A 41,345-nucleotide genomic window follows, 5' to 3' on the forward strand; every position below is an offset into this window, starting at 1 on the left:
GTCGGCGACGTCGACGACCACTGTGATCGCCTGCCCCCCGGCCGCCTCCACCTCGCGGCGGGCGGCGGCCAGGCCGACCTCGCCCCGGGCCAGCAGTGCCAGGCGGTAGCCGCGCGCGCCGAGCATCCGGGCGGTCGCGCGGCCGATGCCGCCCGACGCCCCGGTGATGACGACCGTGCGTGACGGGTGCGACGTGGGTGTGGTGCTCATCTGTCCTCCTCGATGAAGCCGCGGTCGGCGAGCCCCGCCGCGGCGAGCCGGTGCCCGGTCTCCAGGGCCAGGGCGTGGACGAAGGCCTGCGGCAGGTTGCCGCGCAGCTGCCGCTGCACGACGTCGAACTCCTCGGCGAACAGGCCCGGTGGCCCCAGCGCGCCGCGGTTGCGCTCGTACCAGCGCACCGCTGCCGTGAGGTCGCCCTGCTGCAGCAGGGCCAGTGCGACGTGGAAGCCGCTCAGCACGAACGCGCCCTCCTCCGCGTGGAGCGGCTCGCGGCGGTCCTGCCGGAAGCGGTAGACGTAACCGTCGTCGGCGAGCTCGTCGAGCACGGCGGCGAGCGTGCGCCGCTGCCGCTCGTCACCGGCCGGCACGGCACCCCGCACCCCCGCCAGCACGAGGGCGGCGTCGACGCGCTGGTCGTCGGGGGCGCGCTGCCAGCGGCCGTCGGGGTGGAGGCAGTCCTCGTCCACCGAGCGCACCAGGGTGTCGGCGAGGCGGTCCCACTCCCGCCCTGCCGCTCCCCCGCGGCGGGCGGCCGCCGCGCGCAGGCCGGCGGCGCACATCAGGCGCGAGTGCGCCCACCGACGGTCCTCCAGCTCCCAGATGCCGGCGTCGGGCTCGCGCCACCGTCGCCGCACGGTGCTGACCAGCGACTCGACGGCTCGGGTGCCGTGGGAGTCGAGCCCCAGCCGGGCGTCCGCGGCGCTGAGCAGGAGCAGGCTCTCGCCGACGGCGTCCAGCTGGAACTGGCCGGTGACGTGGTTGCCCGCCCTCACCGGGGCGCCGGGATAGCCGGTTAGCGACACGGGCCGCTCCTCCGGCACCGGCCCTCCGTCGACCGTGTACGCCGGGGCGAGGTGGTCGCCGTCGTCGAGCACGCGGTCGCCGACGAACCCGACGGCACGGGCGAGCAGGTCGTCGGCCCCGACCGCCGCGGCCGCCTGCCCGGCGTAGGCCTGGTCGCGGATCCAGGCGTAGCGGTAGTCGTAGTCGCGGCCGCGGTCGGCGCGCTCGGGCATCGAGGTCGTGGCGGCGGCGACCATCCCGCCGTCAGCGCTGGTGAGCCCGCGCAGCACCACGTAGCTGTGCTGGGACTCCCGGGGCGCCACCGAGGCCCCCAGGTCGGGCTGGCCGTCCGCCCATGCCTCCTCGGTGCGGCGCCACAGGTCTGCCGGGCGCGGCGGACGGGCGGGCAGCGGGCCGCGGGCGATCTCCAGCACCAGGTCGTGGTGCTCCCCCGCGGCGAGGTCGAGGTCGGCCACCACCGGCCCGTCGTACTGCCGGGCGCTCCCGGGTACCCCCGTCCACCGGAACGTCAGGTCGCCCGACGTGCCCTCCCACGTCGTCGGCGCAGTCCGGCGCACCACCATGTCGTGCTGGTCGAACCCGGCCCGGACGTCCAGCGCCGCGCGCACCTGCGCCGAGCCACGGACCGGCTCGACCCGGCGCAGCAGCACGACGCGGTCCCGCTCCCCCGGGTACGCCAGCGCCTCCCGGCACTCGACGACCGCCCCCGTCGTCACCCATCGGCTGCGCCAGACCAGGCTGCCCCGCTCGTAGTGGCCGCCCCACGTGAAACGCTCGTCGCGCGGGGTGACCGTGTACGCGCCACGCCCGCCCAGCAGCCCGCTGAACGCCGCGTCGTCGTGCCAGCGGGGCGCGCACAGGAATCCGATGTCGCCTCGCGGTCCGATGAGCGCGCCGCGTTCACCGTCGGCGAGCAGTGCGTACTGCCTCAAGGTCTGCGGCACGGGCCCACGCCCTCCTCACGGCATCGCCGACGGCACATGTATGCGCTACGGCATGTATATGCGGTCGGGGCGACGCTTTCAAGGCGTCGCCCCCGGCGTGCCGGCCCGGGGGCCTAGAGGTCGACCTCGCCCACGACGCGGGTGACCGCGTCGCCGGAGACCCAGACCCGCTCGCCGACGGCCTCGAGCCGGACCCGGCCCTCCCGGCCGATGACCGAGCCCTGGCGCGCGGTGTACGACGGCGGCAGCGCGCCCACCCCGATCAGCCACTGGGCCAGCCCGGCGTTGGCGCTGCCGGTGACCGGGTCCTCGGTGAAGTCGCGTCCGTCGGCGAAGAACGCGCGCACCTCTACGTCGGCCCCCAGCTCGGAGGCGCGCGCGTCGCCCCAGCGCCCGAGGACGGTGACCTTGAGGTCGGTGAAGGCGGCGATGTCGGGCACGAGGCCGACCACGACGTCGGCCGAGCCGAGGTCGACGCCCACCCAGCCGGGGCCGTTGTCGATCCACGCCATGTCCTGCACCTGTGACGCGTCCACGTCGAGCCCGGCGAGGACCCGCGCCCGCAGGTCGTCGTCCACGGGCCCGGAGCGTCGCAGCGGCGGTGCGGTGAAGCCGAGCCGCGGCGAGCGGCGTACGTCGACGAGGCCGGCGCCGCACTCCTGCACCAGCACGTCCTCGCGCGGCACTCCCCCGGCCTCCAGCCAGGCGTGGGCGCTGCCGATCGTGGGGTGGCCGGCGAAGGGCAGCTCGCCGGCCGGGGTCCAGATGCGCACGCGGTAGTCGGCGCCCGGGTCGGTCGGGGCGCAGAGGAAGGTGGTCTCCGAGAGGTTGGTCCACCGGGCGAAGTCGGCCATCTGGTCGTCGCTGACGCCGTCGGCGTCGTGCACGACGGCGAGCGGGTTGCCGAGCCACGGCTCGGCACTGAACACGTCGACCTGGCGGAAGGACAGCACGCGGTGATCCTGCCACCCCTGCCGGGGAGACCCGTCAGCCGGCGGCGAGGAAGGCGAGCGCCTGGCGGTAGCCGTCGACGCCCTGCCCGGCGATGGTGGTCGCGGCGTGCGGCTCGACGACCGAGGTGTGCCGGAACTCCTCCGCCCGCTGCTTCGGGTCGGAGATGTGCACCTCGACCAGCGGCGCGGTGAGCTGGGCACAGGCGTCCCAGAGCGCCAGCGAGTAGTGGGTCCAGGCGCCGGCGTTGAGGACGACGGACACCCCGTCGTCGGCGGCGGCGTTGAGCCAGTCGAGCAGGTCGCCCTCGTGGTTGGTCTGGCGCACCTCGACCTCGAGGCCCAGCTCGCTCCCCCACGCGACGCACTGGTGCGCGAGCTCGGCGTGGGTGGTGGAGCCGTAGATCTCCGGCTGCCGCCGGCCGAGGCGGCCGAGGTTGGGGCCGTTGAGGACGAGCACGCGCGTCATGACGGCAGCGTACGGCTCCGCGCGGCGCGGACGTCGGCCGTGTCCGGCAGGGCCGGCACCACCCAGTCCGACGGCGGTCGCCAGGTCGTCCACTCCTCGCCGAGCGGCCAGCTGCGGCCCTCGACCAGCTCGGCACGCGCCCACTCCGCGATCGCGCGCACCTCCTCGGCCTGCGCGAGGGCGAGGACACCGCTGTCCACGGCGGCCGCGAGCTCGTCGGCGTCCTTGAGCCACAGGGTGCCGTCCGCCTCCCGCCACAGGTCGAGGACCAGGTCACGCGTGTTGGTCTCGTCGCCGTGCCGACGGTGGGTCAGCTCGAGGTTGACGTAGTGCCCGGCGAGCGCGCCGTCGTCCTCGAGGAACACCCACACCGACCACGGGCGCGCCGTGGGCGCGATGCGCAGGATGCCGCCGCCCTGCCACGTCCCGAGGGTCGGGACGCGCTCGCCCAGGAACCGCTCCGCCAGCGGCCGGTCGCGCAGCGCGAGGCCGTCCTCCGGGGCCGAGGACAGGACCTCCGTGCCGGGTGCCAGCCACGCCACCAGTCCGCGCTCGTCGTCGCGCACGACCCGCATCGGGTCGCACCTCCGCCCGTAGCGCCACTGCACGACGGCACCCTCGGCCAGGAACGGGGCGGTGCCGGCAGGACGCCACGGACCGTCGCCCTCGGACCTGCGCAGCCCCTCGAGCACGGCGAGGTCGACCTCGCGCGGCGAGGCCGGTCCGCTCAGGCGTGCCATGGTGCCGCCGGACGCGCTGACGGCGGTCTCGTCCTCCGGCACCTCGGTCATCCGCGCGGGGAGAGCGACGCGTAGGCCGCGCGCAGGTCGTCCTCGCGGGGGCCCGCGAGGATCCGCGGCGCGGCGAGGTCGTCGATCACGACGAAGCGCAGCTGGGAGCCCCGCGCCTTCTTGTCGACCTTCATCGCCGCGTGGAGCTCCTCGAAGGACGCGGCGTCGTAGGTCGTGGGCAGGCCGACGCGGGACAGCACGGCACGGTGCCGCTCCACCAGCCCGGGCGGGAGCGAGCCGGCGAGGGCGGCCAGCTCGGCGACGTAGACGCAGCCGATGGCCACGGCCTCGCCGTGCCGCACGGTGTAGTCGCTGGTGCGCTCGATGGCGTGGGCCAGGGTGTGGCCGTAGTTGAGCACCTCGCGGCCGGGGTGGCCGCCGGAGCCGCCGGTCTCGCGGAGGTCGTCGACCACGACGTCGACCTTGACCCGCACGGCGCGCTCGACGAGCTCGCGCAGCTCGGCGGAGTCCCACGTGATCGCCGCGGGGTCGGTGCGCTCGACGAGGTCGAGGATCGCCGGGTCTGCGACGAAGCCGCACTTGACGACCTCGCCGAGTCCGGCGACGAGCTCCTCGCGGGGCAGCGACTCCAGCAGCGACAGGTCGCACAGGACACCGGCGGGCTCGTGGAAGGCGCCGACGAGGTTCTTGCCGGCACCGGTGTTGATCCCGGTCTTGCCGCCGACGGCGGCGTCCACCATCGCGAGCAGCGTCGTCGGGACGTGGACGACGCGTACGCCGCGCAGCCAGCTCGCCGCGACGAAGCCGCCCAGGTCGGTCGTCGCCCCGCCGCCGATGGTGACCACGGCGTCGGAGCGGGTGAACCCGGCCTCGCCGAGCGCCTCCCAGCAGTCGGCCGCCACCGGGGCGGTCTTGGCCCGCTCGCCGTCGGGCAGGCCGAGGGCGAGGACGTCGTAGTGCTCGACCAGGGCGTCGACGACCGGGTCGGCGAGGGCGCCCAGGGTGCCGGCGTAGAGCACGGCGACCCGCTCGACGGTGTCGCCGAGGATGCCCGGCAGCCGGCCGGACAGGCCGTGCCCGACCACGACGTCGTAGGGCGAGGCGCCGCCGACGCGGATGACGGTGTCGCTCGTCGGCGCGGTCACGACAGCAGCTCCCGGACCTCGGCGGCGACCTCCTCGGGCGTGCGCCCGTCGGTCTCCACGACGTGGTCGGCGACCGACTCGTAGATCGGGGTGCGCTCGTCGAGGAGGGTCTTGATCCGGGCCCGCACGTTGCCGAGCAGCAGCGGACGGCCCACGCCCAGCCCGACCCGGCGCACCGCGTCGGAGAGACCGACCCGGAGGAACACCACCGTCTGGTCCGCGAGCAGGTCGCAGGTCTCCGGGCGCAGCACCGCGCCGCCCCCGAGCGCCAGCACGCCGTCGTGCTCGGCGAGCGCGGCGACCACGGCGGCCGCCTCGAGGTCGCGGAAGTGCTCCTCACCGGACTCGACGAAGATGTCGGCGATCTCACGACCGCTCGTCTCGACGATGTCGGCGTCGGTGTCGCGCACCGGCACGCCCCAGGCGTCGCCGAGCAGGGTGGCGACCGTCGTCTTCCCCGCACCCATCGGGCCGACCAGCACCACGCGCGGGGCCACGGCGGCGCTCACCGGAACCGGAGCGTGTCGAGGTACGCCGTGGCGTTGCGCCGGGTCTCGGTGACCGAGTCGCCGCCGAACTTCTCCACCACCGCGTCGGCGAGCACCAGCGCCACCATCGCCTCGGCGACGATGCCGGCCGCCGGGACCGCGCAGACGTCGGAGCGCTGGTGGTGGGCCACCGTGGCCTCGCCGGTCGCGACGTCGACGGTGCGCAGCGCGCGCGGCACGGTGGCGATCGGCTTCATCGCCGCCCGCACCCGCAGCACCTCACCGGTCGACATGCCGCCCTCGGTGCCGCCGGAGCGGCCGGAGGTGCGCCGCAGGCCCTCGTCGGTGGGCACGATCTCGTCGTGGGCCAGCGAGCCGGGCGTGTCGGCGAGCTCGAAGCCGTCGCCGACCTCGACGCCCTTGATCGCCTGGATGCCCATCAGCGCCCCGGCCAGCCGGGCGTCGAGCCGGCGGTCCCAGTGGACGTGGGAGCCGAGGCCCGGCGGCAGGCCGTGCACGACGACCTCGACGACGCCGCCGAGGGTGTCGCCGTCCTTGTGCGCCTGGTCGATGCGGGCCACCATCGCGGCGCTCGCGTCGGGATCGAGGCAGCGGACCTCGTCGGCGTCGAGGCGCGCGACGTCGTCGGGCCCGGGGACCGAGCCGGCAGGCGCCCTGACGCCGCCCAGCGAGACGACGTGCGACACGATGCGCGCGCCGACGGCCTGCTCGAGGAAGTTGGAGGCCACCCGACCGAGCGCGACGCGGGCGGCCGTCTCGCGCGCGGAGGCGCGCTCGAGGATCGGGCGGGCCTCGTCGAAGTCGTACTTCTGCATGCCCACGAGGTCGGCGTGGCCGGGCCGCGGACGGGTCAGCGCGGCGTTGCGGGCCAGCGCGTCGAGCTCCACCTGGTCGACCGGGTCGGCCGACATCACCTTCTCCCACTTGGGCCACTCGGTGTTGCCGACCTCGATGGCGACCGGTCCGCCCTGGGTCTCGCCGTGGCGGACGCCTCCGAGGACGCGCACCTGGTCCTGCTCGAACTTCATCCGCGCACCGCGGCCGTGGCCCAGGCGTCGACGCGCCAGGGAGTCGGCGAGGTCGTCGGTGGTGACGCGGACGTGGGCGGGGAGCCCCTCGAGGATCGCCACCAGCGCGGGGCCGTGGGACTCGCCTGCTGTGAGCCATCGGAGCATGGCCCCAGTCTCTCAGCCCCAGATGCGCCCGGCGAGCGCGGTCCCCCAGACGAGACCCACGAGGGCACCGACCAGCATCGCCGGGCCGAAGGGGTACGCCGTGCGCATCAGGCTGCGGTCCCGCCGGACGATCGCGACCACGAGCCCCGGGACGCCGAGGAGGGCCATGCCGAACCAGACGCCCAGCAGCGCCGTGCCGCCGCTCACCCAGCCGAGCACGAGCCCGACGAGCGCGGAGAGCCGGACGTCGCCGTAGCCCATGCCGGCCCCCGGCAGGAACCACCACAGCAGCCAGTAGAAGACGAAGACCACCGCGAGCGCCACGAGCGCACGCACCAGGGAGGCGCGCTCGTCGGTCGCGAGGCCGACCGCCACCACGAGGGCGACCGTGGCCAGGGTGGCCGGCACCACGACGGCCTTCGGCAGCAGGCGGGTGTGCCAGTCGATGAAGGCGAGCGAGACCGCCACCGGTGTCAGCGGGACGAGCCACAGCAGCGACCAGTCCGGCCCGGTGCTCCACCCGAGGAGCCCGGCCGCGAGCGCGGACACGACCGCGCAGCGCGGGCCGAGCCCCGGGCGCGCGGCGAGGTCGGCGTAGGGCACCTTGGGGGGCTCGCCCTCGTGGCGCTCCTCCTCCGGCACCGGCGCGGGCTCGGGGATGCGGGCCACGAGGGCCGGGACGAGCAGTCCGCCGAGCCCGCCGAGGAGCGCGGTGACGAGCGCGGCGACCAGCGTGCTGCTCACGCGCGGCCCCGCTCGGCGAGCGCGCGCCGCCCGGCCTCGCGCATGGCCTCCAGCGGCGCGTCGAGGCCGGTGAAGAGGGTGAGCTGGAGCGCGGCCTGGTGCACCAGGAGGTCGAGGCCGCCGACGAGCACCTGCTCGTCGGTCACCGACGCCGCGAGCGGGGTGGGCCACGGGTCGTAGAGCGCCTCGAAGACGACCGGCACGCCACGGCACGCCTCGACGAGCGCCGGGACCTGCGCGGACGCCGGGATGGTGGAGACGACCACGTCGGCCTCCACCGGGGCGGCGCCGAGCCCGGCCACGCGCACGTCGACGCCCGCCGGGTGGGAGCGCAGCACCGCCACCGTCTCGGCCGCACGGGCCGCCTCGCGCACCCGCACCTCGATCGAGCGCACCCCGAGGTCGGCGAGCGTCAGCCCGACCGAGCCCGCCGTCGCGCCGCCGCCCAGGACCACGGCCGACGTCAGCGGCACCGGCGTGCGCTCCCGGACCGCGGCCGCGGCCCCGGGCAGGTCGGTGTTGTCGCCGAGGCGCTCACCGGAGTCCTCGAGGACGACGGTGTTGACCGCGCCGGCCAGCCGGGCCCGGTCGGTGAGCCGGTCGACGAGCGGCACGACCTCCCGCTTGAGCGGCATGGTCAGCGACAGCCCGCGCCACTGCCCGTCGAGCCCTGCGAGGAACGCCGGCAGCCCGCCCGACGGCACCCGGTGGGCGTCGTAGGACCAGTCGAGCCCGAGCACGTCGTAGGCCGCCCGGTGCAGGGCCGGCGACAGCGAGTGGGCGACCGGGTCGCCCAGCACGCCGCAGCGACGCGCGCTCACGCCCGGCCGTCCTCCGCCGCCCCCTCGCCGGTCAGCACCGGTCGGAGGTCTCGCAGTAGGCCTTGTACTCGTCGCGGCCCTCCAGGAAGCCGTCGTAGTCGTCGTAGAACTTCGTCTCGCCCGTGGAGAGGTCGACGGTGACGTAGTAGTACCAGTTGCCCTCGGCCGGGTTGGCCGCCGCGGCGATGGCGTCGTCGCCCGGCGCCTCGATCGGCGTCGGCGGCAGGCCGGGGTTCAACCGGGTGTTGTAGGGCGTGTCCTCGGCCAGCTGGTCGGGGGTCAGCTCGGTCGAGCCGGGCGACAGGCCGAGCCCGTAGGCGATGGCCGCGTCGATGCCGAGCGTGCCGTTGGTGCCGCCCTTGTCGCCGGGGCCGTCGAGGCGGTTGTAGATCACCCGCGAGATCTTCGGCATGTCGCTGCCGCGTCCCTCGGCCTGGATGAGCGAGGCGATGATCATCAGCTCGCCGGGGGTGTGGTCCAGCGCAGCGGCCCGCTCCTCCAGCCCGGCCTCGTCGGCGGCCTCGCGCCAGCGCGCCACCATCGCCTTGAGGATCGCCACCGGCTTCATGCCGGGCTTGATCTCGTAGGTGGCCGGGAAGAGGTAGCCCTCGGCGTTGCCGCCGGCGTAGTCGGGCAGACCGATCTTCCCCGACTCCAGCGCGCGGTTCCACGCCGCCTCCGGGAACTCGGTCTTCTCCGCCAGCGTGGACACGATCTCGGTGAGTCGCAGCCCCTCGGGGATCGTGACCGTGGGGTAGCCGATGAGGTTGCCGGGGTCGATGAGGACGTCGAGCGCGTCGGCGGCCTTCATCTCCTTCTTGAGCTGGTACGCCCCGACCTGGATGCCGTTGGAGTCGGGCTCCCCGGCAGCAGCGTCGATGAACGCCTGCACCGACTTGGTGACCCCGTCTGCCTTGAGGTTGCGGCCGATCTGGGCGACCGAGTCGCCCTCGTTGACGGTGAACTCGACCTTGCCCGTGCCCGGCCCCGGGTAGTCGTCGGGGCCCTCGAACTGCTCGGCGATGAACGACACGCCCTTGGTGATGCCGAAGTAGAAGCCGCCGACGAGCACGGCGAGCGCGACGAGGACGGCGAGGCAGCCCTTGCCGCCGCGGCTCTTGCGCCGCTTGCCGCCGGGGACGTACTCGTACGGCGCGTCCGAGCCGTCGTCCTCGGGTCCGGCGCCGGGCCGGGCCTCGTGCTCACTCATCGTTCACCTCGACGATCTCTCCGGGTGCCTGTCCGCTCGAGCGCTCCGTGTCGAGTGCAGTCTGCAGGATCAGCACGGCGGCGGCCTGGTCCACCACGGCACGTCGCCTGGCGCCCTTGCGGCCCTGCTCGCGCAGGACCTGCTCGGCCGACACCGTGGTCAGTCGCTCATCACACAGCCTGACGGGGACCGGTGCAACTCGGCGCGCCACCTTGCCCGCGAAGTCGCGGGCCTTGGCGGCCGCCGGTCCCTCGGCGCCGCTGAGCGAGCGCGGCAGGCCGACGACGACCTCCACGGCCCCGAGCTCGGCGACGAGAGCGGCGATCCGGCGTAGGTCTCCCCCGCCGCGGCGCACCGTCTCCACCGGGGTGGCGAGGAAGCCGGTGGGGTCGCTGCTGGCCACCCCGATCCGGGAGTCCCCCGGGTCGAGACCCAGCCGCACGCCTGGCCGCACGCTCAGCCCTGCGCCGTACGGGCGGCGACCTCGCGGGCGACCAGGGCGAGCGCCTCGTCGATCCGCGAGGCGTCGGTGCCGCCGCCCTGTGCGACGTCGTCCTTGCCGCCGCCCTTGCCGCCGAGCAGCGGACCGACGGCGCGGACCAGCTCGCCGGCCGACAGGCCGCGGGCGCGGGCCTCGTCGTTGGTCGCGGCCACGACCGACACCTTGCCGTCGGCCTGCCCGATGACCACCACGACGCCGGGCTCGCCCTGCGGGAGCCGGCCGCGCACGTCCAGGGCGAGGTTGCGCACGTCACCGCCGGCGGCGCCGTCGGCACGGTGGGCGACCAGTCGCACCGGCCCGACCTGCTCCGCCCCGGCCGCGAGCTCGGCGCTGGCGCCCAGCAGCCGGGCCAGGCGCATCTTCTCCAGCTCCTTCTCGGTCGACCGGAGCCGCTCGGTCATCGCCTGGACCCGGTCGACGAGGTCGTCGGGCTGGGCCTTGAGCAGACCGGTCAGCTGGGCGACCACGTCGCGCTCGCGGGCGAGGTAGCCGAAGCCCTCGACGCCGGTGAGCGCCTCGATGCGGCGGTTGCCCGAGCCCACGCTCGTCTCGCCGGTCACCACGACGGTGCCGATCTGCGAGGAGTGGTCGACGTGCGTGCCACCGCAGAGCTCGCGCGACCAGGGTCCGCCGATCTCGACGACGCGCACCTTGGTGTTGTCGTAGGTCTCGCCGAAGAGCGCGATCGCGCCCCACTCCTTGGCCTGGTCGAGGGTCATGTAGTCCCACGACACCGCGAGGTCGGCGCGCAGCGCCTGCTGGGAGACGCGCTCGACCTCGCGCACCTGCTCGGGGCTCAGCGCCTTCGTCCAGCCGAAGTCGAGGCGGAGGTAGCCGGGGCGGTTGTAGGAGCCCGACTGGAGCGCGGTGGGGCCGAGCACCTCGCGCAGGGCGGCGTGCACGACGTGCGTGCCGGAGTGCGCCTGGCGCGCGCCGGTGCGCCACTCGGGGTCGACGCGGGCGTGGACCTCGCGGCCCGGGTCGAGCTCGCCCTCCAGCACGCGCACCTGGTGGACGACCAGGCCCTTGATCGGGCGCTGGACGTCGATCACCTCGAGCCGGCCTCCGTCGAAGACGATCGTGCCCGCGTCGGCGACCTGGCCGCCGGACTCGGCGTAGAAGGGGGTGCGGTCGAGCACCAGCTCGCCGACCTCGCCCTCGCCCAGGCGCTGCACGGGTGCGCCACCGCTGAGCAGCGCCAGCGGGCGCGACTCGGTCTCGAGCGTCTCGTAGGCCAGCCACTCGGTCGGTCCGTGCGCATCGAAGATGCTGCGGTAGGCCGCGGTGTCGCCGTGAGCGCCCTTCTTGGCGCGGGCGTCGGCCTTCGCGCGCTCGCGCTGCTCGGCCATGAGGCCGCGGAAGCCCTGCTCGTCGACGACGAGTCCCTGCTCGGCCGCCATCTCGAGGGTGAGGTCGATCGGGAAGCCGTAGGTGTCGTGCAGGGCGAACGCACGCTCGCCCGACAGGGTCGACCCACCGGTGGCCTTCACCTCCTCGGCGGCCGTGTCGAAGATCTGGGTGCCGGCCTGGAGGGTCTTGCGGAACGCGTCCTCCTCGGCGAACGCGACCTGGGAGATGCGGGCCCAGTCGGTGAGGAGGTTGTCGTAGGTCTGGCCCATCCGGTCGCGCGAGACCGGCATCAGCTCGGGCAGGACCCGGTCCTCGCAACCCAGCAGGCGCATCGAGCGCACCGCGCGGCGCAGCAGCCGCCGCAGCACGTAGCCGCGGCCGTCATTGCCGGGCGTGACGCCGTCGCCGATGAGCATCATCGAGGACCGCACGTGGTCGGCGACCACGCGGAAGCGGACGTCGTCGTCCTTGTCGGCGCCGTACTTCTTGCCGGTGAGCTCCTCGGCCTTCTCGATGACCGGGTACATCACGTCGATCTCGTACATGTTGTTCCGGCCCTGCAGCAGGAAAGCGACGCGATCCAGGCCCATGCCGGTGTCGATGTTCTTCTTCGGCAGCGAGCCGGAGATGTCGAAGTCGGTCTTGGAGCGCACGGCGCTGAGCTCGTCCTGCATGAAGACGAGGTTCCAGATCTCGAGGAGCCGGTCCTCGAGCTCGTAGGGCATGTCGGGGCCCAGCGTGGCGGGGTCGAAGTCCGGTCCCCACTCGGGCCCGCGGTCGTAGAGGATCTCCGAGCAGGGGCCGCCGGGTCCGGGCACGCCCATCGACCAGTAGTTCTCCTTGTTGCCCAGCTGGACGATGCGCTCGCGGGGGAAGCCGGTGGTCTTCGTCCAGAAGCCGATGGCCTCCTCGTCGCCGACCAGGACCGAGGGGTAGAGCCGGTCGGGGTCCAGGCCGTAGCCCCCGTCGTCGACGGGGCCGGTGAGCAGGCTCCAGGCCAGCTCGATGGCCTGCTCCTTGAAGTAGTCGCCGAAGGAGAAGTTGCCGCACATCTCGAAGAACGTGCCGTGGCGGGTGGTCTTGCCGACGTCCTCGATGTCGGGGGTGCGCACGCACTTCTGGATGCTCGTGGCGCGGTCGTAGGGCGGCGTCTCCTGACCGAGGAAGTACGGCTTGAACGGCACCATGCCGGCCGGCACGAACAGCAGGTTCGGGTCGTCGGCGAGCAGGGAGGCCGAGGGCACCACGGCGTGACCGGCGGCCTCGAAGTGCGCGAGGAAGCGGCGGCGGATCTCGGCGGTGTCCATCAGTGCAGGTCCTTGGGGGTATCGGTGGATCCGGTCAGTTCGTGCGGTCCATGAGGCCGGAGCCCGAGCTGCTCGCGCAGCTCCGTCTCGCGCTCGGCCCGGCCCTGCTGGACCTCCTCGGCGAAGACCCGTGCGCCGGCCTGCCAGCCGCGCACGCGGTCGCGCAGGCCGTCGGCGGTCAGGGACTCGGCGACCCGGCGGGCGCGGGCGGCGGCGTAGACCCCGACCCCCGCCCCGGCGACGAACCAGAGTGGGCGTCCCATCAGGCCACGTCCTCCCCGAGCTCGGTGCGCGCCCGGGCACGGAACTCGCGCAGTGCCTGCTTCATCTCGGCCCGGCGCTCCCGGCCGGCCCGGCGGGCCTCCTGCCGGGCCTCGAAGCGGATCCGGTTGCGGCTCTCGGGCGAGAGCGCGCGCCGCAGTCCGTGGGTCCAGGCAGCCGCCTTGACCACGGTCTCCCGGGCGACGATGTCGGCGAACAGCCGCCCGTCGATGTCGCGGGCCACCGGGACCGGGGCCGCGTCGGTGGTCAGACCGGTGATGACGTACGTCGCCGCCTGCTCCTGCGGCACCTCCGCCGCGGCTGCCCCGGGGGTGGACGCGGGGATGGACGCGGGGGTCGACGCGGGGCTCGACGCGGGCTGCGCGGCGATGTGAGCGTCGAGGTCGCTGACGCAACGCTCGGCACGGGCGGCGCGGGCGCCGGCCCGGGCGGCGAGGACCAGCGCGAGGAGCGCGAGCACGCACGCCACCGCGGTGGCCAGCTGCCACGCCTGCTCCGTCGTCACCGGGACAGCCTATAAGCCGCGCCGATCACCGCACGACGTAGAGGTCCTTGTAGTCGGGCGTGCCGGTCGCCGGGTCGCCGTTCGGGTGGCCGACGTCCTGCCCGAAGGCGAAGAGGCGGTTGACGTGGGCGATCGGCACCACCGGGAACCAGCGCTCCGTCACCTCACGGTCGAGCCGGCCCCAGGCCGCCGGCTGCTCCGCGGCGGGCAGGGTGGCGATCCGCTCCATCTCGGCGTCGACCGACGGCTCCGAGAAGTGCGCGGTGTTGTAGATCCCGTCCGTGTGGAGCAGCGGCGGCAGGACCGCGGAACCGCTCGGCCACGTGGGGCAGATGTTGGCGGCGCGCACGTTGAGCCTCTGGTTGAGCGGACTGCCCGGGTCGAGCCAGATGCCGTAGGGCGAGTCCTGGACCGGGATGGCCTTGACCGAGAAGCCCCCGGCCTCGAGGCCCTTGGTGACCTGCTCCTGGGCGTCGCGCGCCCTCGGGTCGAGCTCGGGGAAGATCATCGTCAGCGGGTAGGGCTCGTCGCCGTGCCCTGCCTCGGCGAGCAGCTCGCGGGCACGCCCCGGGTCGTACGCGATCGGCTCGGGGCCGGGCTCCGTGTCCGGCACGCCGGGCATGCCCGGCGCCATCAGGGAGCCGGCGGGCTCGCGCGTCACGCCGGGCACCTCGCCGGCCGCGATCCACGCGTCCTCGTAGGGGAAGGCGTAGGCCAGGGCCCGGCGCACCCGCACGTCGGTGATCTTGGTGTAGTCGGGCGCCAGGGTCGCCACGCAGCTCGTGGACGTCTGCACCAGGCGGTCCCCCAGCACCCGGTCGGCCCGCCGGTAGCTGCCGGCGCCGACCGAGGTGGAGAGCGCCGCGCGGCTGCGCGAGCCGCCCGAGAGCATGATCTCGTCGACCGTGGCCTGGTCCTGGCTGAAGCGGAACACCCACCTCTCGGCGTACTGGTGCCGCGCCGGGTCGGACGCGGCCGACCACTCGTCGTTGCGCACCAGGACCAGCTGCTCGTGGGGGTCCCACGACTCGACCCGGTAGGGGCCGTTGGCGAGGGGGCGGTGGTCGTAGGTCGCGGGGTCGGAGGCCTCGCCCAGGGGCACTGCGCCCATCGCGGTCGACGCGCCCCAGTAGTCCATGTCGGGGAACGGTCGCGACATCCGGATCGTGACGTCCTGGCCGTCGACCGAGATCCCGTCCCAGTCCTCGCAGTCGGGGTCGTCGCCGGTGTAGGGGCCCTCGTAGCCGTCGGCACCCTCGAAGTAGGTGCGGGAGTACTGGGCCCCTGCCCCGTCGGGGAACGCACCGGAGTCGAGCGAGCGGCAGATGCCGAAGGCGACCTCCTCGGGCGTGACCGGGCTGCCGTCCTCCCACGTCGCGTCGTCGCGGATCGTGAACGTCCACTCGGTGAAGTCGTCGTTGTGCCGCCCGAGGTCGGTGGCGAGGTCCGGCACGAGGACGGAGTCACCGTCCTCGTCCTGCCCGTACTGGGTCAGCGAGCGGCTGACCAGCGCCTGCTGGATCGGGTTGCCGACGGCCGACCAGGCCTTGGTGGGGTCGAGCGTGTCGGGACCCAGCGCGCCGGGGAGGTAGACCGTCAGCGTGCCGCCCTCGACCGCGCCGGCGACGGGAGCCGCCGGTCCGGTCGCGCCGGCGTCCTTGGTGCCGGGAGCGGACGCCACGAAGTGGTGTCCCGCACCCGGCCGGTGGGCCTGCTCGTCCGCCCCGCCCCCGCAGGCAGCGGCCAACGCGAGCAGGGCCGCCCCTGCCGCGACGACCGCCAGCGGCCTGGTCATGCTCATGCTGCTTCTGTCCCCCGATGTCGGTGCCGGTATGTCCGGTCACCGGACAGTCCATCACGACGCAGGCGGATCCGCGCGCGGAACGATGCGGCGAGGTGGTGTGCTACCGGCCACGCACGATCCGGCGCACCCGCTCCCAGCGCTCGCGCACGCCGGCCTCCGCGCCGAGGCTCGTCGGCTCGTAGTAGGTGGCGTCGGCCAGGACGTCGGGGAGGTACTGCTGCTCGACGACGCCGTAGGGCTCGTCGTGGGGGTAGGCGTAGCCCTTGCCGTGCCCGAGGTCCTTTGCCCCGCCGTAGTGGGCGTCGCGCAGGTGGGCCGGCACCTGCCCGATCTTCCCGGCGCGCACGTCGGCGAGGGCTCCGTCGATCGCCGCGATGACGGCGTTGGACTTCGGCGCGACGGCGAGGTGGATGGTCGCCTGCGCGAGGTTGATCCGCGCCTCCGGCATGCCGATCAGCTGCACCGCCTGCGCGGCGGCCACGGCCGCCTGGAGCGCGGTGGGGTCGGCCAGGCCGATGTCCTCGCTGGCGTGCACCACGAGCCGGCGGGCGATGAAGCGCGGGTCCTCTCCCGCCTCGATCATCCGCGCGAGGTAGTGCAGCGCGGCGTCGGGGTCGGAGCCGCGGATCGACTTGATGAAGGCGCTGATGACGTCGTAGTGCTGGTCGCCCTGGCGGTCGTAGCGCACCGCCGCCTGGTCGACGGCCGTCTCGGCGGTGGCGAGGTCGATGGTGTCGCGCCCGTTGCTCGCGGCCGCACCGGCGGCCGCCTCGAGGTAGGTCAGCGCCCTCCGGGCGTCGCCGCCGGCGAGGCGTACGAGGTGCTCGCGCGCCTCCTCCTCCAGCGAGGTCCGGCCCGCCAGGCCGCGCTCGTCGGCCAGCGCCTGCTCGATGACCTCGGCGACGTCGTCGTCGGTCAGCGACTGCAGCCGCAGCAGCAGGCTGCGCGAGAGCAGCGGGCTGATCACGGAGAAGAACGGGTTCTCCGTCGTCGCGGCGATGAGCGTCACCCAGCGGTTCTCCACGCCGGGCAGGAGGGCGTCCTGCTGGGCCTTGGTGAAGCGGTGCACCTCGTCGACGAAGAGCACGGTCTCCTGGCCGCTGCGCACCAGCTCGGCGCGGGCGCCGTCGATGGCGGCCCGCACCTCCTTGACGCCGGCCGCGACGGCCGACACCTCCACGAACCGGCGCTGGGTCTGCTGGCTGACGATCGAGGCGATGGTGGTCTTGCCCGTGCCCGGGGGGCCCCACAGCAGCAGCGACATCGACTGGTCGCCCTCGACCAGGCGCCGCAGCGGCGACCCGGCCGCGCGGAGCTGCTGCTGGCCGACCAGCTCGTCGATGGTCCGCGGCCGCATCCGCACCGCGAGTGGCGCCGAGGCGTGCGTGTTGGCACCCAGGGAGCCGGCCCCCGGGTCACCGGGTCCGGACATGGATCCGGGCGCGGGGTGCCCCGCGCCCGGAATCTCGAACAGTCCGTCCACAGCTGGAGTATCCCAGCCCCGGCCTCACGGCCGGGACGGGAGGTCAGGCCCCGACGGTCTGCTTCTTGTCGAGGTCGTACCAGGTCTTCTCGTAGCCCGGGATGGTGAGCTGCGTGTTGGACGGCGTGGCACCCGGGACCGGGCTGCCCTGGTCGTCGACGCCGAGCAGGTCGGTCGTGACGGGGGTGGCCGGGTGGGCGCCGAGCTCGCCAGCGAAGTGGCAGGCCACCTTGTGGCGCGAGCCGATCTGCAGCAGAGGCGGCTCGACCTTCGCGCAGATCTCCTGCGCGAACTGGCAGCGGGTGCGGAAGCGGCAGCCCGACGGCGGGTTGATCGGGCTCGGGACGTCGCCCTCGAGCCGGATCCGCTCGCGCCGACCGCCCACCGCAGCCTGCTTCACGTCGGGCACGGCGGAGAGCAGCGCCTGCGTGTAGGGGTGGTGCGGGCGGCCGTAGATGGTCTCGCGGTCGCCGATCTCCACGATCTTGCCGAGGTACATCACGGCGATCTCGGGGCAGAAGTGACGCACGATGGCCAGGTCGTGGGCGATGAAGAGGAACGCCACGTCGAACTCGCGCTGGATGTCCTGGAGCAGGTTGATGACCTGCGCCTGGATCGAGACGTCGAGCGCGGAGACCGGCTCGTCGGCGACGAGCACCTTCGGGTTGAGGGTCAGCGCGCGGGCGATGCCGATGCGCTGGCGCTGGCCACCGGAGAACTCGTTGGGGTACCGGTTGTAGTGCTCGGGGTTGAGGCCCACGACCTCGAGCAGCTCCTGCACCCGCTTGAGCACCTGGTTCTTCGGGACGATGTTGTGCACCTCGAGGGGCGCACCGACGATCGTGCCGACGGTGTGGCGCGGGTTCAGCGAGGTGTAGGGGTCCTGGAAGATCATCTGCACGTCGCGGCGCAGCGGCTTCATCTCCCGGTTGGACAGCTTGGCCAGGTCGTGGCCGTCGAACATCATCGAGCCGCCGGTCGGCTTGTAGAGCCGGGTGATCAGGCGTCCGGTGGTCGACTTGCCGCAGCCGGACTCGCCGACCAGGCCGAGCGAGCCGCCCTTCGGCACCTCGAAGGAGATGCCGTCCACGGCCTGCACGTGGCCGATGGTGCGACGCACGACGCCCGAGGACTTCACCGGGAAGTACATCTTCAGGTTGTCGACGGTGAGCACCGCCGGCGCGTCGGGGTCGAGCTCGGAGGCGACGTGGCCCTGCTCGGCGACGGTGGCGAAGTCGAGGCTCTCGGGCAGCAGGTCGTGGTCGTTGGTCACGTCGTGCCGCTCGTCGAGCACCCGGTCACCGGTCTCGGCCGCGTTGGCCCCCACCTCGGTGGGCTCGACCTGGGCGCGGGCGTTGGGGTCCTGGGTCATCGGGTCTCCTCGACGAGGTCGGGGGCGATCTCGGGCAGCACCTCGGTCTGGTAGACCGCGACCGGGTCGGCGAGGTGGCAGCGCTTGAGGTGCGCCGTGCCGGAGCTGGCCGGGAGCAGCTCCGGGAGCTGGGTGGAGCACAGGTCACCGGCGACCTTGTCGGAGTGCACGCACCGCGGGTGGAAGGAACATCCCGACGGGGGCCGCAGCAGGCTGGGCGGGTTGCCGGGGATGGGGATCAGGCGGGCATCGGTGGACGCGGTCACGTCCGGGATGCTGGAGAGCAGGCCCCACGTGTAGGGCATCTCGGGCGAGGTGAGGATCTGCTTCGCCGTGCCGTACTCCACGCAGCGGCCGGCGTACATCACCAGGACGTCGTCGGCCATCTCGGCGATGACGCCGAGGTCGTGGGTGATGATGATGACGGCCGAGTTGAACTCGCGCTGCAGGTCCTGGAGCAGGTCGAGGATCTGGGCCTGGACCGTCACGTCGAGCGCGGTGGTCGGCTCGTCGGCGATGAGCAGCGACGGGTCGTTGATCAGGCCCATCGCGATCATCGCGCGCTGGCGCATGCCGCCGGAGAACTGGTGCGGGAAGTCGTCCACGCGCCGGTCCGGCTGCGGGATGCCGACGCGGTCGAGCATCTCGATCGCCTTGCGGCGGGCGTCGCGCTTGGACGCGCCGGAGTGGTGGACCAGGTAGGCCTCCTCGAGCTGCTTGCCGATCTTGTAGAACGGGTGCAGCGCGGCGAGCGCGTCCTGGAAGATCATCGCCATCGAGTTGCCGCGCAGGGCGCGCATGCGCGACTCGCTCAGACCGACGACCTCGGTGCCGCCGACGCGGATCGAGCCGGAGATCTGGGCCGACTTGGCGTCGTGCAGGCCCATCACGGCCATGCTCGAGACGGACTTGCCGGAGCCGGACTCGCCGACGATGCCGAGGGTCTTGCCCTTCTCGACCGAGTAGGTCAGGCCGCTGACCGCGGTCACCGGCCCGTCCTCGGTCGGGAACGTCACCTTCAGGTCCTCGACCTGGAGGAAGGGACCCTCGCCGGCCGACTTCTCGGCCGCGGACGACTGGGTCATGGGAACGCTGGTCACGAAAGCCTCACCCTCGGGTCGAGCACGCTGTAGACGACGTCCACGAGCAGGTTGGACAGGATCAGGACGACGGCGCTGAACAGCGCGGTCGCCTGGACGACGGGCAGGTCACGGCCCTGGACGGCCTGCAGGCTCCACCAGCCGATGCCCTGGATCTCGAAGATCCGCTCGGTGAAGATCGTGCCGGCGAGCAGGGTGCCGAAGTCGATGCCGAAGATCGTCACGACCGGCACGAGGGCCGCGCGGAGGCCGTGCTTGTAGACGATGGTCCGCGTCGGCAGTCCCTTGGACTTCGCCGTGCGGATGTAGTCCTCGCTCAGCGCCTCGACCATGGCGCCGCGCGTGAATCGGGTGTACTGGGTGCAGCCGAAGATGCCGAGCGCGACCCAGGCCAGGAACAGGCCGCTGAACCACTTCCACGGCCCGTCGTGGATGGGCGAGAAGTATCCGGTGTCGCTGAACAGCGGGACCTCGAACGTGATCGTGAGGTACAGCCAGGTGAGCAGCGCGAAGAGGTAGTAGGGGATCGAGCTGATGAACAGGAAGCTCGACACCAGGGCCTTGTCCGACAGGCTGCCGCGCCGTCGGGCGGCGGCGACGCCGATGGGGACGCCGAAGAGGAGGTAGAGGAAGGCGCCGCCGATGGCCACGGAGAAGGTCGCGGGCATCCGCTTGACCAGCTCCTCCTTCACCGGCTGCTTGGTGCGGAAGCTGACGCCGAGGCACGGCGCGCTGCACTCGTACTCGTTGGAGGCGATGGTCAGCGTGCGGCCGACGAAGATGCCCTTGACGTACTTGCCGTACTCCTCGTAGACGGGGTTCTGGTAGCCCAGGGTCCGCTCGTAGGTGTCCAGCTTGGCCGAGGTGCAGCGGTTGCTGGTCTCGCGGTCACAGATCGGCTGGGCGGGGCTGGAAGGGCCGTACCAGAACAGCAGGAAGATCGCCATCGAGACCAGGGTCACGACGAGGACTCCCGAGACAAGGCGCTTCACGACATACGCGAACATCGCAGGTCACTCTCCGGGGATGGTGGATGAGTCGGACCCCCTGAGGCAGGAAGCCTACCGGGTCCGGGCTGCCGAGTGGGGGCTCCCGGTGTGTCGGGAGCCCCCACCCGTCAGTGGTTGCTACTGGGTACTACGTGGTGGTCCGGGCCCGAGCCCGGGTGGTCACCAGGATCACTGCATGACGTACAGGTCCTTGTAGTTCGGCGCACCGATGGAGCCGTCGCCGGTCGGGTTGCCGACCTTCGTGCCGAAGACGAAGAGGTCGTTGCGGAACGCGGTCGGGATGATCGGGAAGTAGTCCGTCATGATCTTCTCGTCCAGGTCGCCCCAGGCGTCGGCCTGGTCCTCGAGCGGCAGCGTCGCGATGTTGTCCATCTCGTCGTTGACCGAGGCCTCGTCGAACTGGGCGGTGTTGTAGACGGCACCACCCTTGAGCAGCGGCGGGAGCATGGTCGAGCCGGCCGGCCAGTCCGAGCACCAGTTGACGCCACGCAGGTTGAGGGTCTTGTTGACCTTGTTGTCGGGGTCGAGCCAGATGTTGTACGGCGACTCCTGGACCGGGATGGCCTTGACCTTGAAGCCACCGGCCTCGAAGCCCTTGGTGATCTGGTCCTGGGCGTCCTTGGCCAGCGGGTCGACCTCGTAGTAGACCATGGTGATCTCGTAGGGCTTGTCGCCGTAGCCGGCCTCGGCCAGGAGCTCCTTGGACTTCTCGGGGTCGTACTTGATCTGCTCGCCGTCGACCTGGAAGTCCTTCTTGCCGGCCATGCCGGGGGGCATCACCGAGTTGGCGTAGTCGCGGGTCACGCCCGGGACCTCGCCGCCGGCGATCCACACGTCCTCGTAGGGGTACGCGTAGGCGAGGGCCTTGCGGACGTTGATGTCGGTGATCTTGGTGTAGTCCGGGGTCAGCGTGGAGACGCACTGCGACGTCTGCTGCACCAGGCGCTCACCGAGCTGGCCGTTGGCGTCGTTGTAGTTGCCGGAGCCGAGCGAGGTCGAGACGGCGGTCTGGCTGTCGGAGTTGTCCGAGAGCATGATCTCGTCGACCTTGGCCTGGTCCTGGTTGAACTTGAAGACGAACTGGTCGGCGTACTGGTGGCGCGCCGGGTCGGAGTCAGCGGACCACTGGTCGTTCTTGACCAGCACCAGCTCCTCGTTGGGCTTGTAGCTCTCGACCTTGTAGGGGCCGTTCGAGAGCGGCTTCTGGCCGTAGTTCGGCGGCTTGGAGGCGTTGCCGAGCGGAGCCGGGCCCATCGCCATGAAGGCGCCCCAGTAGTCCATGTCCGGGAACGGCTTCTCCATCTTGATGGTGATGTCCTGGCCGTCGACCGAGATGCCGGAGTACTTCTCGCAGTTGGGGTCCTTGCCGGTGTAGGGACCCTTGTAGTCGGCAGCGCCGGCGAAGTACGTCTTGGAGTACTCGGTGCCGGGGCCGGACGGGAACGCGTCGGAGTCGAGCGAGCGGCAGATGCCGAAGGCGACCTCCTCGGGCGTGACGGGCTTGCCGTCCTGCCACTTGGCGTCGTCGCGGATGGTGAAGGTCCACTCGGTGTAGTCGTCGTTCGCCGTGCCGAGGTCGGTCGCCAGGTCGGGGACGAGCACCGGCTGGCCGTTCTCGTCACGCGCGTACTGGGTCAGCGAGCGGCTGGTCAGCGCCTGCTGGATCGAGTTGCCCGTGACCGACCAACCCGCGGTGGGGTCGAGGGTGTCGGGGCCCGGGTCGCCGGGGAGGTAGACGGTGATCGTGCCACCGGCGGTGGCGCCCTCGATGTCGGCGGCGGGACCCTGGCGGGTCTCGTCCTTGCTGCCGCCATCCTGGGCGCCGATCTTCCTTTCCGTGCCACCGGAGCTGCTGCCGTCGTCCGAGGACCCGCCGCCACAGGCAGCGAGGCTCAGAAGAGCGGCACCAGCAACGAGTGCGAGCGGCTTGTTCCGCTTCATGCTGTCCAGCCTTTCCTTTTTGTTCTCACCGAGGACGGCGTCTCCGGCGACGTGCAGTGACCTGCCTGGGAGGTGGGCCCGGGCGGCGCCCGGACCCGTGGCTCAGCGGCGGGTCTTGGGGTCGAGGGCGTCGCGGATCGCGTCGCCCAGCAGGTTGAGGGACAGCACCAGGGCCACGACGCCGACCATCGGCTGCCAGAGGTACTGCGGGTAGTCGCGGAAGTACACCGGCGTGGCGGCGTCCAGGATCATCTGGCCCCACGAGATGCCGTCGGTGACGCCGATGCCGAGGAACGCCAGGCCCGCCTCGAGGGCGACGAAGGCCGGCAGCATCAGCGAGATGCTGATGATGATCGGCGCAGCCAGGTTGGGCAGCAGCTCCTTGAAGAGGATGCGCGTGGTCGGCATGCCCATCACGCGGGCGGCCTGGACGAACTCGCGCTCACGCAGCGAGAGCACCTCGCCGCGGATGAGTCGCGCGGTGCCCATCCAGCCGAAGATCGACAGCACCAGGATCAGGCTGAACTTCTGGATGGTGCCGTAGTTGTCGTAGGTGTTGAACCGCTCGTTGAGGATCGGCGCGAGGGTCAGCGCGGCCAGCAGGAACGGGATCGTGAGGAACATGTCGACGAAGAACGACAGCACCTTGTCGGTCACGCCGCCGAGGAAGCCGCTCACCAGGCCCACGATGATGCCGACCACGGAGGCGAAGATCGAGGCCACCGTGGCGATGGTCAGCGACACGCGGCAGCCGTAGAGCCAGTAGGCCAGGTTGTCCTGGCCGGTGCGCGGCGCGACGCCCATCGGGTGGTCCCAGGTGAAGGGACCGTTGGGCGGGCCCATCGAGGGCTTCGGCAGGTTGTTGTTGAGGCCGTCGATGCGCTCGCTGGCCAGCGGCGTGTCGAGGCTGACGCCGAACAGGTGGCTGATCGGGCCGGCGAAGACCGCACAGATGATGAAGAACAGCACGACCACCGCGCAGACCACGGCGACCTTGTCGCGGACCAGGCGGCCCAACGCGATCTTCAGCGGCGACTTCCCGGCGATCTCCTTGGCCTGCTGGCTGTTGGGATCCTGGCGGTCCGGCTCCTGGCTCAGCGAGCCCAGCGTCTCCGGTCCTGCGGTGTCTGCCGACATGCTCTCCCCATCTGGTTCGGGACTTCAGCGGCGCGGTCCGGAGGTCCTCCGGGCCCCTGCGCCGAACGGGACTCTATGTGACCCGCGCCGCACGGACGATCACTGGCGCGTAACGATCCAGTTACGACAGGTTCGCCTCCCGGTCGCGGCAAACCTCGCGTCGTTCGGTCACCGGACGCACGTTCGTCCGGCGCGGAGCCCGCCTGCGGTGCGTTCCTTGCGGGATCAGGCCCCCACGACGAAGGCGCCCGGGACCACCGCGCCGAGCGGTGGTCACGGGCGCCGTCAGGGGCCTCGGAAAGGGTTGTCAGGCGTCCGCCGGCTCCTGGCCCGGCGTGTCGGCCGGCTCCTGCGGCACGGCGTCGACGCCGGCCTCCTTGCGCTGCTCCGGCGTGATCGGCGCGGGGGCGGCGGTCAGCGGGTCGTAGCCCCCGCCGGACTTCGGGAAGGCGATCACGTCGCGGATCGACTCGGTGCCGGCCAGCATGGCGACGATGCGGTCCATGCCCACCGCGATGCCGCCGTGCGGGGGCGCACCGAACTTGAACGCGTCGAGGAGGAAGCCGAACTTCTCCTGCGCCTCGTCCTCGTCGAGGCCCATCACCTTGAACACGCGGCGCTGGACGTCGTCGCGGTGGATACGGATCGACCCGCCGCCGAGCTCGTTGCCGTTGCAGACGATGTCGTAGGCGTAGGCCAGGGCCGGACCGGGGTCGGTGTCGAAGGTGTCCAGGAACTCCGCCTTCGGGCTGGTGAAGGCGTGGTGGACGGCCGTCCACGCACCGGCGCCCACGGCGACGTCGCCGCTCGCCACGGCGTCCGAGCTCGGCTCGAACAGCGGGGCGTCGACGACCCAGGTGAAGGCGAAGGTGGAGTCGTCGAGCATCCCGCCGCGGCGACCGATCTCGAGCCGGGCCGCACCGAGCAACGCGCGGCTGCTCCTGACCGGTCCGGCGGCGAAGAAGATGCAGTCGCCCGGGGCGGCGCCCACGTGGGCCGCGAGGCCCTCGCGCTCGGTGTCGGTGAGGTTCTTCGCGACGGGGCCGCCCAGCTCGCCGTCCTCGGCGACCGTGACGTAGGCCAGGCCCTTGGCGCCGCGCTGCTTGGCCCAGTCCTGCCAGGCGTCGAACTGCCGGCGCGGCTGCGAGCCGCCGCCGGGCATCACCACGGCGCCCACGTAGGGGGCCTGGAACACGCGGAAGGTGGTCTCGGCGAAGTAGTCGGTGCAGTCGACGAGCTCGAGACCCATGCGCAGGTCGGGCTTGTCGGAGCCGTACTTCTCCATCGCCTCGGCGTAGGTCATCCGCGGCAGCGGCCGCTGGATCGTGTGGCCGGCCTGCGCCCACATCGCCTCCAGGACGTCCTCCATCAGCTCGATGACGTCCTCCTGGTCCACGAAGCTCATCTCGATGTCGAGCTGGGTGAACTCCGGCTGCCGGTCGGCGCGGAAGTCCTCGTCGCGGTAGCAGCGCGCGATCTGGTAGTAGCGCTCCATGCCGCCGACCATCAGCAGCTGCTTGAACAGCTGCGGGCTCTGCGGCAGCGCGTACCAGCTGCCGGGCGCGAGGCGGGCCGGCACCAGGAAGTCGCGCGCGCCCTCGGGCGTCGAGCGGGTCAGCGTCGGGGTCTCCACCTCGACGAAGTCGCGGGCGTCGAGCACGTCGCGCGCGGCCTTGTTGATCTTGCTGCGCAGGCGGAGCGCGGCGTTGGGGCCGGAGCGGCGCAGGTCGAGGTAGCGGTGCTTGAGCCGCGCCTCCTCCCCCACCTCGACGTGGTCGTCGATCGGGAACGGCAGCGGCGCCGAGGCGGAGAGCACCTCGACGTCGGAGGCGACCACCTCGTAGTGGCCGGTGGGGAGCTGCGGGTTGACGTTGCCCTCGCTGCGCTCGACGACCTCGCCGGTCACCTTGAGGCAGAACTCGTTGCGCAGCGGGTGGGCGACCTCGGGGTCGCGGATCACGACCTGGACCACGCCGGAGGCGTCGCGCAGGTCGATGAACGCGACGCCGCCGTGGTCGCGCCGGCGCGCCACCCACCCGGCGAGCGTGACGGTCTGGCCGACGTGTGCGGGCTGCGTCAGGGCGCCGGCCTGGTGGGTGCGGATCACTGGTTCTCCTCGTGCTCGGGGGTCGTGCTGCTGTCGTGACGTGCTGCGGTGCTGATGACGGCGGGCCGGAGGTCGGCCGCCGGTGGGGTCCAGCTGGCGGGGTCGGCGTCGACCTGCTCGCCGGTGCGGATGTCCTTGACCTGGCTGGTGCCGTCGCCCTGGAGGAACCAGACGTACGGGATGCCGCGACGCTCGGCGAAGCGGATCTGCTTGCCGAACTTCGCGGGGCTGGGCGCGACCTCGCAGGCGATGTCGCGCGAGCGCAGGGCCGTGGCCACCGCCGTGCTGGCGGTGCGCTCGTCCTCGGTGTTGAGGGCGACCAGGACCGCGCTGGGGACCGACCGGCCGCCGGCCAGGACGCCGTCGGCGATCAGGGGGACGAGCGTCCGCGAGACGCCGAACGAGACGCCGACTCCGGGGTAGGTCGTGCGCCCGTCGCTGGCGAGAGCGTCGTAGCGCCCTCCCCCGCCGACGGACTTGAGGCGCTCGTATCCCTCCATGAAGATCTCGACGACGGTGCCGGTGTAGTAGTCCAGGCCCCGCGCGATGCGGAGGTTGGCCTCGACGCCCACCCGGTCGCCGGCCACCGCGCGGCAGCCCTCGACGACGGCCGCGAGCTCGTCGAGGCCCTGCTCGAGCAGCTCGTCGCTCACGCCGAGGGCGCGCACCTGCTCGACGAAGGAGGAGTCCCCGACCCGGATCGTGGCGAGCTCGAGGCACCGCTGGGCCTGCTCGGGCGTGGTGCCGACCCGCTCGACCAGCATCCGGGCGACCTCGTCGGCGGGCAGCTTGTCGAGCTTGTCGATCACCCGGATCGCGTCGGTGACGTCCTCGATGCCGAGGCCGCGGTAGAAGCCCTGGATGAGCTTGCGGTTGTTGAACTGGAACGACACGCGCGGGATCGGCAGGCGGCCGAGCGCGTCGACCATCACCGACATCACCTCGACGTCGTGGTGGAACGGCAGCTCGTCGCGGCCGACGACGTCGACGTCGGCCTGGGTGAACTGGCGGTAGCGACCCTCCTGCGGGCGCTCGCCGCGCCACGCGGGCTGCACCTGGAAGCGGCGGAACGGGAACTCGAGGTGGCCGGCGTGCTCGAGGACGTAGCGGGCGAACGGCACGGTGAGGTCGAAGTGCAGGCCGAGCTCGGCCTTCGCGTCGGCCTCCGCGTTGATCCGCTGGAGGACGTAGATCTCCTTGTCGACCTCGCCACCCTTCGCGAGCCGATCGATCGGCTCGACGACGCGGGTCTCGATGTTGGCGAAGCCGTGGAGCTCGAAGGTGCGCGACAGCGAGGCGATCACCTCGCGCTCGACGGCGCGCTGCGAGGGCAACAGCTCGGGGAACCCGCTCAGCGGGGCGATCTTGCTCATCGGGGGTCCTGTCCGGCCACGGGGGCGAGGTCCTGGAGGTACGGGTTGGTCGCGCGCTCGCGACCGATCGAGGTCTGCTCGCCGTGACCCGGCAGCACGACGACGTCGTCGGCGAGCGGCAGCACCTTGTCGGCGAGGCTGCGCAGGATCGTGGCGTGGTCGCCGCCGGGGAGGTCGGTGCGCCCGATGGAGCCGGCGAACAGCAGGTCGCCGGAGAACATCACCTCGGAGACGTCCTGCTGCGCGTAGGGCGTGCGGAAGGTGACCGAGCCCTCGGTGTGGCCCGGGGTGTGGTCGACGACGAACCGCAGACCGGCGAGCTCGAGCTCGGCCAGGTCGGACAGCTCGCGCACGTCGTCGGGCTCGGCCCACGAGTAGTCGCCGCCCAGCAGCATCTGGGTGGTCTCGGGGCTCATGCCCGCCATCGGGTCGCTGAGCAGGCGCCGGTCGGCCGGGTGGATCCACGCCGTGGCGTCGTACGTGCCGGCGACCGGCGCGACGCACCACATGTGGTCGACGTGGCCGTGGGTGACCAGCACGCTGACCGGCTTGAGCCGGTGCTCGCGCACCACCTGGTCGACGCCGGCCGCGGCATCCTTGCCGGGGTCGATGACCACGCACTCCGAGCCGGGGCCGGTCGCGACGACGTAGCAGTTGGTCCCCCAGGGGCCGGCGGGGAAACCAGCGATGAACACAGGCGTCAGTCCTTGCAGTGCAGGCGGCGGGCGGGAGTCGGATCGGGCGGGGTGGCGCCCGACCGACGGAAAGCCTACCGAGGCTCGGAGCGGGCATGACTACGATGGGCGACCATGAGCGCCGACAAGCAGTCCCGAGACGACTCTGCCCCCGGCGAGATGCCGTGGGGACGGGTGGCCGAGGACGGCACCGTCTATGTCCGCACCGCTGACGGGGAGCGGTCCGTCGGGTCCTACGAGGCCGGCACGCCGGCCGAGGCCCTGGACTTCTTCACCAAGCGCTTCGACGAGCTGGAGGGCAAGGTCCGCCTGCTCGAGCAGCGCGTCGCGTCGGGACGGCTGGCGCCCGAGGAGGCCGGCTCCTCCATCAAGTCCCTGCGCGAGCAGGTCGTGGACGCCCACGCCGTCGGCGACCTGGTCTCGCTCGCCGCGCGCCTCGACGCGCTCGCCCCGGTGGTCGCCGCCCAGCGCGCCGCCCGCCGCGAGGAGCGCGCGCAGAAGTCCGCGGAGTCGCGCGAGGCCAAGGAGAAGCTCGTCGCCGAGGCCGAGAAGCTCGCGGCCGGCACCGACTGGCGCAACGGCGCCAACCGGCTGCGCGACCTCCTCGCCACCTGGAAGGAGCTGCCCCGCCTCGACCGCGCCACCGACGACGCGCTATGGCGCCGCTTCTCCACCGCCCGCACCACCTACACGCGCCACCGCAAGGCGCACTTCGCCGAGGAGCACGAGCGCCGCGACAGCGCCCGCGTGGTCAAGGAGCGCCTGGTCAAGGAGGCCGAGGCGCTCTCGACCTCCACCGAGTGGGGACCCACCGCCGGGAAGTACCGCGACCTGATGCGCGAGTGGAAGGCCGCCGGCCCCGCTCCCCGCGAGGTCGACGACCAGCTCTGGCAGCGCTTCCGCGGCGCCCAGGACACCTTCTTCGGTGCCCGCGACGCCGAGAACGCCGCCCTCGACCAGGAGTTCGCCGCCAACGCCGAGGTGAAGGAGGCCATCCTCGTCGAGGCCGAGGCCCTCCTGCCGGTCACCGACCTCGACACCGCGAAGAAGGCCTTCCGCGATATCGCCGACCGCTGGGACGCCGCCGGGAAGGTCCCCCGCGACCGGATGAAGGACCTCGAGGGCCGGATGCGGAAGGTCGAGCAGGCCATCCGCGCCGTCGAGGACGAGCAGTGGAGCCGCAGCGACCCGGAGAAGTCGGCCCGCGCCGACGACATGATCTCCAAGCTCGAGACCGGCATCGCCGAGACGCAGGCCCGCCTCGACAAGGCCACCGCCGCCGGCGACGACCGCAAGGCCAAGGACCTCGAGACCGAGCTCGCCAACAAGCAGGCCTTCCTCGACATGGCCCGCAAGGCCGCGGCCGACTTCAGCTGACCTGACGCACCTGCACACCTGCCCGGTGCCGAGCTGACGCATCTGCACACGCTCACTGTGCAGATGCGTCAGCTCGGCATGTCTTCGCCGTGCAAACGCGTCAGCTCGGCATGTCTTCGCCGTGCAGATGCGGCAGCTCGGGGTCAGGCGGTCACGCGGTAGGCGTCGAAGACGCCGGGCACGTTGCGGACGGCGCGGAGCACGCCGTCGAGGTGGGCTGCGTCGGCCATCTCGAAGGAGAAGCGGCTCTTGGCGACCCGGTCGCGGGTGGTGGAGAGCGTGGCGCTGAGGATGTTCACGTGGGCGTCGGAGAGCGCCATCGTGATGTCGGAGAGCAGCCGCGCGCGGTCGAGGGCCTCGACCTGGATGTTGACCAGGAACGTCGACTGCGACGTGGGCGCCCACTCGACGTCGAGCACCCGCTCGGGCTGGCCGAGCAGGCTGGAGGCATTGGTGCAGTCCTTGCGGTGCACCGAGACTCCCCCGCCCTTGGTCACGAAGCCGAGGATCGGGTCGGGCGGCACCGGGGTGCAGCACTTGGCGAGCTTGACCCACAGGTCGTCGACGCCCTTGACGATGACCCCGGAGTCGGTGGGAGCCCGCTTCGCGGCGCGGGAGCGGCCGGTGATGGTGACGCCCTCGGCGAGGTCCTCCGCCGCACCGTCGTCGCCGCCGTGCAGGTCGATCACCCGGCGCACGACCGCCTGGGCGCTGAGGTTGCTCTCGCCGACCGCGGCGTAGAGCGCGGAGACGTCGGCGTGGTGGAAGTGCTCGGCGACAAGCGACAGCACGTCGTGGGTCATCAGCCGGTTGAGGGGCAGGCCCTCCTTGCGCATCAGCTTGGCGATCTGGTCCTTGCCGCGCTCGATCGCCTCCTCGCGCCGCTCCTTGGTGAACCACTGGCGGATCTTGGACTTGGCACGCGGTGACTGGACGAAGTTGAGCCAGTCACGAGACGGCCCGGACGTGGGCGCCTTCGAGGTGAACACCTCGACCACGTCGCCGTTGTCGAGGGTGGACTCCAGCGGCACCAGCCGGCCGTTGACGCGGGACCCGATGGTGTGGTGGCCGACCTCGGTGTGGACGGCGTACGCGAAGTCGACGGGCGTGGACCCCGCCGGCAGCGGGATCACGTCGCCGCGCGGGGTGAAGACGTAGACCTGCTGCTGGTTCATCTCGAAGCGCAGCGACTCCAGGAACTCCCCCGGGTCCTCCACCTCCGACTGCCAGTCGAGCAGCTGGCGCACCCAGGTCATGTCGTCATGGTCGCCGAGCTTGTCGGTGTCGACGCCGGCCTTGTTGTTCTCCTTGTACTTCCAGTGCGCGGCCACGCCGTACTCCGCGCGGCGGTGCTGGGCGAAGGTGCGGATCTGCACCTCCACCGGCTTGCCCTGCGGACCGATCACGGTGGTGTGGAGCGACTGGTACATGTTGAACTTCGGCATCGCGACGTAGTCCTTGAACCGCCCCAGCACCGGGTTCCAGCGGGAGTGGATGACGCCGAGCGCGCTGTAGCAGTCGCGGTCCTCGTCGACGAGGATCCGGATGCCGACCAGGTCGTAGATGTCGGAGAAGTCGCGGCCCCCGACGATCATCTTCTGGTAGATCGAGTAGTAGTGCTTCGGCCGTCCGGTCACCTTGGCGTTGATCCGGGCGCCCTTGAGGTCGGCCTCGATGTCAGCGACGACTTCGGCGAGGAACTGGTCGCGCGAAGGCGCGCGCTCGGCGACCATCCGGACGATCTCGTCGTAGATCTTGGGGTGCAGGGTCGCGAAGGCGAGGTCCTCGAGCTCCCACTTGAGCGTGTTCATGCCGAGCCGGTGGGCCAGCGGCGCATAGATGTCGAGCGTCTCGCGCGAGGACCGCTCCTGCGAGGCCGCGGGCACGTAGCGCAGGGTGCGCATGTTGTGGAGCCGGTCGGCGAGCTTGATGACCAGCACACGGATGTCGCGGGCCATCGCCACGATCATCTTGCGGATCGTCTCGGCCTGAGCGGAGTCGCCGTACTGGACCTTGTCGAGCTTGGTGACGCCGTCGACGAGGAGGGCGACCTCGTCGCCGAAGTCCGCGCGCAGCTCCTCGAGGGTGTACGGCGTGTCCTCGACCGTGTCGTGCAGCAGCGCCGCGACGAGCGTCGGCTCGGTCATGCCGATGTCGGCGAGGATCGTGGTGACCGCCAGCGGGTGGGTGATGTAGGGGTCGCCGCTCTTGCGCATCTGACCGGTGTGCCACTTGTCGGCGACGTGGTACGCGCGCTCGATCAGCGCCAGGTCGGCCTTGGGGTGGTTGGCCCGGACCGCGCGGAACAGCGGCTCCAGCACCGGGTTGGACGACGGTGGGCGGGTGCCCACCCGGGCGAGGCGGGCACGCATGCCGCGCGCGGTCAGCGGGGCCGACCTCGTCTCCTGCGCGGGCGCATGCTCCTCTGCCATTGGACCAGTCTAGTGACGCGGCGCCAGCCGCCGCGCGCGGATCGGGTGGGCCGCGCGCTCAGAGGGTGAGCAGGCTCTCGACGGGCAGGTCGCCGGTCACCGAGCGCGGGTCGAGGAAGCCGAGCTCCATCAGCACGGCGACGCCCACGGCCGTCCCGCCGCAGGCCTCGACGAGCTCGCGGGTCGCCGCGACCGTGCCGCCGGTGGCGAGCACGTCGTCGACGAGCAGGACGCGCTCGCCCGGCGCGATCGCGTCGCGGTGGACCTCGAGCGTCGCCTCGCCGTACTCCAGGCTGTAGGCGACGGCGTGGGTCTCGCGGGGCAGCTTGCCGGCCTTGCGGATCGGGACGAAGCCGACCCCGAGCGCCAGCGCGACGGGCGCGGCCAGGATGAACCCGCGGGCCTCCATGCCGACGACCTTGTCGACCACGACCGTGCCGTGGTCGTCGCGACCGGCTGCGGCCAGCGCGGTGATGACCGCCGAGAACGCGGCGTGGTCGGCCAGCACCGGCGTGACGTCCTTGAACGTCACGCCCGCCTCGGGCCAGTCGGGGACGTCGACGGTGAGCCGGCGCAGCGCCTCGACGGCCGTGCGGCGATCAGGCATCGCCGGGCTCGAGGTGGGTCGGGCTGTCGCCGGTGAGGGGCTCGTCGACCTTCGCGATCGCGGCACGGGCGACCTCGACGTGGGTGCCCGGGGCGATCTCGAGGGTGGCGCGGTCGTCGGTGAGCGAGACGACGGTGCCGAACAGGCCGGCCGACATCATCACGCGCTGGCCGACCTGGATGCTCTGCTGGAGGGAGACCACCTCGCGCTGGCGGCGCTGCTGCGGGCGCACCACCATGAACCAGAACAGGGCCAGGATGGCCACCAGGGGCAGCAGGGCGGCGAGGTCGTTCACGGTCGGGCTCTCCTCGGGATCGGGGGCGGAGGGTCGGGGCTGCGTGAGCGCGTGGAGTCTACGCGGCGCCGCCGGGCCGCCTCACACCTCGTCGAAGAGCGTGGAGTCGACGGTCGGCAGCGCCGGGGGCGTCAGGCCGAGGTGGTGCCAGGCCGCGGGCGTCGCGACGCGGCCCCGCGGGGTGCGGGCGAGCATGCCCATCCGGACGAGGAACGGTTCGGCGACCTCCTCGACGGTCTCGCGCTCCTCCCCCACGGCGACCGCCAGGGTGGAGATGCCGACGGGTCCGCCGCCGAAGCGGCGGCACAGCACGTCGAGCACGGCCCGGTCGAGCCGGTCGAGGCCGGACTCGTCGACCTCGAACAGGTCGAGGGCCGCCTGCGCGACGGGCAGCGAGAGCACGCCGTCGGCCCGCACCTGGGCGTAGTCACGGACCCGGCGCAGCAGCCGGTTGGCGATGCGGGGCGTGCCGCGCGAGCGCGACGCGATCTCCTTGGACCCTTCCGACGTCAGGTGGACCCCGAGCAGGCCCGCGGAGCGGTGCACGATCTGGTCGAGCTCGTGGGGCTCGTAGAACTCGAGGTGGGCGGTGAAGCCGAAGCGGTCGCGCAGCGGGCCCGGCAGCAGGCCGACGCGGGTCGTGGCCCCGACCAGGGTGAACGGCGGGATCTCCAGCGGGATCGCGGTGGCGCCGGGGCCCTTGCCGATGACCACGTCGACCCGGAAGTCCTCCATGGCCATGTAGAGCATCTCCTCGGCCGGGCGCGACATCCGGTGGATCTCGTCGACGAAGAGCACGTCGCCCTCGTTGAGGCCCGACAGGATCGCGGCGAGGTCGCCGGCGTGGGTGATGGCGGGGCCGCTGGTCAGGCGGAGCGGCGTGCTCATCTCGGCGGCGATGATCATCGCCAGGGTGGTCTTGCCGAGCCCGGGTGGGCCGGAGAGCAGGACGTGGTCGGGCGCGCGGCCGCGGCGGCGCGCGGCCTCGAGCACGAGGCCGAGCTGGTCTCGGACCCGCGCCTGCCCGACGACCTCGTCGAGGGTCTTGGGGCGCAGCGCCGCCTCGACGGCGCGCTCGTCGCCGTCGGCCTCGGCGTCGGTGAGGCGCTGCAGGTGCGCGAGCTCGGCCTCGGAGAGCTCGACGTCCTCGTCGGTGTCGTCCCAGTTCACGTCGCTCACGCCCTGCTCAGCGTGCGCAGCGCGGCCCGCAGCAGCGCACCGACGTCGGGAGCGTCGCCGGCCTGGTCGGCGACGGCCTCCACGGCCTTCTCCGACTCCTTGGCCGACCAGCCGAGGCCGACGAGGCCCTGCTGCACCTGCTCGCGCCACGGCTCGACGACCGGCGCGGCCGGCCCGGTGGGCATGCTGCCGACCGGCGGACCGATGCGGTCCTTGAGCTCGAGGATGATCCGCTGGGCGCCCTTCTGGCCGATGCCCGGCACCCGGGTGAGCGCCTTGACGTCCTCGGCGGCGATGGCGCGGCGCACGTCGTCGGGGCTCATCACCGCGACGATCGCCTGGGCCACCTTGGGCCCGACGCCCGAGGCCGTCTGGACGATCTCGAAGATCGACTTCTCGTCGTCGTCGAGGAAGCCGAAGATCGTGAGGCTGTCCTCGCGCACCACCATGCTCGTCGGCAGCCGCGCCTCGCGGCCGACGCGCAGCGTGGCGAGGGTGCCGGGCGTGCACATCAGCTCCAGCCCCACGCCCCCGACCTCGAGGACGGCGCTGGACAGGGTCACGGCGGCGACCTCGCCGCGGACGAAGGCGATCATCGGGTCCTCACGGGATGGCTGGTGCGTCGGGGGCCGGCCTTGGCCACGGCGGCCTCGAGCCGGCTGCTCGCCGACCCGCGCCACACGTGGGTGATGGCGAGCGCGAGCGCGTCGGCGGCGTCGGCCGGCTTGGGCAGCTCGGGCAGGCGCAGGATGCGGACCACCATCGCGCCGACCTGGGCCTTGTCGGCGCGGCCGTTGCCGGAGACGGCGGCCTTGACCTCGCTCGGGGTGTGCATCGCGATCGGCAGGCCACGGCGGGCGGCGACGACCAGCGCGATGCCGCTGGCCTGGGCGGTGCCCATGATGGTGCTGACGTCGGAGCGGGCGAAGACCCGCTCGACGGCGACCGCGTCGGGGCGGTGCTCCTCGATCCAGGCGTCGAGGCCCTTCTCGATGGTCACCAGCCGCTCGGCGACCGGAAGCCCGGAGCTGGTGCGGATCACGCCGACGTCGACCATGGACAGGGGCCGTCCGACGCTGCCGTCGACGACGCCGACGCCGCACCGGGTCAGCCCGGGGTCGATGCCGAGCACGCGCACGCGTCTCCCCTTTCCCTGCGGTCGTCCGAACATGTGTTCGTGCCGACACGCTAACCCGCCGCGCACGTCGTACGACGACGACACGCGCGGCGGGGCCGCTGCTAGGGCGACGGCGAGCCGGGGAGGGCTCAGGCGTCGGCGGACTCGAGCTCGGCCATCACGTCGGCGGGGATGTCGACGTTGGTGAAGACGTCCTGCACGTCGTCGAGGTCCTCGAGCGCGTCGACGAGGTGGAGCACCTTGCCCGCGCCGTCGGCGTCGACCGGGATCTCGAGGCTGGCGACGAACTCCACGTCGGCGGAGTCGTAGTCGATGCCGGCCTCCTGGAGCGCGGTGCGCACCGCGACGACGTCGGTGGCCTCGCTCTGGACCTGGAAGGTGTCGTCGAGGTCCATGACCTCCTCGGCGCCGGCGTCGAGGGTGGCCTCGAGGACGTCGTCCTCGCTCACCTCACGGCCCTCCTGCGCCTTGGGCACCACCACGACGCCCTTGCGGGTGAACAGGCGCGAGACCGAGCCGGGGTCGGCCATCGTGCCGCCGTTGCGGGTGACGGCGGTGCGGACCTCCATCGCGGCACGGTTGGTGTTGTCGGTGAGGCACTCCACGAGGATGGCGACGCCCTGCGGGCCGTAGACCTCGTAGGAGATGTTCTTGTAGTCGACCCCACCCGACTCGGCGCCGGAGCCGCGCTTGAGCGCGGAGTCGATGTTCTTGTTGGGGACCGAGCTCTTCTTGGCCTTCTGGATGGCATCGTAGAGCGTCGGGTTGCCCGCGGGGTCTCCCCCGCCCTGCTTGGCGGCGACCTCGATGTTCTTGATCAGCTTGGCGAACAGCTTGCCGCGCTTGGCGTCGATGGCGGCCTTCTTGTGCTTGGTCGTTGCCCACTTGGAGTGGCCTGACATGAGTACCTCTGTCTGTCGCGGGGTCTGGCGCGATGCGTCAACGGGCCGAGCGCACCAGGTCCACGAACAGGCCGTGGACCCGGTCGTCGCTGCCGACCTCGGGATGGAACGAGGTCGCCATCAGGGGACCCTGGCGCACCGCGACGATCCTACCCGCGGCCGGTCCCCCCTCGACCCGGGCCAGCACCTCGACGTCGTCGTCGACCGACTCCACCCACGGGGCGCGGATGAAGACGGCCCGCACGGGGTCGTCAAGGCCGTCGAGGTGCAGGTCCTCCTCGAAGGAGTCGACCTGCCGCCCGAAGGCGTTGCGGCGCACGGTGACGTGGAGCCCCCCGATGCTCTCCTGGCCCGGGGCGCCGTCCTCGATGCGGTCGGCGAGCATGATCATCCCGGCGCACGTCCCGAACGCCGGGAGACCGCCTCGGACGGCCTCGCGCAGCGGCTCGAGCAGGTCGAAGATCCGGGCGAGCTTGACCATGGTGGTCGACTCCCCGCCCGGGATGACGAGCCCGTCGCAGGCCGCGAGCTCCGCAGGGCGGCGTACAGTCACGGGCTCGGCCCCGAGCGAGCGCAGGGCGGCCAGGTGCTCGCGCACGTCGCCCTGCAGGGCGAGCACCCCGATGGTGGGGTGCGTCACCACCCGCGCTCGGCGAGCCGGTGCGGCTGCGGGATCTCGTCGACGTTGATGCCGACCATGGCCTCGCCGAGACCGCGGGAGACCTTGGCGACGACGTCGGGGTCGTCGTGGAAGGTGGTCGCCTTGACGATCGCCTCGGCGCGCTGGGCGGGGTTGCCCGACTTGAAGATGCCCGAGCCGACGAAGACGCCCTCGGCGCCGAGCTGCATCATCATCGCGGCGTCGGCCGGGGTGGCGATGCCGCCGGCGGTGAAGAGGACGACGGGCAGCTTGCCGGCGGCCGCGACCTCCTTGACGAGCTCGTAGGGGGCCTGCAGCTCCTTGGCCGCGACGTAGAGCTCGTCCTCGGACATGCTGCTGAGGCGGCGCAGCTCGCCGCCGATGGTGCGCATGTGCATGACGGCGTTGGAGACGTCTCCGGTGCCGGCCTCGCCCTTGGAGCGGATCATGGCGGCGCCCTCGGTGATCCGTCGCAGCGCCTCGCCGAGGTTGGTCGCGCCGCAGACGAAGGGCACCGTGAAGTTCCACTTGTCGATGTGGTTGGCGTAGTCGGCCGGGGTGAGCACCTCGGACTCGTCGATGTAGTCGACGCCGAGCGACTGGAGCACCTGCGCCTCGGCGAAGTGGCCGATGCGAGCCTTGGCCATCACCGGGATCGAGACGGCCTCGATGATGGAGTCGATCATGTCGGGGTCGCTCATCCGGGACACGCCGCCCTGGGCGCGGATGTCGGCGGGGACGCGCTCGAGGGCCATGACGGCGACGGCGCCGGAGTCCTCGGCGATCTTCGCCTGCTCGGCGGTGACGACGTCCATGATGACGCCGCCCTTGAGCATCTCGGCCATGCCGCGCTTGACGCGGCTCGTGCCGTGCTCGACGGGGGTCTCGGCAGGCGTCGAGGGGGTCGTCTGGGGGGTGTGCTCAGCCATGGCTGGATCGTAGTCCCGGCTCATCCGAAAGGATGCACCGGGGACCGGCTGGTCGAGCGCTCGATCAGGCCCGGGCGGCGGCGCGGGCGAGGGCCTGGCGCCGGACCACCCAGATGCGCTGCACGACGGTCACGCTGGCCGCGACCGCGAGCGCCCACAGGGCGACGTACAGCAGCCAGGGCAGGTCGAGGAGGTCGGCGAAGAACGCCGGCACGAGCATGCCGACGAGCCGGTCGGGGCGCTCGGCGATGCCGACCTTGGCGTCGTAGCCGAGGTGGTCGGCCTTGGCGCGGGCGTAGGACGTCACGGCGCCCATCACGAGGATGACCAGGCACAGCACGAGGTAGAGGTGGCTGTCGGTGTGCCAGGCGAAGTAGAGCGCCAGTCCGCCGAAGAGGGCGCCGTCGGCGACGCGGTCGAGGGTGGAGTCGAGGAACGCGCCGAAGTCGTCCGTGCGGCCGACCTTGCGGGCCATGGCGCCGTCGACGAGGTCGCTGAAGACGAAGGCGGTCACGAACAGCACGCCCTGCCACACCCAGCCCTGGGAGAAGAAGAACAGGCCGCCGAAGCTGACGCCGAGGGTGCCGACCAGCGTCACCGCGTCGGGGCTCACCCCGAGCCGGATGAACAGGTTGATGAACGGCGCGAGCATGACGCCCTGCCAGAACTGCTTGAACCGATCGAGCACGGGCCGCAGGCTACCTGCCGAGCAGCGCGGCCCGGACGTCCGCCACCGCGGCGGACGCGCCGGTGACGGTCCAGTCGACCCCGGCCGCAGGCACGACGACCGACTCCCCGCCCGCGCCGCGCACGATCGCCGCGCCCGGGAGGCGGTCCCAGTCGGCGACGGAGTGCTGGAAGAGCACGTCCCACTCCCCCGACGCGATCGCCATGCAGTCCATCGTCCCCGATCCGAGCATGCGCAGGGTGCCGACCTCGCCGAGCGCCCGCGCGAACACCTCGCCGACCGGGCCGCCGTAGAACGGCGGGTGGAGGTACGTCACCGCGCAGCGCGCCTCGCGCGGCGTCACCGGCAGCGGCGCCAAGGGGACGCCGTCGCAGGTGCTGGGGAGGTCCGGACCCCCGACCCAGGTGCGCAGGGAGGCGGCGTGGTGGACCGCCCCGAGCAGCACGTCGCCCTCGTCGCGCAGCGCGAGGGCGCTGCACCACCAGTCGCTGCCGCGGGAGAAGTTGTAGGTGCCGTCGACGGGGTCGACCACCCACGTGCGCCCGGAGGTGCCCTCGCGGGAGGCGCCCTCCTCGCCGAGGACGCCGTCGTCGGGACGCTCGGCGGACAGCCGCTGGACGATCAGGCGCTCGGCGGCGGTGTCGGCCTGGGTGACGATGTCCGAGCCGCTGGTCTTGCGCTCCACGTCGAGGCCCTCGGCGCGGATCCGGGCGGCCAGCAGCGCGGCCTCGCGGACCAGGTCGGCGGCGAGGAAGGCGTCGGCGGCGAGCTGCGGGTCGTCCACTCCACCCACGTTAGTCGCCGGGCGTAGTGTGGCAGGACGGAGCCACTCAGGCCCCCGACCGAGGAGCCCCGATGAGCGACAAGTCGCCGCGGCAAGGCATGTCCAAGAAGTCCGGCAAGTCCATCAAGGAGAAGCGCGCCGACAAGCACGCGAAGGCGGCCGGGAAGACCGACGCCCCCGACCCGGTGGTGCCCCGCAAGAAGTAGCGCTCAGCCGCCCGGCCACGCGTCGGCGAGCAGGTCGCGGGTCACCTCGAGCAGCTGCGGCAGCGTCTTGGTGCCGCCGACGACGGTGATGAAGTTGGCGTCACCGGTCCAGCGCGGGACGACGTGCTGGTGGAGGTGGTCGGCGAGCGACCCTCCGGCCGATCGACCGAGGTTGAGCCCGACGTTGAACGAGTGCGGGCTGCTCACCGCCCGGACCGTGCGCAGCGCCTGCTGCGTCAGCGCCATCAGCTCGGCGGCCTCGTCGGCGGTGAGGTCGGTCAGGTCGGCGACGTGACGGTAGGGCAGCACCATCAGGTGGCCGGGGTTGTAGGGGTGCAGGTTGAGCACGGCGTAGGTCGACTCGCCGCGCGCCACGACGAGGCCCTCGCGGTCGTCGTGGGAGGGGATCGCGCAGAACGGGCAGCCCTCCTCGTCGACCGCCGTGCGGACGTACGCCATCCGGTGCGGCGTCCAGATCCGCTCGAGCCCGTCGGGAGCCTGGCTGCTCGTGCCCTCTGCCATGCCGCGATCCTAGGGTGGGGCCATGACCTCGATCCGACCGGCCGAGCCCGCGGACATGGCGGCGGTGGCCGACCTGTGGCACGAGGGGTGGCACGACGGCCACGCCGGCCACGTGCCCGAGGGCCTGACCGCGGCCCGCACGCTGGAGGCGTTTCACGAGCGCACCCCCGGCCGGGTCGCCGACACGACCGTCGCCGTCGCGGACGACGGCACGCTGCTGGGCTTCACGATGGTGTCCCGCGACGAGGTGGAGCAGGTCTTCGTGGCCCGCGCCGCCCGCGGGTCGGGGCTGGCCGAAGAGCTCCTCGACGGTGCCGAGCAGCAGGTCGCCGCCGGCGGCCATCAAACGGCGTGGCTCGCCGTCGTGGCCGGCAACGCCCGCGCCCGGCGCTTCTACGAGCGGCGCGGCTGGTCCGACGAGGGTGACCTGCCCTACGAGGTGTCGGCCGGTGGTCAGACGTACGTCTCGCCCTGCCGGAGGTACGTCAAGCCGGTCTCGACGACGCCCTGACGGACCGGCGGCCCCGGAGGTCGCATGGCAGCACCGCAGACGGGCACGGAGGGAGAGCACTCCCGACGAGCCGGAGGTACGCCATGGTCGGAGCAACCGTGCTGGTGACCGACCCGGCGGGCCTGCTGCCGGCCCGGGAGCAGATGGCGCTGTCGCTCGGCTGGCACATCGTGCTGGCCTGCTTCGGCGTCGCGTTCCCCGCGATGATCTTCGTGGTGCACTGGCGCGGCGTCGTGCGCGGCGACCCGGTCGCGCTCGCCCTCGCCCGCCGGTGGGGCAAGGTCGCCGCGGTGCTGTTCGCCATCGGCGCCGTCTCCGGGACGGTGCTGAGCTTCGAGATGGGGCTGCTGTGGCCCGGCCTGATGGGCCGCTTCGGCGACGTGCTGGGGCTGCCGTTCGCCTTCGAGGGGCTGTCGTTCTTCGTCGAGGCGATCTTCATCGGCCTGTACCTCTACGGCTGGGACCGGATGCCGCCGCGCCGCCACCTCCTGATGCTCGTCCCGATGGCCCTCGCCGGCGTCGTGGGGACGTACTGCGTCATCTCGGTCAACGCGTGGATGAACATGCCGACCGGGTTCCGGGTGGTCGACGGGGAGGTGACCGACGTCGACCCGTGGGCGGTCCTGCTGAGCAGCGGCGCCTTCCTGCAGTTCGCCCACATGTGGGTGGCGGCGTACCTGGTGGTCGGCCTCTGCGTGGCCGCCGTCTACGCGGCGGGCATGTTGCGCGGCCGGAGGGACGCCCACCACCGTCTCGGCTTCTCGGTCCCGTTCGCCTTCGCGACGGTGGCGGCGCTGGTCCAGCCGGTCGTGGGCCACCTCCTCGGCATGCGCCTGGGCGAGACCCAGCCCTCCAAGCTGGCCGCCTTCGAGCTGGCGACCACGACCGAGCAGCCGGCGCCCCTCCGGCTCGGCGGCCTCCTGGTCGACGGGGAGGTGCGCTGGTCGATCGACATCCCGAAGTGGGGCTCCTTCATCGCCCGGGGGTCCTTCGACAAGCCGGTGCAGGGGTTGGACACGTTCGCTCCGGCCGACCGGCCGCCCGTCAACCTCACGCACCTCGCGTTCCAGACCATGATCGGCATCGGGACCCTCCTCGCGGTGGCGGTGACGGTCTACTGGATCGCACGGTGGCGCGGACGCGACCCGCTCCGCAGCCGCTGGGTGCTCCGCTCGGCCGTCGCGTCGGGACCCCTCGCGGTGGTCGCGCTCGAGGCCGGCTGGGTCGCGACCGAGGTGGGGCGTCAGCCGTGGGTGGTCTTCGGGCACATGCGCACCGCGGAGGCCGCCGGGAGCAACAGCGGGCTGTGGCTGCTGCTGGCCGTGACCGCGCTGGTCTACGCGGCGATGACCTACGGGGCCGTCGTGGTGCTGCGGTCGATGGCCGCGCGCTGGCGCGCCGGCGAGGAGGACCTCCCGAGCCCCT

General features: G+C 72.4%; 41 protein-coding genes. 4 read left to right on the forward strand and 37 right to left on the reverse strand.

Annotated elements, in window-relative coordinates:
• The 25 genes from ACFFJG_RS01210 to ACFFJG_RS01330 form a co-directional block, all read right to left on the reverse strand.
• A partial coding sequence (locus ACFFJG_RS01210) for an SDR family NAD(P)-dependent oxidoreductase (RefSeq protein ID WP_378516791.1) occupies positions 1–210 on the reverse strand: 210 nt, incomplete at its 3' end.
• Positions 207–1,967 (reverse strand): glycoside hydrolase family 15 protein, encoded by a 1,761-nt coding sequence (locus tag ACFFJG_RS01215; protein ID WP_378516792.1) that lies wholly within the window; start codon positions 1,965–1,967, stop codon positions 207–209. The genes ACFFJG_RS01215 and ACFFJG_RS01210, both read right to left, overlap by 4 nt.
• Before the next feature lie 113 nt (positions 1,968–2,080).
• Positions 2,081–2,920 (reverse strand): PhzF family protein, encoded by an 840-nt coding sequence (locus ACFFJG_RS01220; RefSeq protein WP_378516793.1) that lies wholly within the window; start codon positions 2,918–2,920, stop codon positions 2,081–2,083.
• Positions 2,921–2,954: 34 nt separating this feature from the next.
• Entirely contained in the window at positions 2,955–3,386 is a 432-nt protein-coding gene (locus ACFFJG_RS01225) for a type II 3-dehydroquinate dehydratase (protein ID WP_378516794.1), read from the reverse strand.
• Entirely contained in the window at positions 3,383–4,177 is a 795-nt protein-coding gene (locus tag ACFFJG_RS01230; protein ID WP_378516795.1) for a DUF402 domain-containing protein, read from the reverse strand. The genes ACFFJG_RS01225 and ACFFJG_RS01230 overlap by 4 nt, the downstream gene beginning before the upstream one ends.
• Entirely contained in the window at positions 4,174–5,283 is a 1,110-nt protein-coding gene (aroB, locus tag ACFFJG_RS01235) for a 3-dehydroquinate synthase (RefSeq protein WP_378516796.1), read from the reverse strand. Before aroB ends, ACFFJG_RS01230 begins: the two co-directional genes overlap by 4 nt.
• Positions 5,280–5,792: a shikimate kinase gene (locus tag ACFFJG_RS01240; protein WP_378516797.1), complete on the reverse strand. Its 513-nt coding sequence runs from the start codon at positions 5,790–5,792 to the stop codon at positions 5,280–5,282. Before ACFFJG_RS01240 ends, aroB begins: the two co-directional genes overlap by 4 nt.
• Positions 5,789–6,967, reverse strand: coding sequence for a chorismate synthase (aroC, locus tag ACFFJG_RS01245; RefSeq protein ID WP_378516798.1), 1,179 nt, complete (start codon positions 6,965–6,967; stop codon positions 5,789–5,791). Before aroC ends, ACFFJG_RS01240 begins: the two co-directional genes overlap by 4 nt.
• Before the next feature lie 12 nt (positions 6,968–6,979).
• Positions 6,980–7,711, reverse strand: coding sequence for a prepilin peptidase (locus ACFFJG_RS01250; protein ID WP_378516799.1), 732 nt, complete (start codon positions 7,709–7,711; stop codon positions 6,980–6,982).
• Positions 7,708–8,532 carry a shikimate dehydrogenase gene (locus ACFFJG_RS01255; protein ID WP_378516800.1) on the reverse strand — a complete coding sequence of 275 codons (825 nt, stop codon included), beginning with the start codon at positions 8,530–8,532 and terminating at the stop codon, positions 7,708–7,710. The genes ACFFJG_RS01250 and ACFFJG_RS01255 overlap by 4 nt, the downstream gene beginning before the upstream one ends.
• A gap of 31 nt (positions 8,533–8,563) precedes the next feature.
• A complete protein-coding gene (mltG, locus tag ACFFJG_RS01260; protein WP_378516801.1) occupies positions 8,564–9,742 on the reverse strand; it encodes an endolytic transglycosylase MltG in 1,179 nt (392 codons plus the stop codon).
• Entirely contained in the window at positions 9,735–10,196 is a 462-nt protein-coding gene (ruvX, locus tag ACFFJG_RS01265; RefSeq protein ID WP_378516802.1) for a Holliday junction resolvase RuvX, read from the reverse strand. Before ruvX ends, mltG begins: the two co-directional genes overlap by 8 nt.
• A gap of 2 nt (positions 10,197–10,198) precedes the next feature.
• Positions 10,199–12,901 (reverse strand): alanine--tRNA ligase, encoded by a 2,703-nt coding sequence (gene alaS / locus ACFFJG_RS01270; protein WP_378516803.1) that lies wholly within the window; start codon positions 12,899–12,901, stop codon positions 10,199–10,201.
• A complete protein-coding gene (locus tag ACFFJG_RS01275) occupies positions 12,901–13,164 on the reverse strand; it encodes a DUF6167 family protein (RefSeq protein ID WP_378516804.1) in 264 nt (87 codons plus the stop codon). Before ACFFJG_RS01275 ends, alaS begins: the two co-directional genes overlap by 1 nt.
• Positions 13,164–13,688: a hypothetical protein gene (locus ACFFJG_RS01280; RefSeq protein ID WP_378516805.1), complete on the reverse strand. Its 525-nt coding sequence runs from the start codon at positions 13,686–13,688 to the stop codon at positions 13,164–13,166. Before ACFFJG_RS01280 ends, ACFFJG_RS01275 begins: the two co-directional genes overlap by 1 nt.
• A gap of 25 nt (positions 13,689–13,713) precedes the next feature.
• On the reverse strand, positions 13,714–15,489 hold the full coding sequence (locus tag ACFFJG_RS01285; RefSeq protein ID WP_378516806.1) for an ABC transporter substrate-binding protein: 1,776 nt from the start codon (positions 15,487–15,489) through the stop codon (positions 13,714–13,716).
• 103 nt (positions 15,490–15,592) lie between these two features.
• Entirely contained in the window at positions 15,593–16,924 is a 1,332-nt protein-coding gene (locus ACFFJG_RS01290; RefSeq protein WP_378519434.1) for a replication-associated recombination protein A, read from the reverse strand.
• Between the two features lie 94 nt (positions 16,925–17,018).
• A complete protein-coding gene (locus tag ACFFJG_RS01295) occupies positions 17,019–18,347 on the reverse strand; it encodes an ABC transporter ATP-binding protein (RefSeq protein ID WP_446686211.1) in 1,329 nt (442 codons plus the stop codon).
• Positions 18,344–19,432 (reverse strand): ABC transporter ATP-binding protein, encoded by a 1,089-nt coding sequence (locus ACFFJG_RS01300; RefSeq protein WP_378516807.1) that lies wholly within the window; start codon positions 19,430–19,432, stop codon positions 18,344–18,346. Before ACFFJG_RS01300 ends, ACFFJG_RS01295 begins: the two co-directional genes overlap by 4 nt.
• 11 nt (positions 19,433–19,443) lie before the next feature.
• Positions 19,444–20,454, reverse strand: coding sequence for an ABC transporter permease (locus ACFFJG_RS01305; protein ID WP_378516808.1), 1,011 nt, complete (start codon positions 20,452–20,454; stop codon positions 19,444–19,446).
• A gap of 171 nt (positions 20,455–20,625) precedes the next feature.
• Positions 20,626–22,398: an ABC transporter substrate-binding protein gene (locus ACFFJG_RS01310; protein WP_378516809.1), complete on the reverse strand. Its 1,773-nt coding sequence runs from the start codon at positions 22,396–22,398 to the stop codon at positions 20,626–20,628.
• Between the two features lie 102 nt (positions 22,399–22,500).
• Positions 22,501–23,535, reverse strand: coding sequence for an ABC transporter permease (locus ACFFJG_RS01315; RefSeq protein ID WP_378516810.1), 1,035 nt, complete (start codon positions 23,533–23,535; stop codon positions 22,501–22,503).
• Positions 23,536–23,842: 307 nt separating this feature from the next.
• Positions 23,843–25,642, reverse strand: coding sequence for an aspartate--tRNA ligase (aspS, locus tag ACFFJG_RS01320; RefSeq protein ID WP_378516811.1), 1,800 nt, complete (start codon positions 25,640–25,642; stop codon positions 23,843–23,845).
• The gene (hisS, locus tag ACFFJG_RS01325; protein ID WP_378516812.1) at positions 25,639–27,015 is read right to left on the reverse strand and encodes a histidine--tRNA ligase; all 1,377 of its coding nucleotides are present in this window, start codon (positions 27,013–27,015) and stop codon (positions 25,639–25,641) included. Before hisS ends, aspS begins: the two co-directional genes overlap by 4 nt.
• Positions 27,012–27,710 (reverse strand): MBL fold metallo-hydrolase, encoded by a 699-nt coding sequence (locus ACFFJG_RS01330; RefSeq protein ID WP_378516813.1) that lies wholly within the window; start codon positions 27,708–27,710, stop codon positions 27,012–27,014. The genes hisS and ACFFJG_RS01330 overlap by 4 nt, the downstream gene beginning before the upstream one ends.
• A gap of 114 nt (positions 27,711–27,824) precedes the next feature.
• Here ACFFJG_RS01330 and ACFFJG_RS01335 point away from each other — a divergent pair, with 114 nt between their 5' ends.
• Positions 27,825–29,087 carry a DUF349 domain-containing protein gene (locus ACFFJG_RS01335; protein WP_378516814.1) on the forward strand — a complete coding sequence of 421 codons (1,263 nt, stop codon included), beginning with the start codon at positions 27,825–27,827 and terminating at the stop codon, positions 29,085–29,087.
• 143 nt (positions 29,088–29,230) lie between these two features.
• Here the strand turns inward: ACFFJG_RS01335 and ACFFJG_RS01340 are convergent, their stop codons facing one another.
• The 11 genes from ACFFJG_RS01340 to ACFFJG_RS01390 form a co-directional block, all read right to left on the reverse strand.
• Complete coding sequence (locus ACFFJG_RS01340; protein ID WP_378516815.1) at positions 29,231–31,519, reverse strand: RelA/SpoT family protein; 2,289 nt, start codon at positions 31,517–31,519, stop codon at positions 29,231–29,233.
• A gap of 58 nt (positions 31,520–31,577) precedes the next feature.
• The gene (locus ACFFJG_RS01345; RefSeq protein ID WP_378516816.1) at positions 31,578–32,126 is read right to left on the reverse strand and encodes an adenine phosphoribosyltransferase; all 549 of its coding nucleotides are present in this window, start codon (positions 32,124–32,126) and stop codon (positions 31,578–31,580) included.
• The gene (gene yajC, locus ACFFJG_RS01350; RefSeq protein WP_378516817.1) at positions 32,119–32,421 is read right to left on the reverse strand and encodes a preprotein translocase subunit YajC; all 303 of its coding nucleotides are present in this window, start codon (positions 32,419–32,421) and stop codon (positions 32,119–32,121) included. The genes ACFFJG_RS01345 and yajC overlap by 8 nt, the downstream gene beginning before the upstream one ends.
• Before the next feature lie 81 nt (positions 32,422–32,502).
• Positions 32,503–33,534 carry a Holliday junction branch migration DNA helicase RuvB gene (gene ruvB, locus ACFFJG_RS01355; protein WP_378519436.1) on the reverse strand — a complete coding sequence of 344 codons (1,032 nt, stop codon included), beginning with the start codon at positions 33,532–33,534 and terminating at the stop codon, positions 32,503–32,505.
• A 62-nt stretch (positions 33,535–33,596) separates the two neighbouring features.
• Positions 33,597–34,196, reverse strand: a complete 600-nt coding sequence (gene ruvA, locus ACFFJG_RS01360; protein ID WP_378516818.1) for a Holliday junction branch migration protein RuvA — start codon at positions 34,194–34,196, stop codon at positions 33,597–33,599.
• Positions 34,193–34,738: a crossover junction endodeoxyribonuclease RuvC gene (gene ruvC / locus ACFFJG_RS01365; protein WP_378516819.1), complete on the reverse strand. Its 546-nt coding sequence runs from the start codon at positions 34,736–34,738 to the stop codon at positions 34,193–34,195. The genes ruvA and ruvC overlap by 4 nt, the downstream gene beginning before the upstream one ends.
• A gap of 128 nt (positions 34,739–34,866) precedes the next feature.
• Positions 34,867–35,640, reverse strand: coding sequence for a YebC/PmpR family DNA-binding transcriptional regulator (locus ACFFJG_RS01370; RefSeq protein ID WP_378516820.1), 774 nt, complete (start codon positions 35,638–35,640; stop codon positions 34,867–34,869).
• 37 nt (positions 35,641–35,677) lie between these two features.
• Entirely contained in the window at positions 35,678–36,283 is a 606-nt protein-coding gene (gene pdxT, locus ACFFJG_RS01375) for a pyridoxal 5'-phosphate synthase glutaminase subunit PdxT (protein ID WP_378516821.1), read from the reverse strand.
• Positions 36,277–37,209 carry a pyridoxal 5'-phosphate synthase lyase subunit PdxS gene (gene pdxS, locus ACFFJG_RS01380; protein ID WP_378516822.1) on the reverse strand — a complete coding sequence of 311 codons (933 nt, stop codon included), beginning with the start codon at positions 37,207–37,209 and terminating at the stop codon, positions 36,277–36,279. The genes pdxT and pdxS overlap by 7 nt, the downstream gene beginning before the upstream one ends.
• A 64-nt stretch (positions 37,210–37,273) precedes the next feature.
• On the reverse strand, positions 37,274–37,897 hold the full coding sequence (pgsA, locus tag ACFFJG_RS01385; RefSeq protein ID WP_378516823.1) for a phosphatidylinositol phosphate synthase: 624 nt from the start codon (positions 37,895–37,897) through the stop codon (positions 37,274–37,276).
• 10 nt (positions 37,898–37,907) lie between these two features.
• On the reverse strand, positions 37,908–38,681 hold the full coding sequence (locus ACFFJG_RS01390; protein WP_378516824.1) for an inositol monophosphatase family protein: 774 nt from the start codon (positions 38,679–38,681) through the stop codon (positions 37,908–37,910).
• Between the two features lie 71 nt (positions 38,682–38,752).
• Between ACFFJG_RS01390 and ACFFJG_RS01395 the strand changes: the two genes are divergently transcribed.
• Positions 38,753–38,887 (forward strand): hypothetical protein, encoded by a 135-nt coding sequence (locus ACFFJG_RS01395; protein WP_378516825.1) that lies wholly within the window; start codon positions 38,753–38,755, stop codon positions 38,885–38,887.
• Between the two features lie 3 nt (positions 38,888–38,890).
• On the opposite strand, the gene ACFFJG_RS01400 is transcribed toward ACFFJG_RS01395, so the two are convergent.
• Positions 38,891–39,409 carry an HIT family protein gene (locus ACFFJG_RS01400; RefSeq protein WP_378516826.1) on the reverse strand — a complete coding sequence of 173 codons (519 nt, stop codon included), beginning with the start codon at positions 39,407–39,409 and terminating at the stop codon, positions 38,891–38,893.
• Positions 39,410–39,431: 22 nt separating this feature from the next.
• Here ACFFJG_RS01400 and ACFFJG_RS01405 point away from each other — a divergent pair, with 22 nt between their 5' ends.
• A complete protein-coding gene (locus ACFFJG_RS01405; RefSeq protein ID WP_378516827.1) occupies positions 39,432–39,920 on the forward strand; it encodes a GNAT family N-acetyltransferase in 489 nt (162 codons plus the stop codon).
• A gap of 83 nt (positions 39,921–40,003) precedes the next feature.
• Positions 40,004–41,345, forward strand: a 1,342-nt coding sequence (locus ACFFJG_RS01410; RefSeq protein ID WP_378516828.1) for a cytochrome ubiquinol oxidase subunit I, incomplete at its 3' end; no start/stop codon positions are given.

The sequence above is a fragment of the Nocardioides zeicaulis genome (genome assembly GCF_042432345.1).
Lineage (GTDB): Bacteria > Actinomycetota > Actinomycetes > Propionibacteriales > Nocardioidaceae > Nocardioides > Nocardioides zeicaulis.

Bases quoted from the DNA above. Each gene is read 5' to 3' on its own strand.
- ACFFJG_RS01225 (WP_378516794.1), bottom strand. From the start codon at position 3,386: ATGACGCGCGTGCTCGTCCTCAACGGCCCCAACCTCGGCCGCCTCGGC.
- ACFFJG_RS01230 (WP_378516795.1), bottom strand. From the start codon at position 4,177: ATGACCGAGGTGCCGGAGGACGAGACCGCCGTCAGCGCGTCCGGCGGC.
- aroC (WP_378516798.1), bottom strand. From the start codon at position 6,967: ATGCTCCGATGGCTCACAGCAGGCGAGTCCCACGGCCCCGCGCTGGTG.
- mltG (WP_378516801.1), bottom strand. From the start codon at position 9,742: ATGAGTGAGCACGAGGCCCGGCCCGGCGCCGGACCCGAGGACGACGGC.
- alaS (WP_378516803.1), bottom strand. From the start codon at position 12,901: ATGGACACCGCCGAGATCCGCCGCCGCTTCCTCGCGCACTTCGAGGCC.
- ACFFJG_RS01275 (WP_378516804.1), bottom strand. From the start codon at position 13,164: ATGGGACGCCCACTCTGGTTCGTCGCCGGGGCGGGGGTCGGGGTCTAC.
- ACFFJG_RS01285 (WP_378516806.1), bottom strand. From the start codon at position 15,489: ATGAGCATGACCAGGCCGCTGGCGGTCGTCGCGGCAGGGGCGGCCCTG.
- ACFFJG_RS01290 (WP_378519434.1), bottom strand. From the start codon at position 16,924: ATGTCCGGACCCGGTGACCCGGGGGCCGGCTCCCTGGGTGCCAACACG.
- ACFFJG_RS01295 (WP_446686211.1), bottom strand. From the start codon at position 18,347: ATGACCCAGGACCCCAACGCCCGCGCCCAGGTCGAGCCCACCGAGGTG.
- ACFFJG_RS01300 (WP_378516807.1), bottom strand. From the start codon at position 19,432: ATGACCCAGTCGTCCGCGGCCGAGAAGTCGGCCGGCGAGGGTCCCTTC.
- ACFFJG_RS01305 (WP_378516808.1), bottom strand. From the start codon at position 20,454: ATGTTCGCGTATGTCGTGAAGCGCCTTGTCTCGGGAGTCCTCGTCGTG.
- ACFFJG_RS01310 (WP_378516809.1), bottom strand. From the start codon at position 22,398: ATGAAGCGGAACAAGCCGCTCGCACTCGTTGCTGGTGCCGCTCTTCTG.
- ACFFJG_RS01315 (WP_378516810.1), bottom strand. From the start codon at position 23,535: ATGTCGGCAGACACCGCAGGACCGGAGACGCTGGGCTCGCTGAGCCAG.
- hisS (WP_378516812.1), bottom strand. From the start codon at position 27,015: ATGAGCAAGATCGCCCCGCTGAGCGGGTTCCCCGAGCTGTTGCCCTCG.
- ACFFJG_RS01335 (WP_378516814.1), top strand. From the start codon at position 27,825: ATGAGCGCCGACAAGCAGTCCCGAGACGACTCTGCCCCCGGCGAGATG.
- ACFFJG_RS01340 (WP_378516815.1), bottom strand. From the start codon at position 31,519: ATGGCAGAGGAGCATGCGCCCGCGCAGGAGACGAGGTCGGCCCCGCTG.
- ACFFJG_RS01345 (WP_378516816.1), bottom strand. From the start codon at position 32,126: ATGCCTGATCGCCGCACGGCCGTCGAGGCGCTGCGCCGGCTCACCGTC.
- ruvA (WP_378516818.1), bottom strand. From the start codon at position 34,196: ATGATCGCCTTCGTCCGCGGCGAGGTCGCCGCCGTGACCCTGTCCAGC.
- ACFFJG_RS01370 (WP_378516820.1), bottom strand. From the start codon at position 35,640: ATGTCAGGCCACTCCAAGTGGGCAACGACCAAGCACAAGAAGGCCGCC.
- pdxS (WP_378516822.1), bottom strand. From the start codon at position 37,209: ATGGCTGAGCACACCCCCCAGACGACCCCCTCGACGCCTGCCGAGACC.
- ACFFJG_RS01395 (WP_378516825.1), top strand. From the start codon at position 38,753: ATGAGCGACAAGTCGCCGCGGCAAGGCATGTCCAAGAAGTCCGGCAAG.
- ACFFJG_RS01400 (WP_378516826.1), bottom strand. From the start codon at position 39,409: ATGGCAGAGGGCACGAGCAGCCAGGCTCCCGACGGGCTCGAGCGGATC.
- ACFFJG_RS01405 (WP_378516827.1), top strand. From the start codon at position 39,432: ATGACCTCGATCCGACCGGCCGAGCCCGCGGACATGGCGGCGGTGGCC.